52 protein-coding genes, 1 tRNA gene and 1 pseudogene (1 of these 54 only partly in view) are annotated in these 56517 nt (G+C 63.7%); 26 read left to right on the forward strand and 28 right to left on the reverse strand.

The window, feature by feature from the left end:
- Positions 1 to 446 precede the first annotated feature (446 nt).
- The 4 genes from NKI85_RS25095 (at position 447) to lpdA (ending at position 5609) form a co-directional block, all read left to right on the forward strand.
- Positions 447 to 1679 carry a 3-methyl-2-oxobutanoate dehydrogenase (2-methylpropanoyl-transferring) subunit alpha gene (locus tag NKI85_RS25095; RefSeq protein WP_352778600.1) on the forward strand — a complete coding sequence of 411 codons (1233 nt, stop codon included), beginning with the start codon at positions 447 to 449 and terminating at the stop codon, positions 1677 to 1679.
- A 1-nt stretch (position 1680) separates the two neighbouring features.
- On the forward strand, positions 1681 to 2694 hold the full coding sequence (locus NKI85_RS25100) for an alpha-ketoacid dehydrogenase subunit beta (RefSeq protein WP_352778602.1): 1014 nt from the start codon (positions 1681 to 1683) through the stop codon (positions 2692 to 2694).
- An 11-nt stretch (positions 2695 to 2705) separates the two neighbouring features.
- Entirely contained in the window at positions 2706 to 4034 is a 1329-nt protein-coding gene (locus NKI85_RS25105; RefSeq protein WP_352528089.1) for a dihydrolipoamide acetyltransferase family protein, read from the forward strand.
- Between the two features lie 180 nt (positions 4035 to 4214).
- Complete coding sequence (gene lpdA, locus NKI85_RS25110; RefSeq protein WP_352778685.1) at positions 4215 to 5609, forward strand: dihydrolipoyl dehydrogenase; 1395 nt, start codon at positions 4215 to 4217, stop codon at positions 5607 to 5609.
- A 211-nt stretch (positions 5610 to 5820) separates the two neighbouring features.
- Here lpdA and NKI85_RS25115 read toward each other — a convergent pair whose 3' ends face one another.
- The gene (locus tag NKI85_RS25115) at positions 5821 to 6924 is read right to left on the reverse strand and encodes a saccharopine dehydrogenase family protein (protein WP_352778605.1); all 1104 of its coding nucleotides are present in this window, start codon (positions 6922 to 6924) and stop codon (positions 5821 to 5823) included.
- A 123-nt stretch (positions 6925 to 7047) separates the two neighbouring features.
- On the opposite strand from NKI85_RS25115, the gene NKI85_RS25120 reads away from it, so the two are divergent.
- The 3 genes from NKI85_RS25120 to NKI85_RS25130 all read left to right on the forward strand — a co-directional run bounded on the left by NKI85_RS25120 (position 7048) and on the right by NKI85_RS25130 (position 9440).
- On the forward strand, positions 7048 to 7476 hold the full coding sequence (locus NKI85_RS25120) for an Lrp/AsnC family transcriptional regulator (protein ID WP_352778607.1): 429 nt from the start codon (positions 7048 to 7050) through the stop codon (positions 7474 to 7476).
- 341 nt (positions 7477 to 7817) lie between these two features.
- Positions 7818 to 8183, forward strand: a complete 366-nt coding sequence (locus NKI85_RS25125; RefSeq protein ID WP_352528081.1) for a RidA family protein — start codon at positions 7818 to 7820, stop codon at positions 8181 to 8183.
- Between the two features lie 21 nt (positions 8184 to 8204).
- Positions 8205 to 9440: an amidohydrolase/deacetylase family metallohydrolase gene (locus NKI85_RS25130; protein ID WP_352778609.1), complete on the forward strand. Its 1236-nt coding sequence runs from the start codon at positions 8205 to 8207 to the stop codon at positions 9438 to 9440.
- Between the two features lie 93 nt (positions 9441 to 9533).
- On the opposite strand, the gene NKI85_RS25135 is transcribed toward NKI85_RS25130, so the two are convergent.
- The 7 genes from NKI85_RS25135 to NKI85_RS25165 all read right to left on the reverse strand — a co-directional run bounded on the left by NKI85_RS25135 (position 9534) and on the right by NKI85_RS25165 (position 18255).
- Positions 9534 to 9920, reverse strand: coding sequence for an ester cyclase (locus NKI85_RS25135; RefSeq protein ID WP_352528077.1), 387 nt, complete (start codon positions 9918 to 9920; stop codon positions 9534 to 9536).
- A gap of 17 nt (positions 9921 to 9937) precedes the next feature.
- Entirely contained in the window at positions 9938 to 11725 is a 1788-nt protein-coding gene (locus NKI85_RS25140; protein WP_352778611.1) for an NAD(P)/FAD-dependent oxidoreductase, read from the reverse strand.
- A 145-nt stretch (positions 11726 to 11870) separates the two neighbouring features.
- Positions 11871 to 13904 carry an aldo/keto reductase gene (locus NKI85_RS25145; protein ID WP_352778613.1) on the reverse strand — a complete coding sequence of 678 codons (2034 nt, stop codon included), beginning with the start codon at positions 13902 to 13904 and terminating at the stop codon, positions 11871 to 11873.
- Positions 13905 to 13961: 57 nt separating this feature from the next.
- Positions 13962 to 15059 (reverse strand): ABC transporter ATP-binding protein, encoded by a 1098-nt coding sequence (locus NKI85_RS25150; protein ID WP_352528071.1) that lies wholly within the window; start codon positions 15057 to 15059, stop codon positions 13962 to 13964.
- A gap of 8 nt (positions 15060 to 15067) precedes the next feature.
- Positions 15068 to 15919 carry a carbohydrate ABC transporter permease gene (locus NKI85_RS25155; protein WP_352528069.1) on the reverse strand — a complete coding sequence of 284 codons (852 nt, stop codon included), beginning with the start codon at positions 15917 to 15919 and terminating at the stop codon, positions 15068 to 15070.
- Entirely contained in the window at positions 15916 to 16776 is an 861-nt protein-coding gene (locus tag NKI85_RS25160; protein WP_352778616.1) for a carbohydrate ABC transporter permease, read from the reverse strand. The genes NKI85_RS25155 and NKI85_RS25160 overlap by 4 nt, the downstream gene beginning before the upstream one ends.
- A gap of 207 nt (positions 16777 to 16983) precedes the next feature.
- On the reverse strand, positions 16984 to 18255 hold the full coding sequence (locus NKI85_RS25165; protein ID WP_352778619.1) for an ABC transporter substrate-binding protein: 1272 nt from the start codon (positions 18253 to 18255) through the stop codon (positions 16984 to 16986).
- 106 nt (positions 18256 to 18361) lie between these two features.
- On the opposite strand from NKI85_RS25165, the gene NKI85_RS25170 reads away from it, so the two are divergent.
- The gene (locus NKI85_RS25170) at positions 18362 to 19234 is read left to right on the forward strand and encodes a helix-turn-helix domain-containing protein (protein ID WP_352528063.1); all 873 of its coding nucleotides are present in this window, start codon (positions 18362 to 18364) and stop codon (positions 19232 to 19234) included.
- Between the two features lie 24 nt (positions 19235 to 19258).
- Here the strand turns inward: NKI85_RS25170 and NKI85_RS25175 are convergent, their stop codons facing one another.
- Both NKI85_RS25175 and NKI85_RS25180 read right to left on the reverse strand, forming a co-directional pair.
- Positions 19259 to 20494, reverse strand: coding sequence for a M24 family metallopeptidase (locus tag NKI85_RS25175; protein ID WP_352778621.1), 1236 nt, complete (start codon positions 20492 to 20494; stop codon positions 19259 to 19261).
- Positions 20495 to 20808: 314 nt separating this feature from the next.
- A complete protein-coding gene (locus NKI85_RS25180; RefSeq protein WP_352778623.1) occupies positions 20809 to 21159 on the reverse strand; it encodes a hypothetical protein in 351 nt (116 codons plus the stop codon).
- A 396-nt stretch (positions 21160 to 21555) separates the two neighbouring features.
- Between NKI85_RS25180 and NKI85_RS25185 the strand changes: the two are divergent.
- Positions 21556 to 22423, forward strand: a pseudogene (locus NKI85_RS25185) (ferritin-like domain-containing protein).
- Between the two features lie 141 nt (positions 22424 to 22564).
- On the opposite strand, the gene NKI85_RS25190 reads toward NKI85_RS25185, so the two are convergent.
- Positions 22565 to 22639 (reverse strand) — tRNA-Gly (locus NKI85_RS25190).
- Positions 22640 to 22867: 228 nt separating this feature from the next.
- Here NKI85_RS25190 and NKI85_RS25195 point away from each other — a divergent pair.
- The 4 genes from NKI85_RS25195 (at position 22868) to NKI85_RS25210 (ending at position 25767) form a co-directional block, all read left to right on the forward strand.
- Positions 22868 to 23365: a prolyl-tRNA synthetase associated domain-containing protein gene (locus NKI85_RS25195; RefSeq protein ID WP_352778625.1), complete on the forward strand. Its 498-nt coding sequence runs from the start codon at positions 22868 to 22870 to the stop codon at positions 23363 to 23365.
- A gap of 86 nt (positions 23366 to 23451) precedes the next feature.
- Positions 23452 to 24444, forward strand: a complete 993-nt coding sequence (gene trxA / locus NKI85_RS25200; protein WP_352528051.1) for a thioredoxin — start codon at positions 23452 to 23454, stop codon at positions 24442 to 24444.
- Positions 24445 to 24607: 163 nt separating this feature from the next.
- Entirely contained in the window at positions 24608 to 25279 is a 672-nt protein-coding gene (locus NKI85_RS25205) for an LON peptidase substrate-binding domain-containing protein (RefSeq protein ID WP_352528049.1), read from the forward strand.
- 245 nt (positions 25280 to 25524) lie between these two features.
- Entirely contained in the window at positions 25525 to 25767 is a 243-nt protein-coding gene (locus NKI85_RS25210; RefSeq protein WP_352528047.1) for a Trm112 family protein, read from the forward strand.
- Between the two features lie 220 nt (positions 25768 to 25987).
- On the opposite strand, the gene NKI85_RS25215 is transcribed toward NKI85_RS25210, so the two are convergent.
- From NKI85_RS25215 to NKI85_RS25225, 3 genes are read right to left on the reverse strand one after another with little or no spacing between them, the layout of a single operon-like run.
- Positions 25988 to 29272: an error-prone DNA polymerase gene (locus tag NKI85_RS25215; RefSeq protein WP_352778628.1), complete on the reverse strand. Its 3285-nt coding sequence runs from the start codon at positions 29270 to 29272 to the stop codon at positions 25988 to 25990.
- On the reverse strand, positions 29269 to 30747 hold the full coding sequence (locus NKI85_RS25220; protein WP_352778630.1) for a DUF6504 family protein: 1479 nt from the start codon (positions 30745 to 30747) through the stop codon (positions 29269 to 29271). Before NKI85_RS25220 ends, NKI85_RS25215 begins: the two co-directional genes overlap by 4 nt.
- On the reverse strand, positions 30689 to 31750 hold the full coding sequence (locus tag NKI85_RS25225; RefSeq protein ID WP_352778632.1) for an ImuA family protein: 1062 nt from the start codon (positions 31748 to 31750) through the stop codon (positions 30689 to 30691). Before NKI85_RS25225 ends, NKI85_RS25220 begins: the two co-directional genes overlap by 59 nt.
- Positions 31751 to 31933: 183 nt before the next feature.
- Here NKI85_RS25225 and NKI85_RS25230 point away from each other — a divergent pair, with 183 nt between their 5' ends.
- On the forward strand, positions 31934 to 32356 hold the full coding sequence (locus NKI85_RS25230) for a metallopeptidase family protein (RefSeq protein WP_352528039.1): 423 nt from the start codon (positions 31934 to 31936) through the stop codon (positions 32354 to 32356).
- A gap of 336 nt (positions 32357 to 32692) precedes the next feature.
- Here the strand turns inward: NKI85_RS25230 and NKI85_RS25235 are convergent, their stop codons facing one another.
- Both NKI85_RS25235 and NKI85_RS25240 read right to left on the reverse strand, forming a co-directional pair.
- A complete protein-coding gene (locus NKI85_RS25235) occupies positions 32693 to 32899 on the reverse strand; it encodes a DUF1737 domain-containing protein (RefSeq protein ID WP_352458330.1) in 207 nt (68 codons plus the stop codon).
- A 28-nt stretch (positions 32900 to 32927) separates the two neighbouring features.
- Positions 32928 to 33809, reverse strand: coding sequence for an HpcH/HpaI aldolase/citrate lyase family protein (locus tag NKI85_RS25240; RefSeq protein WP_352778634.1), 882 nt, complete (start codon positions 33807 to 33809; stop codon positions 32928 to 32930).
- 283 nt (positions 33810 to 34092) lie between these two features.
- On the opposite strand from NKI85_RS25240, the gene NKI85_RS25245 reads away from it, so the two are divergent.
- From NKI85_RS25245 to NKI85_RS25260, 4 genes are read left to right on the forward strand one after another with little or no spacing between them, the layout of a single operon-like run.
- Entirely contained in the window at positions 34093 to 35649 is a 1557-nt protein-coding gene (locus NKI85_RS25245) for a DUF4153 domain-containing protein (protein WP_352778636.1), read from the forward strand.
- A 4-nt stretch (positions 35650 to 35653) separates the two neighbouring features.
- Complete coding sequence (locus tag NKI85_RS25250; protein ID WP_352528033.1) at positions 35654 to 36346, forward strand: response regulator; 693 nt, start codon at positions 35654 to 35656, stop codon at positions 36344 to 36346.
- Complete coding sequence (locus tag NKI85_RS25255) at positions 36334 to 37902, forward strand: sensor histidine kinase (RefSeq protein ID WP_352778638.1); 1569 nt, start codon at positions 36334 to 36336, stop codon at positions 37900 to 37902. Before NKI85_RS25250 ends, NKI85_RS25255 begins: the two co-directional genes overlap by 13 nt.
- 31 nt (positions 37903 to 37933) lie before the next feature.
- Complete coding sequence (locus NKI85_RS25260) at positions 37934 to 39100, forward strand: NAD(P)/FAD-dependent oxidoreductase (protein ID WP_352528029.1); 1167 nt, start codon at positions 37934 to 37936, stop codon at positions 39098 to 39100.
- Between the two features lie 72 nt (positions 39101 to 39172).
- Here NKI85_RS25260 and NKI85_RS25265 read toward each other — a convergent pair whose 3' ends face one another.
- A complete protein-coding gene (locus NKI85_RS25265) occupies positions 39173 to 39598 on the reverse strand; it encodes a GNAT family N-acetyltransferase (RefSeq protein ID WP_352778640.1) in 426 nt (141 codons plus the stop codon).
- Between the two features lie 168 nt (positions 39599 to 39766).
- Between NKI85_RS25265 and leuD the strand changes: the two genes are divergently transcribed.
- The gene (gene leuD, locus NKI85_RS25270) at positions 39767 to 40372 is read left to right on the forward strand and encodes a 3-isopropylmalate dehydratase small subunit (protein ID WP_352528025.1); all 606 of its coding nucleotides are present in this window, start codon (positions 39767 to 39769) and stop codon (positions 40370 to 40372) included.
- 62 nt (positions 40373 to 40434) lie between these two features.
- Positions 40435 to 41364, forward strand: a complete 930-nt coding sequence (locus tag NKI85_RS25275) for an Ivy family c-type lysozyme inhibitor (protein WP_352778642.1) — start codon at positions 40435 to 40437, stop codon at positions 41362 to 41364.
- On the opposite strand, the gene NKI85_RS25280 is transcribed toward NKI85_RS25275, so the two are convergent.
- Positions 41361 to 41552, reverse strand: a complete 192-nt coding sequence (locus NKI85_RS25280) for a hypothetical protein (RefSeq protein WP_352778645.1) — start codon at positions 41550 to 41552, stop codon at positions 41361 to 41363. The genes NKI85_RS25275 and NKI85_RS25280 overlap by 4 nt on opposite strands.
- A gap of 52 nt (positions 41553 to 41604) precedes the next feature.
- Between NKI85_RS25280 and NKI85_RS25285 the strand changes: the two genes are divergently transcribed.
- From NKI85_RS25285 to leuB, 3 genes are all read left to right on the forward strand, one after another.
- Complete coding sequence (locus NKI85_RS25285) at positions 41605 to 42000, forward strand: RidA family protein (RefSeq protein ID WP_352528019.1); 396 nt, start codon at positions 41605 to 41607, stop codon at positions 41998 to 42000.
- A complete protein-coding gene (locus NKI85_RS25290) occupies positions 41997 to 42347 on the forward strand; it encodes a VOC family protein (RefSeq protein ID WP_352528017.1) in 351 nt (116 codons plus the stop codon). Before NKI85_RS25285 ends, NKI85_RS25290 begins: the two co-directional genes overlap by 4 nt.
- Before the next feature lie 136 nt (positions 42348 to 42483).
- Positions 42484 to 43587 (forward strand): 3-isopropylmalate dehydrogenase, encoded by a 1104-nt coding sequence (gene leuB, locus NKI85_RS25295; protein WP_352778648.1) that lies wholly within the window; start codon positions 42484 to 42486, stop codon positions 43585 to 43587.
- A gap of 58 nt (positions 43588 to 43645) precedes the next feature.
- Here the strand turns inward: leuB and NKI85_RS25300 are convergent, their stop codons facing one another.
- Entirely contained in the window at positions 43646 to 44359 is a 714-nt protein-coding gene (locus tag NKI85_RS25300; RefSeq protein WP_352778650.1) for a DUF805 domain-containing protein, read from the reverse strand.
- A gap of 88 nt (positions 44360 to 44447) precedes the next feature.
- The gene (locus NKI85_RS25305; protein ID WP_352778652.1) at positions 44448 to 46280 is read right to left on the reverse strand and encodes a DEAD/DEAH box helicase; all 1833 of its coding nucleotides are present in this window, start codon (positions 46278 to 46280) and stop codon (positions 44448 to 44450) included.
- Positions 46281 to 46736: 456 nt separating this feature from the next.
- On the opposite strand from NKI85_RS25305, the gene NKI85_RS25310 reads away from it, so the two are divergent.
- Complete coding sequence (locus NKI85_RS25310) at positions 46737 to 47771, forward strand: aspartate-semialdehyde dehydrogenase (RefSeq protein ID WP_352528009.1); 1035 nt, start codon at positions 46737 to 46739, stop codon at positions 47769 to 47771.
- 220 nt (positions 47772 to 47991) lie between these two features.
- Here the strand turns inward: NKI85_RS25310 and NKI85_RS25315 are convergent, their stop codons facing one another.
- Positions 47992 to 48399, reverse strand: a complete 408-nt coding sequence (locus tag NKI85_RS25315; protein WP_352778654.1) for an ACT domain-containing protein — start codon at positions 48397 to 48399, stop codon at positions 47992 to 47994.
- 189 nt (positions 48400 to 48588) lie between these two features.
- Between NKI85_RS25315 and NKI85_RS25320 the strand changes: the two genes are divergently transcribed.
- A complete protein-coding gene (locus NKI85_RS25320; protein ID WP_352778657.1) occupies positions 48589 to 48852 on the forward strand; it encodes a YMGG-like glycine zipper-containing protein in 264 nt (87 codons plus the stop codon).
- Positions 48853 to 48933: 81 nt separating this feature from the next.
- On the opposite strand, the gene rpsP is transcribed toward NKI85_RS25320, so the two are convergent.
- From rpsP to NKI85_RS25355, 7 genes are all read right to left on the reverse strand, one after another.
- Positions 48934 to 49335 carry a 30S ribosomal protein S16 gene (gene rpsP, locus NKI85_RS25325; RefSeq protein WP_352528003.1) on the reverse strand — a complete coding sequence of 134 codons (402 nt, stop codon included), beginning with the start codon at positions 49333 to 49335 and terminating at the stop codon, positions 48934 to 48936.
- Between the two features lie 51 nt (positions 49336 to 49386).
- Positions 49387 to 49713: a chorismate mutase gene (locus tag NKI85_RS25330; RefSeq protein WP_352528002.1), complete on the reverse strand. Its 327-nt coding sequence runs from the start codon at positions 49711 to 49713 to the stop codon at positions 49387 to 49389.
- A gap of 7 nt (positions 49714 to 49720) precedes the next feature.
- Positions 49721 to 51325: a signal recognition particle protein gene (gene ffh / locus NKI85_RS25335; protein ID WP_352778660.1), complete on the reverse strand. Its 1605-nt coding sequence runs from the start codon at positions 51323 to 51325 to the stop codon at positions 49721 to 49723.
- Between the two features lie 412 nt (positions 51326 to 51737).
- Entirely contained in the window at positions 51738 to 52706 is a 969-nt protein-coding gene (locus NKI85_RS25340) for a CPBP family intramembrane glutamic endopeptidase (RefSeq protein ID WP_352778662.1), read from the reverse strand.
- 147 nt (positions 52707 to 52853) lie between these two features.
- A complete protein-coding gene (locus NKI85_RS25345; protein WP_352527996.1) occupies positions 52854 to 53456 on the reverse strand; it encodes a DUF1236 domain-containing protein in 603 nt (200 codons plus the stop codon).
- 64 nt (positions 53457 to 53520) lie between these two features.
- Positions 53521 to 54615: a zinc-binding metallopeptidase family protein gene (locus NKI85_RS25350; RefSeq protein WP_352527994.1), complete on the reverse strand. Its 1095-nt coding sequence runs from the start codon at positions 54613 to 54615 to the stop codon at positions 53521 to 53523.
- 90 nt (positions 54616 to 54705) lie between these two features.
- A complete protein-coding gene (locus NKI85_RS25355; RefSeq protein ID WP_352778665.1) occupies positions 54706 to 55953 on the reverse strand; it encodes a flavin monoamine oxidase family protein in 1248 nt (415 codons plus the stop codon).
- Between the two features lie 185 nt (positions 55954 to 56138).
- Here NKI85_RS25355 and NKI85_RS25360 point away from each other — a divergent pair, with 185 nt between their 5' ends.
- A protein-coding gene (locus tag NKI85_RS25360; RefSeq protein WP_352778667.1) for a lytic murein transglycosylase crosses the window boundary here: on the forward strand, positions 56139 to 56517 show its 5' end (the start). It continues 422 nt past the right edge of the window; the window shows 379 of its 801 coding nt (coding positions 1–379); it begins with the start codon at positions 56139 to 56141; its stop codon lies beyond the right edge, outside the window.

Genomic DNA, 56517 nt, shown 5'->3' on the forward strand with positions numbered 1-56517 from the left:
GCCCAAATGGACGGCCGCCCTCCCACCCCCTGGGTCCCCCCCCCGCGCGATGGGGGGCGTGGGGGCGGCCACGCGGCCGGAGAGGGGGCTTTCGTATGGGCGCGGTTCCCCTCTCCGTCTCGGCTTCGCCGAGCCACCTCTCCCCACTTTCGTGGGGCGAGGAACCCAGGCTGGCATGAAGCCGCGACCTCGGGCAGGACAGTGGGGCGCGAAGGAACTCGACCGAGCGATCCTGCCATAGGCAATACGTGCTCTTGCGCCAGACCAGGCCGGACCATTCGCCAAATTGCGCATGGCGGCGGAAGATAGACAAGAAATTTCGCCGCCATATCTGCATCTTGTCTGCCGGGGGAAGCAGCCTGCGATAGCGAAGCCCTGCCCGACGAATTGGCACTGCTTCGGCGGTGTGCAACTATCCTGCCGGGCAACAGTGGAGGACCGAGACCATGGCCGATGCCGGAATGTTGCGCTTCCATGTTCCGGAACCCGAGGTGCGGCCGGGCGGGACGCCGGATTTTTCGGATGTGACCATCCCCAAGGCCGGCTCGGTGCCGCGCCCGGAGATCGACGTCGATCCGCGCACCATCCGCGATCTGGCCTTCTCGATCATCCGCGTGCTCAACCGCGCCGGCGAGGCCGTCGGGCCGTGGGCCGGGCTGCTTTCCGATGAGGAACTGCTGGAAGGGCTGCGCCACATGATGACCCTGCGCAGCTTCGATGCGCGCATGCAGATGGCGCAGCGCCAGGGCAAGACTTCCTTCTATATGCAGCATCTCGGCGAAGAGGCGGTGAGCTGCGCCTTTCGCAAGGCGCTGGCGCCGGGCGACATGAACTTTCCGACCTATCGGCAGGCCGGCCTGCTCATCGCCGATGGCTATCCGATGGTCACGATGATGAACCAGATCTATTCGAACGAGGCCGATCCGCTGAAAGGCAGGCAACTGCCGATCATGTATTCGTCGAAGGAGCACGGCTTCTTCTCGATTTCCGGCAATCTGGCGACGCAATATATCCAGGCTGTCGGCTGGGCTATGGCTTCGGCGATCAGCAATGATTCGAAGATCGCCGCCGCCTGGATCGGTGATGGCTCGACGGCGGAATCCGACTTCCATTCTGCGCTGGTCTTCGCCTCGACCTACAAGGCGCCGGTCGTGCTCAACGTTGTCAACAACCAGTGGGCGATTTCGACCTTCCAGGGCATCGCCCGCGGCGGCTCCGGCACTTTTGCTGCCCGCGGACTGGGCTTTGGCATCCCGTCGCTGCGCGTCGACGGCAACGACTATCTCGCCGTCCATGCGGTGGCCAAATGGGCGGCGGAGCGGGCGCGCAGCAATCTCGGGCCGACGCTGGTCGAATACGTCACCTACCGCGTCGGCGCCCATTCGAGCTCCGACGACCCGTCGGCCTACCGGCCGAAGGCCGAATCCGACGCCTGGCCGCTCGGCGACCCGATCGTCAGGCTGAAGAACCATCTCATCCAGCGCGGCGTCTGGTCGGACGAACGCCACACCCAGGCTGAAGCGGAGATCCTCGAAACGGTGATCGCAGCGCAGCGGGAGGCCGAGCGTCACGGCACGCTGCATGCCGGCGGCAAGCCCTCGGCGCGCGACATGTTCGAGGGCGTCTATGCCGAGATGCCGCCGCATCTCAGGCGCCAGCGCCAGCAGGCGGGGGTCTGACATGCCAAGGCGGACGATGATCGAGGCGATCCGCGACGCCATGGACGTGTCGATGGCGCGCGACGAGCGCGTCATCGTGTTCGGTGAGGATGTCGGCTTCTTCGGCGGCGTTTTCCGCTGCACGCAGGGCCTGCAGGCGAAGTATGGCAAGAGCCGCTGCTTCGATGCGCCGATCAGCGAGGCTGGCATTGTCGGCTCGGCCATCGGCATGGCCGCCTACGGCCTGAAGCCTTGCGTCGAGGTGCAGTTTGCCGACTATGTTTACCCGGCCTATGACCAGATCGTCTCGGAGGCGGCGCGGCTGCGCTACCGGTCTAACGGCGATTTCACCTGCCCGATCGTGGTCAGGATGCCGACCGGCGGCGGCATTTTTGGTGGCCAGACCCACAGCCAGAGCCCGGAAGCGCTGTTCACCCACGTCTCCGGCTTGAAGGTCGTGGTGCCGTCGAACCCGTATGACGCCAAGGGCCTGTTGATCGCCGCGATCGAGGATCCCGATCCGGTGATCTTCCTGGAGCCGAAGCGGCTCTACAACGGCCCCTTCGACGGTCACCACGAGCGGCCGGTGACGCCGTGGTCAAAGCATGAGCTCGGCGAAGTCGCCGACGGCCACTACACGGTGCCGCTCGGCAAGGCGGTGATCCGGCGGCCGGGCGTTGCGGTCACCGTGCTTGCCTACGGCACGATGGTCTATGTCGCCCAGGCGGCGGCCGAAGAGACCGGCATCGATGCCGAGATCATTGATTTGAGAACGCTGCTGCCGCTCGACCTCGAGACGATCGTCGCCTCGGTAAACAAGACCGGGCGCTGCGTGATCGTGCACGAGGCGACGCTGACATCGGGGTTTGGCGCCGAACTTTCGGCGCTGGTTCAGGAGAACTGCTTCTATCACCTGGAAGCGCCGGTGGCGCGGGTCACCGGCTGGGACACGCCTTATCCGCATGCGCAGGAGTGGGACTATTTTCCCGGTCCCGCCCGGCTAGGCCGCGCGCTCGTCGAAACGATGGAAGCCTGAGGGGGAAGACGATGGGCGAATATGTCATCAAGCTGCCCGATGTCGGCGAAGGCGTCGCCGAGGCCGAGTTGGTCGAATGGCAGGTCAAGGTCGGCGATCTCGTGCGCGAGGACGCCGTGCTTGCCGCGGTCATGACCGACAAGGCGACGGTCGAAATTCCTTCGCCCGTCGATGGCGAGATCCTCTGGCTTGGCGCCGAGATCGGCGACACGGTGGCGATCGGCTCGCCAATCGTCAGGTTGAAAGTGGCCGGCGACGGCAATGTGGCGCCGGAGGATGCCAAGGCGGAAAAGGCTGCAAAGGCCGAGGCGCCGACAAAGGCAGCAGCCTCCAAACCCGAAGCCGCGACACCGGTCCTGAAGCCGTCGCCAAAGATGGCCGAGACACAAGCGAAACCAGCGCCGTCTCCGGTCGTACCGAAAAGCGCGTCGCAGCCCTCGGTCGCCCGTGCGCCGCGTCCGGAAGGCGAAAAGCCGCTGGCCTCGCCCGCCGTCCGCCTCAGGGCGAAAGAGGCCGGCATCGACCTTCGGCAGGTTGTGGGGAGCGGCCCGGCCGGCCGCATCCAGCATGAGGATATCGAGGCTTTCCTGGCGCGCGGACCGCAGCTCGCGAAGGTTTCCGGCCTTGCCCGCAACGAGACAATCGAGGACGTCAAGATAGTCGGCCTCAGGCGAAAGATCGCCGAGAAGATGACGCTGGCCAAATCGCGCATCCCGCACATCACCTATGTCGAGGAGATCGACGTCACCGCACTCGAGGATCTGCGCGCCGCGCTCAACAAGGAGAAGCGGCCGGGCGCAGACAGGCCGAAGCTGACGCTGCTGCCGTTCCTGATGCGGGCGATGGTCAAGGCGATTGCCGACCAGCCCAACCTCAACGCGCTGTTCGACGACGAGGCCGGCATCATCCACCAGCATGGCGGCGTGCATATCGGCATCGCCGCACAGACGCCTGCGGGGCTGGTGGTGCCGGTGGTCAAGCACGCCGAAGCGCGCGACATCTGGGACTGTGCAGCCGAGGTTGTCAGACTTGCCGAGGCGGCAAAATCCGGCACGGCGACGCGCGACGAGCTCTCTGGATCGACCATTACCATCACCTCGCTCGGCGCCATGGGCGGCGTCGCGACGACACCGGTGATCAACCACCCGGAAGTGGCGATCATCGGCGTCAACAAGATGATGGTCCGGCCGGTATGGGACGGCACGCAATTCATCCCGCGCAAGATGATGAACCTGTCCTCCAGCTTCGACCATCGCGTGGTCGACGGCTGGGATGCCGCGGTGTTTATCCAGCGGATCAAGACGCTGCTGGAAACGCCGGCGCTGATTTTTGTGGATTGAAGTAATGAGAACGTTCGCAAAGCCCCCCTCACCCGGCCTCCGCTTTGCTACGGCCACCCTCTCCCCGAGGGGAGAGGAGGTCGCCAGCGCCGGCGCCTGCCTCTTCTCCCCAGCGGGGAGAAGGTGGCCGCGAAGCGGCCGGATGAGGGGGCCTTTCTTCGCCAAAAAGAGCGTGACATGATGAAAGAAATCTCCTGCAAGCTGCTGGTCATCGGCGCCGGTCCGGGCGGCTATGTCTGCGCCATCCGCGCCGGCCAGCTCGGCATCGACACGGTTATCGTCGAGTTCGGCAGACCGGGCGGCACTTGTCTCAATGTCGGCTGCATCCCGTCCAAGGCGCTGATCCATGCGGCCGAGGAGTTCGAGAAGCTCTCGCATATGGCCGGCGGCAAAAGTCCACTCGGCATTGCGGTCGCAGCCCCTTCGCTTGATCTCGCCGTGACCATCGCCTGGAAAGACGGTATCGTTAGCCGGCTGAACAATGGTGTCGCCGGCCTGCTGAAGAAAGCGGGCGTGAAGACCGTGCATGGCTGGGCGAAATTCCGCGATGGCAAGACCGTCGCGGTCGAAACCGAGATCGGCGTGCAGGTGGTCCGCGCCGAAACGGTGGTGATCGCGACCGGCTCGGCGCCGGTCGAACTGCCGTCGCTGCCGTTCGGTGGCCCGATAATCTCGTCGACCGAGGCGCTGGCGCTGAGCGAAGTGCCGGAGAAGCTGGCGGTGGTCGGCGGCGGCTATATCGGGCTGGAGCTCGGTATCGCCTTTGCCAAGCTGGGCGCCAAGGTGACCGTGGTCGAGGCCTTGCCGCGCGTGTTGGCGCAATATGATGCCGAGCTGACCCGGCCGGTCCTCAAGCGGCTGGCCGAGCTCGGCATCGAGGTGCTCGTGGGCGCCAAGGCCAAGGGGTTGTCGACCAAGGGCGATGCGCTGCTGGTCGAGACGAAGGACGGCAAGAATGCCAAGATCGCTGCCGACAGGATTCTGGTCACCGTCGGGCGCAAGCCAGTGATCGAAGACTGGGGCCTCGAGCAGATCGACCTCGACCGGGCGGGGACATTCATCCGCATCGACGACCAGTGTCGCACCTCGATGCGCGGTATCTTTGCCATTGGCGACGTCACCGGCGAGCCGATGCTGGCGCACCGGGCGATGGCGCAGGGCGAAATGGTCGCCGAGATCGTCGCCGGCCACAAGCGCAGCTGGGACAAGCGAGCGATCCCGGCTGTCTGCTTCACCGATCCGGAGCTCATTACCGCCGGCCTGTCGCCGGAGGAGGCTAGGGGACTCGGCGAGATCAAGGTCGGGCTGTTTCCCTTCGCTGCCAATGGCCGCGCGATGACGAAGATGGGTGAGGATGGATTCGTCCGGGTTGTTGCCCGTGCGGACAACCATCTGGTGCTCGGCATCCAGGCTGTCGGCCAGGGCGTGTCGGAACTGTCGACGGCGTTTGGGTTGGCGCTGGAAATGGGCGCAACGCTGGAGGACATCGCCGGCACCGTCCATGCCCATCCGACACAGGGCGAGGGTTTTCAGGAAGCGGCGCTGAAGGCGCTTGGGCACGCACTGCATGTTTAGTTTGCGACGGTGGCAGAAATGTCTGATGCCGGCGGGACAGCGCCCCCCTCTGTCCTGCCGGACATCTCCCCCACACGGGGGGAGATCGGCCGTCACCGGGGCTTTCGCCAATTTTCCAATGTCGTAAGAGTGAGCGAAGCGCCGAAGCTGCCAATCTCCCCCCTCGTGGGGGAGATGCCCGGCAGGACAGAGGGGGGCGCGAAGGATCGCCTCACCCCGCAAGCCGACTAACCATCTCATGCTGCGCATAGGCCTTGCCAAAACGATTGGCGAGAAAGGCATCGAGCGCGATGTCCTCCTGCTTGATGAAGCCCCTTGCCGGCAAGCTGCCGTTGGCCAGCATGTCGAGCACGGCGCAGATGGCCGAGGCCGTGGTGATCTGGATGGCGCTGCGCACCGTTTCGCCGACGCGCTTGGCGTAGATCTTGTTGGCGTAGGTCTCCTGCAGCAGGCGGCCGTTCTTGCGGCCGCTGACGGTGACGAAGACGATGACCACGTCCTGCAGGGTCGCCGGCAAGGCGCTTTCAAAGATGTCCTTCAGCACGTCGCGGCGGTGGCGCAGGCCAAGGTCGTTGAGCAGCGCCTTCATGATCGCGGCGTGGCCGGGATAGCGGATGGTGCGATAGTTCAGCGTGCGCACTCGGCCCTTCAGCGTTTCGGCCAGCGTGCCCAGTCCACCGGACGTGTTGAACGCCTCGTAGGTGACGCCGTCGAGCGAGAATTCTTCACGCTCCTCCAGCGGCGGTACTTCCACCAGCTCGCCTTCGACGATCGCCTCGCAAGGCTCGCAATATTCGTTGATGACGCCGTCGGTGCTCCACGTCAGATTGTAGTTCAGCGCGTTCGACGGGTATTGCGGCAGCGCGCCGACCCGCATGCGCACGCTCTCCAGCGTGTCGAAGCGGCTGGCGAGATCGTTGGCAACGATCGAGATGAAGCCCGGCGCCAAGCCGCATTGCGGAATGAAAGCGCTGTTGCCGGAGCGCGCCAATTCCTTGACGCGCCTGGTGCTGACGACGTCCTCGGTCAAATCGAGATAGTGCACGCCGGCATTGGCCGCCGCCTCGGCGATGCGCGTGGTCAGATGGAAGGGCGCGGCGCTGAGCACCGCGAACTTGCCGGCCAAGGCGGCTTCGAGCGTGCCGGCGGCTTCGATGTCGAGTTCCAGCGTCTCTACGCCGGCCGGCAGTTCGGCTGTGCCGAGCTGCGCCGCCGAGCGGTCGGCGAGGGTGACGTGATAGTCGCCCGTGGCAGCCAGCATCTCGGCAATGGTCGAGCCGATCTTGCCGGCGCCGACGACAACGATTTTCTTCATGACCGGTCCCTCGCACCAACGTTGAATTGACAGCTAGAATCGCAGCTTGCCTGTCGAAAGGAAGCGTGGGATTGTACAGAACGCAGTCTCCGTTTGATCAATACGCCGGCAAGGTTCGTCGATATGCTTAGTGATGCCGACCAGGCTCTGCTTTCCCTGCTGCGCACCAATGCACGTGCCTCGACCGCCGAGCTGGCGCGGCGGCTGGGCGTGTCGCGGACAACGGTGCAGAGCCGGATCGAGCGCCTGGAACAGCGCGGCATCATAACAAGCTACGGCGTCAGGCTTTCGCCCGATTACGAACAGGGGCTGGTCAGGGCGCATGTCCTGCTCACCGTCACCCCCAAGCTCGCCGACAAGGTCGTGCGCAGCCTGCATGCGCTAGGACAGGTTCGAACGCTGCACTCGGTCAGCGGCAATTTCGACATGATCGTCATCGTCGAGGCGCCGTCGATCAGGAATCTCGACACGCTTCTCGACCAGATCGGCGCCATGGACGGGGTCGAGCGGACGTCGTCCTCGATCATCCTGTCGACGCGGATCGATCGCTGACCGCCTGACGTCGCGGGTTCAGAGACGCTGGCGGGACAGCGCCCCTCTCTGCCCTGCCACAAGGGGGGAGATTGGCCGTCACTGCGGCTTTCGCCAATCTTCACCGTCGTAGGGATGAGCGGAGCGCCGAAGCTGCCGATCTCCCCCCTCGTGGGGGAGATGTCCGGCAGGACAGAGGGGGGCGCGAAGGATCACCGAGCGCAGTGATCGTTCTGGCGCTCCCGCGGCAAAGCGATATAGGCTTCCAAGATGTTGGATGAGCCTCGCAGAGAGGCGGCGTCCTCTCGTGCCACGCAGACAGATCGCGCAGTCGTGCAAAGATTTCTAGACAGGAGGCCTTCTTGCCCAAGCAGTGTTTTGGAACGTCCCATGTGCCGTTGTCGCCGGCGGTCAGGGCCGGCGATTTCGTCTATGTCTCCGGCCAGGTGCCGGTCGGCAGCGACGGGCTGGTGGTCAAGGGCGGCATCGCCGAACAGACCGAGCAGGTGCTGTCGAACGTCAAGGCGGCGCTGGCGCTGGCCGGCTGCACGCTCGACGACGTGGTCAAGACGACGGTCTGGCTCGAGGACGCGCGCGACTTCGGCATCTTCAACACCGTCTATGCCAGGCATTTCCCGAAAGACCCGCCGGCGCGCACGACGGTGGAGTCGCGGCTTATGATCGACATTAAGATCGAGGTCGAGGCCGTTGCCTACAGGCCGGCCTGACGAGGAACGGAGACAGGCGCAATGCAATTCGATCTCCTGATAAAAGGCGGCCGCCTCATCGATCCGGCGTCCAGCCTCGACGCGCAACGCGATCTGGCGATTACCAACGGCCGTATCGCCGCCGTCGACGCCGAAATCCCCTTCGAACGTGCAGCCCGCGTCATCGATGCCACGGGCTCAATCGTCGCGCCCGGCCTGATCGACCTGCACAGCCATGTCTATTGGGGCGGCACGTCGCTCGGCGTCGATGCCGACCGGCTCGCGGCGAAAAGCGGCACCACCACCTTCATCGATGCCGGAAGTGCCGGCGCCGGCAACTTTCTCGGCTTTCGCCGCCACGTCATCGAGCGCTCGAAAGTCCGCATCCTGGCCTATGTCAACATTTCCTTTGCCGGCATTTTCGGCTTTTCGCAGACCGTAGCGGTCGGCGAATGCAGCGACCTCAGGCTCTGCGAACCGCGCGAAACGGTGGCGGCGGCGCGCGAGCATCGAGACGTGGTAGTCGGCGTCAAGGTCCGCTCCGGTCGCCATGCCGGCGGCAGCAGCGGCATCGCCCCGGTCGATCTCGCGCTCGAAGCTGCCGACAAAGCCGGCCTGCCGCTGATGGCGCATATAGACGAGCCGCCGCCCGGCCGCTCGGAAGTGCTGCCGCGGCTGCGCAAGGGCGATATCCTCACCCACTGCTTCCGGCCGTTTCCCAACGCACCGGTCTTTGCCTCGGGTGCGGTGCGGCCGGACATGCGGCTGGCGCGCGAGCGCGGCGTCATCTTCGACATCGGCCACGGCATGGGTTCGTTCGATTTCGAGGTCGCCAAAGCGATGCTGAGCGAGGGGCTGGCGCCGGACGTGATCAGCAGCGACGTGCATCTCTACTGCGTCGACGGGCCGGCCTTCGACATTCTGGTCTGCATGTCGAAACTGCTGGCGCTCGGCATGCCGCTGGTCGAGGTGCTGCGCGCCGCAACACAGCGGCCGGCCGAGGCGATCGCAAGGCTCGATCTCGGCAGGCTTGCGGTCGGGGCGGTTGGCGACATAGCGGTGCTGCGGCTGCGTTCCGGTCGCTTCACCTTTGTCGATTCCGTCGGCGCATCGCTGGTCGCCGAGCACAGGCTGGTCTCGGACGGCATCGTGGTCGGCGGCACCTGGTGGCCGAACGAGGCGGTGGACGATCTCGGCGAAACCGAGCGCTTCGAAGCGCATGCGCACGACACCCATGTCGATATGGTGAGCCGGCATTTCGGACATAACCACGGCTGAGGTTTATGCCTGCGCTGCCGACTGGCTTCCAACCGCAACCTGCGGCATTTGCGAGCAATTGCGGTGGGGCGAGGGGCGCGATGATCCTTCGCGCTAAAGCTGAGCTTCAATGGCCGCCTTGTCGATGACAGACCATACTTCCACGATCTTTCCGCCGCGAAATTCGTAGATCACATTCTCGGCAAAGGAAACGCGCTTTCCGCTTACAGGTAGGCCAAGGAACGTTCCCTTTGGAGTGCAGTCGAAGCTTAGCCGGCTTGCGATGTAAGGTGGATCGGAAATCACCATCCGGATCTTAAAATAAAGATCCGGGATTTGGTCAAAATCTCTCTGCAGCATCTCGAGATAGCCTGACAACCCGACCGGCCGGCCGTTATGAATCGCTTCTTCATCGACGAACTGTCCCAGCGTCGGCCAGTCCTGCCTGTTCAGGCAGGCAATGTAATCTCGGTAGATGTCGGAGAGGTCGCTTTTGGTCATCGCAAGTCGCCCGTCTTCTACAAGGCCTGTCCCGGCGCTCCATAAACCGGCGTCGGAATGCCTTCCATGCGGGCCTTGATCTGCAGCGCCACGAATTTCGAATAGAAGCGCGACAGCGCCAGATTGCCGCCGTGGAACCACAGCGCTTGCTGCGCGGTCGGCTTCCACATGTTGCGCAATTCGCCTTGCCACGGCCCGGGATCGCCCGTGACGCCGGAGCCCAGCCCCCAGCATGGGCCGACCTTGTCGGCGACTTCGCGCGAGACGATCGCCGCCACCGTTTCGTTCATCGACTGATAGCCGGTGCAGGCGATGATCGCGTCGGCCGTGAGTTCGGTGCCGTCGTCGAAGAGAATGCCTGTCGGCGTCAGCGACTTGATCCCGACGCCGCTGCGGATGCCGATCTCGCCGTCGATGATCAGATCGCAGGCGCCGACGTCGATATAGAAACCCGAGCCCGTGCGGTAGGCCTTCATCAGGAGCCCGGTCTCGTCGTCGCCGAAATCGATGGCGAAGCCGGCGCCGCGCAAACGGTCGTAGAAGGCCGCGTCCCGCGCCTTGATGATGTCGTAAAGCGCCCGCTGGCCTTGCGGCAGCAGCGCGAAGGGTGTCGAGGCGACGATCATGTCGGCTTTTTCGGTGGTGATGCCGCGGGCCAGCGCTTTTTCCGAAAAGATCTCGAAGCCGACCTCCATCAGAGTGTCTGACTTGACCACCGTCGTCGGTGACCGCTGGACCATGGTCACCTCAGCGCCGCTCTCCCAGAGATCGACGCTGACGTCATGGCCGGAACTTGCGGCGCCGATGACGGCGACCTTCTTGCCGCGAAATTTCTCGCCGCTGGAATATTGGCTGGAATGCAGGATTTCGCCCTGGAAAGCCTCGGCGCCCGGCAGGTCGATCCGCCTGGGCGGGCCATAGGCGCCGGTCGCAAAGACGATGTGCCTGGGCTTTAGCATGATGCGCTCGCCGGCGCGATCGACCTCGACCGCCCAGATTTTTTCGGCGTCGTCATAGGACGCGCTGACGCATGTCGTGGAGGTCCAGTAATTGAGCTCCATGACGCGCGTATACATCTCTAGCCAGTCACCCATCTTGTCCTTTGGCGTGAACACCGGCCAGTTTTCCGGAAACGGGATGTAGGGCAGATGGTCGTACCAGACCGGGTCGTGCAGCACGAGCGAGCGATAACGGTTGCGCCAGGAATCGCCGGCTTGGGCGTTCTTCTCGATAACGATGGCCGGCACGCCGAACTGCCTGAGCCGCGCCCCCAGCATGATGCCGCCCTGGCCGCCGCCGATGACCAGGCAGTAGGGCTGCTGGCTGGCGCCGAGTTCCCGCGCCTCGCGGCGCCTCGCCTCCAGCCAGGTTTCGCGTTCCGGGTCTGCCTTGTGGCGGACACCCAGAGGCCGCGCCGGGCCCTTGCGCTCCTCGAAGCCCTTGAGATCGCTCATCGCCGTAAACAGCGTCCGGCATTTGCCGTCCTGCAGGCGCATGACGCCTTGGCCCCACGCCGATGACGTCTCGAAGGTGAACCACGCTTCGATCGTGCCTTCGTCCGAAGTGGCTTCGCCGCTGAGCTGCCACTGAGCAGGCTTTGTCGTCGCCAGTGTCGCCGCCAGCATGTCGCGGATCCCGGCGCGGCCTGCCATGGTTTTGATGTTCCAGGTGAAGGTCAGCAGATCGCGCCAGTAGCAGTCCTCGACGAACAGGTTGGTTGCGGCCTCGACGTCGCCCGCCTCGAGCGCCCGGGCAAAGGAACCGAGCCAGGTGGCAGCTTGCTTCGATGGTGCGATGTCGAGCATCTGTCTTTCCCTATTTCCAGCGACGTCGGCGCTGCCCTTTATCCTTATCCTCTCTCGCGAAGAACGGGGAGAGGATAGGTGAGGGCAGCGCGAACGGTCTGAAACTTAAGGGCACAGCGCAAGACTGACGCGACTGCCCCTGCCGTCAGGCCCGCGCGCGGGCCTGATCCGAACCGCTATCCAGCCATGCAAGATCGTCCGGCGAAAGCGAAATGTCGAGCGCCTGGAGACTGTCTTCCAGTTCCTCCAGCGTGCGCGGTCCGATCAGCGGGATAGATGGAAAGGGCTGCGCCAGGACGTAGGCGAGCGCGACGTGGATCGGGCTCTTGCCCAGCCGTTTGGCGAGCTCGATGGCGCGGTCGCGGCGGCCGAAATTCTTCTCCGAGTACCAGACCCGGACCAGCTCCTCATTATCGCGCCGGTCGCGGCCGGCGCGGTCGGTGAAAAAGCCCCGGCCCTGGCTCGACCAGGCGAAATTCGGCATCTGCCGGGCGGTCAGCCAGGCCTTCCATTCATCGCTGGAGGAGGTGACGCAGCCTGCCCAGATCGGCTCCAGCATCTCGGCCAATGAGAAATTGTTGGAAAGCGCGCCGGGCTTCTGCTTGCCGGTGCGCTCGGCATAGGCAATAGCCTCGTCCATGCGTTCCCTTGTCCAGTTCGAGCCGCCGAACGGACCGCGAATACGGCCGGCCTTGACCTCGCGGTCCATAGCGTCAACGAATTCATCCACCGGCACGTCCGGATCGTCGCGGTGCATGAAATAAACGTCGACATGATCGGTCTGCAGCCGGTCGAGCGACTGGGTGAGCTGCTTGCCGATGACATCGGGATAGCAGAGCGGCGAGTGCGCGCCCTTGCCGATGACCACCGATTGCTCGCGCACGCCGCGGTTCTTCAGCCATTGGCCGAGCAGCGTCTCGGTATAGCCGGCGCCGTAGACGAAGGCGGTGTCGAACAGATTGCCGCCCGCCTCGAAATAGGCATCGAGCAGGATGGCGCCCGAGGAAAAGCTGCGGAAATCCTCGAAGCCGAGCGCCAGGCACGAAGCCGGTCGCGGCAGACCTGGAATGCTGCGCTTGGGGATGGCGGTTCCGCCGGAGCGCAGCTTCCGTCCGGAGATCGTGTTGACGCGTTTTGCCGGTTTTTCGATGTCGTATTCGAGCCCGATGCTGGTCCGCCATTTGTCGAGCACGCGCAGATTGCCGAGACTGTCGGCCCAGCCCATGCCCGGCCAGGCGAACTCCTGCTTCCCCCCGAGAATGGCCTCGCCGGCGGCGTCGACCTCGAATGCATAAAGCCAGCCGTCTTCGCTGACCTCGACCACCTCGTTACCATCCGGACGGATGATGCGGATTTCGCCGGTGCCGCCTTGCTTGCCGCCGGCATACCAGAAATCCGCGACCTCGATGCGGCCCTTGCTGCCGAGAATGCGCAAGACATTATCCTGCGCGAGCGAGATGCTGCAGGAGACTTCGGCGACGATGCCGCCCGGAAAATGCAGCAGCGCCGAGGCCCATTCGTCGACGCCTGACTGGCCGAGATGCGCAGTACCGACCACTTTGTCCGGCTCGGCGAAGGGCTTTCCCACTGCTGCGCCGGCAATCAGCCGCGCCATCGACACGGAATAGCCGCCGACATCGAGAATGCCACCGCCGGCGAGGTCCTTGGCGTAGAGCCGGTGCTCCGGCATGAAGCCCGGCATGGCGAAGCCGAAGCTCGACTTTATCATGCGCAGCTCGCCGATCGCGCCGGCCTTGACAAGCTCGACCAGCTTGGCTGTCTGCGGATGCAGGCGGTACATGAAGGCTTCGCCGAGAAAGGTGCCGGCCTTGCGCGCGGTATGGATCATCGCGTCTGCCTCGAAGGCCGTCAGGCCAAGCGGCTTTTCGCAAAGTACATGCTTTCCGGCCTCGGCCGCTTTGATCGCCCATTCGGCATGGCTCGGATGCGGCGTCGAAATATAGATCGCGTCGACATCCGGATCGCCAAGCAAAGCCTCGTAGCCGTTGAGGATGCGGGCGCCGGGGAAATCTTCGGCGAGCCCGGCCTTGCCAGGATTGCGCGCGCCAATGGCGACCAATGTGCCGGTGCGCGAATGAGCGATGCCGCCGGCAAAGGCCTTGGCGATGTTGCCGGGTCCAAGAATGCCCCAGCGAACTTTTTCTGGTTTGGAAGTCATGTCAAATCTCCGTGGGGTGGCCGCGATCAATCGCGATCGGACAAAAGAAAAGATGGATTAGCGAATGCGTGCGCCGGTGGCGTCGAAGAGAAGCGAGCGGTCGGCCTTGATCGACACCATCAGGTCGTCGCCATTCGCGCGATACCGCGATGCCTCGCGCCCGATGATCAGTTCCTCGCGTCCGGCCCCGGTTCCGGAATTGGCGTAGACATAGCTCACCGATCCCAAGTGCTCGGCGACGTCGGCCTTGACGGCAAGGTCGCAATCGCCCTGGCCGGCGTCGAAGAAATGCTCCGGCCGCACGCCAAGCACGACATCGCCGCCTATCGCGGGCAGGGCATCCGAAAGCGGCTTGCGCAGTCGCGCGCCGCGATGATTGACCAGCTCGATGACCGCCGCGCCGTCGTCGGCCCCGACCATTTTCGCCGCCAGAAAATTCATCTTCGGCGAGCCGACGAAGCCGGCAACGAAGCGGTTGGCGGGGTCGTCGTAGAGATCGAGCGGCGCGCCGATCTGCTCGATATTGCCGGCGTTGAGCACGACGATCCTGTCGGCCAGCGTCATCGCCTCGGTCTGGTCGTGCGTCACATAGACCATGGTAACGCCGAGCTCCTTATGGAGGCGCGATATCTCGACCCGCATCTGCACCCGGAGCTCGGCGTCGAGATTGCTGAGCGGTTCGTCGAAAAGGAACACTTGCGGCTCGCGCACGATGGCTCGGCCAATGGCGACGCGCTGGCGCTGGCCGCCCGACAATTGCCGCGGCCGCCGCTTCATCAGCTCGGCGATGCGCAGGATTTCGGAGGCCCGCTTCACCCGCCGCTCGGTGTCTGCCTTGGGGTTGCCGGTCATTCTCAGGCCAAAACTCAGATTCTGCTCGACCGTCATGTGCGGATAGAGCGCGTAGGACTGGAACACCATGGCGATGCCGCGCTCGGCCGCCTCGACGTCGTTCACCACCTTACCGCCAATGGCGATCTCGCCGTCGCTGATGTCCTCGAGCCCGGCGATCATCCTAAGCAGCGTGGACTTGCCGCAGCCGGAAGGGCCGACGAAGACGACGAATTCGCCGTCATCGATGTCGATATTGGCGCCGTGGACGATCTCGAAGACGCCGAAGCGCTTGACGACGTTTTTGAGTGTGACTGCCGCCATGCTGATCCTTACTTGATGGCGCCGGCGGCAATGCCGGCGACGAAATGGCGCTGCAGAAGCACGAACACGACGAGCATTGGCGCCGTCAGCATCACCGCGCCCGCCATGATGCCGCCCCAGGACACCTTTGTTAGACCGATCAGCGTGCCGAGCGCCACCGGCGCCGTCATCGCGCCCGGCTTGGAATTGATCAGCAGCGGCCACAGATAATTGTTCCAGGAGGCAAGGAACAGGATGATGGCGAGTGCCGCCAGCATCGGCCGCGCCAAGGGCAGGGCGACGAACAGGAATATCCGCCATTCCTTGACGCCCTCGACCTTGGCGGCGTCGAACAGCTCGTGCGGCATCATCGAAAAACTCTGCCGCATGAAGAGCACGCCCAGCGAATTGAACAGCGGCGGTACGATCAGCGCCACCCAGGTGTTGGCGAGCTTGAAGTCGCGCGCGACCATGATGAATTGCGGGATCAGCACGACCGCGTAAGGCAGGGTGATGGTGCCGAGGATGATGGCGACGACCATGCCCTTGCCGAAGAAGTTGTAACGCGCCAGCGCCCAGCCGGCCATCGAGGTCAGCATCACCGACAGGAAGGTGTAGGTGACCGCCACCGAGACCGAGATGCCGATGGCGCCGATGAAATTGGTGCCGCGCTGCAGATTGCTGACATTGTCGAGGAAATTGCCATGGGGCAAAAGCTCGATGTCGGGGCTGAAGATGCCGTTGTCGGGCATCGTCGAAAAGATCACCATCATCCACAGTGGAAACAGCCAGATCAGCGCCAGCGGCGTCAGGAAGAGATGCAGCGCGATGCTGCGTCCCAATCTGGCTTGGGAACGGCTGACTTTGGAACGCGAGGTCATTTCGGTTCCCTCGTCAACCATATCTGCACCAGCGAAATCGCGATCGCCAGCCCGGCCATGGTGTAGGCGATTGCCGAAGCGTAGCCGAAATTGAGCGACCTGAAGCCCTGGCGATAAAGCAGCAGCCCGAGCGTTTCGGTGCCGCCGCCCGGCCCGCCGCGCTCGGTGATCAGGAACGGCTCGGTGAACAGCTGCATGGTGCCGATGATCGACAGCACGGCGCAGAACACGATGATCGGCTTGAGCAGCGGCAGCGTGATATAGAAGAACTGTTTGACCTTGCTGACCCGGTCCAAGGTCGCCGCCTCGTAGACATCCTCTGGGATGGACTGCAGGCCGGCGAGCAGGATGATGGCGTTGTAGCCGGCCCAGCGCCAGGTCACCGCGATCATGATGACCGCCATCGCCGGGGTGACGTTGGTAAACCAGTCGACACTGGGCAGGCCGATGCTGTTCAGCAATTTGTTGATGATGCCGTAGTCGAGATTGAACATCAGCCGGAAAACCGCCGAATAGGCGACTTCGCCGACCACGACCGGCGCGAAGAACGCAAACCGGAACAGGCCACGAGCCTTGAGCAGCGGCGAATTCAAAAGCACCGCCATCACAATCGCCAGCGAAATCATTACCGGCACCTGGATGACAAGGATCAGCAATGTGTTCTTCAAGGCGTTGAAGAAAGCGGGATCGCCGATCAGCCGGCCCCAGTTGAAGGTCGGCGCGAACCGCCACGGCACGGTGCGCGTCGCCTGGAACGAGATCAGGAAGGAATCGATGATCGGCCACAGCCAGAAGATCGAAAAGATCAGCAGATAGGGCGCGAGGAAGCGATACGCCGTGGCGTTCTGGTAGCGCATCGTTTTCCTCCTTTCTGCTTTCAAGTCTCTTGCCTTCTCCCCCTGTGGGAGAAGGTGGATCGGCGCTTACCGCCGAGACGGTTGAGGGGTGCGGGCCGGAGTGCCGTCAGCGCCAAGCTGGAGCACCCCTCATCCGTCGCCTTTGGCAACACCTTCTCCCACAAGGGGGAGAAGGGGAGCCGCGCGCCGGGAACCGTCTCGCTTAGATCATGACTTGACCGGCAGGCCGGTCGCCGCGGCGATCTGGCTTGCGGCATCGTCGAGCGCTGCCTTGGCGTCGGGATAGCCGCCGCCCAGATATTTGGTCTGCACCGCGCGGATGATGATTTCGGCGTCGCTCTGGAACGGCGTGCCGCGGCTGGGAACGACCTTGGGCAAGGTGCCGAGAATGTCCTTCCATACGGCTTGGCCACCCCAATAAGGCAAGCCTTCGGAGACATAGGGGTCGTTGAGCGCCGAGATCAGCGACGGCACCAAGCCGAAGCTCTTCAGCATGGTGATCTGGCCCTCATTTGTCGCAAGCGTATATTTCAGATAGGCGTAAGCAGCCTCCTTGTTCTTCGACACCGAAGTGATGGCGAGCGAGGAACCACCAAGATTGGCGGCGCGCGGACCGTCGGCGGTCAGGCTCGGCATCAGGTAGACGCCCCATTTGCCTGCCCCATCGGGCGATTCGGTGCGCACGGTGCCTTCATACCAGCCGCCATACATCTGCGTGGCGACCTTGCCGGCGGTGTTGTTGGTGATCTTGGTGCTCCAGTCCGCCGAGGAAATGATGCCGGCGTCCTTCATCTCCTTGATCTTGGTCATGGCATCGACGCATTTGGGCTGGTTGACCGTGATCGATTGCCCGTCGGCGGAGAAATAAGCGCAGCCCTGCTCGTTGGAGATCATGCGGAAGAATTCGGAATCGCCATTGAAATCGGCGTTTGTCATCGTCACGCCGGGATTGGCGGCCTGGATCTTCTTGGCGGCGGCGATGAAATCGTCCCAGGTCTTGATCGAGGACGGATCGACGCCGGCCTTCTCATAGAAGTCGCGGCGGTAGAACATCGCCACCGGGCCGGAATCCCAGGGCATCGCATAGGCCTTGTCGTCAACCTCGAGCTCGGTGCGCTTGAAATCGGGGAATTTTGCCTGGTCTTCCGGGGTGTAGCCGAGCGTGTGCAGGTCGACAAAGCAATCCGGGAACTGGCTCCAGTAGTTTTCGGCTTCGCCGTTCTCGATCGAAACGATGTCCGGCAGACCCTCGCCGCCGGCGGCACAGCCGGCGATCGACTTGTCATAGGTCGGCTGGTTGCCGAGGTCCTCGACCGTGACCTTGATGTCGGGGTATTGCTTGTTGAAGCCCGCTATGGTGGCCTTCAGCGACGAAGCGGCGATATTCCAGCTCCAGATCGTGATTTCACCGGACTGCGCAAAGGCCGGGCTGGAGCCCAAGGCAAGCGCGAGCGCGGCGCAGGTCAATTTTATGCGCATTGAAATCCTCCCATTTCAGTTGCTCTCTGTTTGCGAGCGTGGCTAGACTAGGCTTCGGGAAAGCCTTGTCCGCGACAAAGGGAATAAGAAATGAGCGGAAAGTAAGATGCCGGAAAGGCCGTTTTACCAGCCTGGCGCCAGCAGCGTGGAGGGCCTGCCGCTGCTGCTGCAGATGTTCCATACCCAGCCCCTGGTGATGCTCAAGCCGCATTGGCATGCCCAGGTCGAAGTGAATTTCATCGTGCGCGGCACCGTGCATTACCGCATGGACGGACACGGACTTTCGCTTTCGGCGGGCGATATGTGCCTGTTCTGGGGCGGCCTGCCGCACCAGATGGACGAAGCCTCCGACGACGCCATCTATGCCGGCGCGCATCTGCCGCTGGTGCATTTCTTCCGGCTGCATTTGCCCGTCGATGTCCGCAACAGGCTGATGACCGGCGCGACGCTGGTGACCGACGCCACCGACCGGTCGGACGACCACAATTTCGAGCGCTGGAACCGCTATGCCCGCTCCGGCGATCCGGTCAAGGCCGAGCATGCCGTCAACGAGCTTTTGCTGCGGCTGGAGCGGGTGCGATTCGAGCCTTACCGCCTCGTCCCCGAAACACCGGTCGAACAGGAGATAGGCAGCCCTTTCGATCAGCAATCGCTGCGCAATGTCGGGCGCATGTGCGACTTCATCGCGGAGAATTTCCTCTACGAGATCGATTGCGTCGACATTGCCGCGGCGGCCGATATCCATCCCAAATACGCCATGAGCATCTTCAAGAAATCGACCGGCATGACGCTCAACGAATATGTGAATTTGCTGCGCCTCAGCTACGCGCAGGCACTGCTGATGCATCAGGATGCCAATGTGCTGCGCGTCGCCATGGAATCCGGCTTCGGCTCACTCAGCGCCTTCAACAAGTCGTTCCGCAAGCTTGCCGGCATGTCGCCGTCGGATTTCCGCAGGGGCGTGGCAGGCGCCAGGTGAGTCGGCTGGATTCAGCCGATAATCTCAGCCGATAATATTTAGGCTCCTCGGCAGGCGGTTCATCGGCAGCGGCCCGCTGGCGGTGATCAGGAACTGGTCCTCGAGATTGAAGCTGGCGAGACCGTCGATGTAGAGCGGGATCTCGAATGCCAGCACCATGCCGGCTTCTATCTCGACATCGCTGTCGGCCGAGATGAACGGCCACTGCTCGGAAAACACGGAATGGCCGACGCTGTGGCCGAAATGACCGCGGCGATAGGAACGGAGCCCCTGGCGCGCCAGGCTTTCGCTGGCGACGCGATGCACGCCGGCGAGCGGCTTTCCCGGCAACAGCGCGGCAAGCCCGTCGGCGAAGGCGCGTTCAGCTATCGCATGCAATTCGGCCTGTTCTGGCGATGGCGGCCCGAAGGTGAAATTCCGCGACATGTCCGATGCATAGCCGTTCACGCTGCACACCATGTCGGCCTTGAGCGGATCGCCGGCGGCGGCGACCGCATCGGCGCTTTTGGGGCGAGCGCCCAGCGTGACGTATTCCGCTGTCGAGATTTGCTGCGATGACCCGGCGGCCGCGTCGGCGACGCCTTGCCGGTAGAGCGCGACCAGATCCGACTGACGCATGCCGGCCGCTGCATGCTGCTGCAGCCGCGACAGGCCGGCCTCCGACAGAAAGATGCCCTGCTGCAGGAGGTCGATCTCGCTCTGCGACTTGATCGCCCGCAGCCTGTCGAGGACCGGCGAACCGTTGACGATGGTAGAGGTCGGCAGCATCGCCTGCATCGCCGAAAAATTGCTGGCCGAGACAAAATCCAGGTCGATGCCGAGCGTCGCACGCTCCAGCCCGAATTCGGCTAGGATCATCTTCAGCTCGCGTACGGAGCGGGCAAGCTCGAAGGTCGCCGGACGTGAAAAACCGGGCGCGCGGCCAACCAGGCCGGCCTCGATGCGCTCCGCAACGGGACGGCCGGACGTCGCTGGCTCAAGTGACGCGGATTCGATCCAGATCGGATGCGTGCGCAGGACGGCGTCCGGCGCCGCCCGGAGCTGGGCAGCCTGGAAATCCGCCGCCACGACGCCGATCGGCAGGTCGATTCGCTTGGGGATGACCACGAAACCGGCGCCGGCCCGCCGGAACAGCCCGGCTGGACCGATCCAGGCGCCGGTGGCATATTGGAACGCCTCGGGCTCGCAAAGCACCAATGCCTCGATATCGGTGCGCTGCATCAGGTCTGTTGCGCGTTCTCGGTCGACAAAGCCGGTCACGGGATCTCCTCGCATACAATCGAATCCGACGCCGATGCGGCGGCGTTTGGCTTCAGCGTAGCTTCAGAGCCGCTGTGGAGCAGCTTTTTTCTGGAAGCGCTGTTCCCCTGCCGACCTAAAGCGCGTCGCGTTCGACCGGCCTCATGCGACGCGCTTTAGGTTCTTGTTTTATGCATGTCATTATCGCAAAACCGCTGCACACTTTTGCGCGACATGCATCAAAAGGCCTTGAGAGTTCGAACGCCAGGACGGGAAACGAAAAAGCCGCGGCGAACCGCGACTTTTCAACGCGACAAGTTGTCTGCTTCGAATGCTTATTCGGTTTCGTCAGAGGTGTCGTCAGCAGTGTCTGCCGCGTCAGCCGCGGCCTTTCTTGCCAGGAACCTATCCAGCGCTGCCTGCAAGGACAGGGTGGCCTGCGGTGAGGCGGGTGTCGTCGCAACGACCGCCATTGCATGAGCAACTCCGGTCGTCGACTTATCCTTGGCCGCGGCTGAAGTGGCGGCTCCGTGTCCCTGCGATCCTGCCCCGGCCGAGTTTCCGCCGTTGCCGTTGCTGCCGCCATTGCCGTTGCCATTGCCATTGCCGCCGGGAGCAGCGAGGACCGGAGATGCGACGAATGCGAGAGCGGCTACCGTTGCGAATAGAGTGGTTCGCGTTTTCATAGTTCCTCCTTCGAGTCGCCCTCCCGCCAGGATAGGGTCCAGATGAGAAACGTGAGGACTTTCCAAAGTGGAGGCCCGCTATTTAACAAGCTTCGGTCAAATGCAGCATTCTGCAAGACGGACCTTGGTCCGAGGACGACACGCAAAAGTCCTGAATTCTATCGACAGCGTACTTCGCGCGACCGCAGCGACCGGATTTTTGCTGCTGGCAGATGTCCAGCGCCGCTGCGGCGCAGTCTGCGTCGGCTGACATTCGGTTGCGATCGCTGCTCGGCATCGGCGAGATCATCTAAGTTGCAGGGATTGAGGAACATTCCACCCTTCGTGAAGTTGGGAACGCAGGCCCACTTTTGAGGTGCCAAATGTCTGATGCCGGCGGGCTTTTGGGAGGAAGCCATGATCCGCGTCACGCCTTCATTTCGTGTTTCGCGCCGCCGCGCATTGCAGTTTGGCCTGGGAGCCACGCTCGCTTCGGCCGCCCGCTTTGCCCCGATTTCCCGCGCCTATGCGCAGGATGAGGTCAAAGACGAAGACATTTTCCGGTTCGCTCTCAATCTCGAATATATGGAAGCCGAATATTACCTGCGCGGCACAACCGGAAAAGGGATTGACGACTCGGATGCTGGTCCCAAGGCCGGCGCTGTCGTCGGCGGCAAACAGGTTAGCTTTGACACGCCTGCCATCCGTCAATTCATGCAGGAAGTCGCGGAAAACGAACTGGCTCATGTCAGGTTCTATCGCAAGACGCTTGGAAGCGAAGCCGTCGACCGGCCGTCGATCGATTTCGATGCGGGCCGCGGTCGCCAAGGCCGCGGGGCTCGGGGCGGACTTCGATCCTTTCGGCAACCAGATGAACTTCGTGCTCGGCGGCATGCTGTTCGAGGACGTCGGCGTTACTGCCTATGCTGGCGCCGCGCCCCTTCTGAAGAACAAGGATTTCCAGGCCGCCGCCGCCGGCATCCTGGCCGTCGAGGCTTACCACATGGGAATGGCGCGATCGTCGCTTTACCGAATGGGCGAGGATGCCTGGAAGGCCGCCAATGCGGTTTCCGACGCCCGCGACAAGATCGATGGACCGGAGGACAAGGACCAAGGCATCCGAGTGGATGGTAAAGCCAATATCGTTCCATCGACCGCGGATGCGATCGCCTTCACGAGGACGCCGCAAGAAGTGCTTCGGATCGTCTATCTGACCGACCAAGCCGGCGTCAGCAAGGGCGGCTTCTACCCGAATGGGATGAACGGAACGCTCAAAAGCACCTGAGCGGACTGCGAATGAATCTGGCGGCAAATGAAGTTGCGCCGCGGTGCCTGGCGATTTGGCGCTGGTGGCGCGCGCAGAAACGAAAAAGGCCGGAAGGGGATCCGGCCTGTTCGCAACTGCTTGATTTCCCTTGAGAGAAATTGGAGCGGGTGAAGCGATTCGAACGCTCGACCCCAACCTTGGCAAGGTTGTGCTCTACCCCTGAGCTACACCCGCTCGCGCGGCTTTTGGGCCGCAAGCCGCGCCTATATGGCTGAAGAGCGCGGTGATTGCAACAGGGAATTCGCAGGCTTTTGCTTCGCCGGCAATGCGGACAAGCCGTCCTGCGAGACGCCGCAAGGCAATCACTCCCGCGCTGCGCGACGGGCTTGTCTTGGCCGCATCATTGGCCGTAAACGGCGTAAGCCGAACAAGCCGTTGGAAGCGGGCCATCAGAGAAGACCTATGCCGAAAACCGAAGCCGACCTTTTCGCCTTTCTTGCCGAACTCGGGATCGAGGTGTCGACGCGGCGGCATCCGCCGCTGTTCACGGTCGCCGATTCGCAGGCACTGCGTGGCGAGATCGCCGGCGGCCACACCAAGAACCTGTTCCTCAAGGACAAGAAGGACAATTTCTTCCTGGTCAGCGTCGGCGAGGAGGCGATCGTCGATCTCAAGCAGATCCACCATCTGATCGGCGCCGCCGGCCGAGTGTCTTTCGGCCGGCCGGAGATGCTGATGGAGCTTCTCGGGATCGTCCCGGGCGCTGTCACCGTTTTCGGGCTGATCAACGACACAGAGCAAAGGGTCAAGGTCGTTCTCGATGAGGATCTGATGAGCCATGCCGTGGTCAATGCCCACCCGCTGACCAATGAGGCGACGACTTCCATCGCGGCCGCGGACCTGGTCAAATTCGTCGAGGCAACCGGACATGATGCTGTTATCTTGAAAGTCTCGGCATGATCGCCACATGGGTGACTGAAACCGGGTTCTGAAGAAGAATGTTGCGCCTGTCCCTTGGCCGGCGGCGCAACCGAAAGGGCGACGAGATGAGCGACAACAACCCCTTTGGCGGCCCATTTGGCAGCAATGGCGGTCAGTATGCCACCACCGTGCAATATGGCGGCACCGATGCCGCGCGTGAGAAGGTGGCGCTTGCAGAGGCGCCGGCCGATGTCATCAAGGACACGACGACCGCCGCTTTTGCCGCCGACGTGATCCAGGAATCGCGCCGCCAACCGGTGCTGGTCGATTTCTGGGCGCCATGGTGCGGCCCCTGCAAGCAATTGACCCCGCTGCTGGAAAAGGCGGTGAAAGCCGCCGGCGGCAAGGTCAAGCTGGTCAAGATGAACATCGACGACCATCCTTCGATTGCCGGCCAGCTCGGCATCCAGTCGATTCCGGCGGTCATTGCCTTCAAAGACGGCCAGCCGGTCGACGGCTTCATGGGCGCCATTCCCGAGAGCCAGATCACGCAATTCATCCAGAAGGTCGGCGGCAAGGATGGTGGTGCGCCGCAAGTGGCCGAAGCGCTGGCCGCGGCCGCAGAAGCGCGCGACGCCGGTGATGTGCAGACTGCGGCCGACATTTACGATGCCATCCTGGAACAGGCGCCGGAGACGATCGAGGCGATCGCCGGGCTGGGCGATCTGCTGTTCGAGGCCGGCGATGCCGACGGTGCCGAGGCGGTTCTTGCACGGGCGCCGGAAGCAAAGAAGGATGCGCCCCAGCTCGCCGCGCTGCGCGCCAAGATGGCGCTCGCCGCGCAAGCCGCGGCACTCGGCAATCCGGCGGAACTGGAACGGCGGCTGGCCGAAAATCCTGGCGATCACCAGGCGCGGTTCGAGCTTGCCATGATCCAGAATGCCAAGGGCGATCGCACGGCGGCGGCCGACAATCTGCTGGCGATCATCAAGGCCGACCGCTCGTGGAACGATGACGGCGCCAGAACCCAGTTGCTGCAGCTTTTTGAGGCATGGGGCATGACCGACGAGGCAACGCTGTCGGCACGGCGCAAACTGTCGTCGCTGCTGTTTTCCTGAGCCGGCGCAGACTGTTTTGTCGCGCGGGCTTGCGGTCGGCGGCGGCTGCGCCAGATTAGGTTTTCGGACGGCATTCGATCTCGGGTTTCCAGTGTCGCGCCGTGTGCCGGCCGGGAGGAGACGGATTTGGTGCGCTTCCTGACGAAGCGATCGGAGGATTGAGGTGCAGGCGGGAAACGCGCATTACCGGCTCGCTGCGGATCTGCCGTCGACCATGCCGATTTTTCCGCTTGAGGGCGCATTGCTGCTGCCGGGAGGCCGCATGCCGCTCAACATCTTCGAGCCGCGCTATCTGCAGATGGTCGACGAGGCGATCGCCGGGCCGCGGCTGATCGGTATGATCCAGCCCAGCCTCGACGGTGCGCTGCGTCTCGACGGCGAGCCGGAGCTCTGCAATGTCGGCTGCGCCGGGCGCATCATTGCGCTGTCCGAGAGCGGCGACGGCCGTTACCTGATTTCGCTGCAAGGCGTGTGCCGGTTCCGCATTGTCCAGGAACTCACCGTCAAGACGCCGTTTCGCCAGTGCCGGTTGGCGCCCTTTCTCACCGACCTCGACGAGGAGCAGGCGGAAGCCGAAATCGACCGGCCGGCGCTGCTCAAAGCGTTTCGCGCCTATCTGCAGGCCAACGATCTGGAGGCCGACTGGGAAAGCGTCAGCCGCGCCGAAAACGCCATGCTGGTCAACGCGCTGTCGATGATGGCGCCCTACGGGCCGGCCGAGAAACAGGCGCTGCTCGAAGCGGCCGATCTGAGGGTGCGGGCCGAAACGCTGATCGCCATCACCGAAATAGCGCTGGCGCGCGACAATGAGGATTTTGGTTCGAGTTTGCAGTAGGTTGAGTGGAAGGATACAGGGCAATCGCTTTAGACCAATAGCTGAGCGTTTGCGCCGCCCCTTATCTGCCTGCCGGCATCTTCTCCCCGTGCAGGACGGGGAAAAGGGGCTGGCTGCAACGCTGGCGATCCCCCTCTCCCCGTTCTTCACGGGGAGAGGGTAAAGGTGAGGGGCGGCACCGACGCCCGGCGGGTGAGGGACGAGTTCGAACCTGAAGCAATTTGCCCTAGAGAAGGACGGATCGAATGGCGGATGGGCGTGACGGAAAGAACGCCAAGGTCGACCCCAAGCTGCTGGAATTGCTGGCCTGCCCGCTGACCAAGGGGCCGCTTGCTTGGGATCCGGAGCGCGGCGAGCTTATCTCGCGGGTGGCAAAGCTTGCCTATCCGGTGCGGGACGGCATTCCAATCATGCTGCCATCGGAGGCGCGCGTCATCGCCATAGACGATGCCATGCCGCCACCGCCGCGCCTGGGTGGCTCAGAATAAAGGCCGCTCTGTAGCGATCCTTCGCGCCCCCCTCTGTCCTGCTGGACATCTCCCCCACAAGGGGGGAGATTGGATGTCGCCTCGGCTTTCGCCAATCTCCAATGCTGAAAGAGGGCGGGACGACGAAGCTGCCGATCTCCCCCCTTGTGGGGGAGATGCCCGGCAGGGTAGAGGGGGGCGCTGTCCCGCCGACATTTCGCAAGAGCCGCAGCGCCATGCTCTATTGAAAATTGCGCCCCTTGGGCATGACCCCTTCCGCCTTCCCCGATAACGTCGCGACATCCTGCCGGTCGTTTTGCACGACATGTGCGTCGGACTTTTCCTCAAGCAGCACGGACAGCCACGGCGTTAGGTCCTCGACCTTCTCGGCGACGATATGGATGACGTCCGATTCCGATTGCAGCTTGCCGGTGACGCGGATGAGACGCGCGCCCATGACAATGGGACGGAAGCGGTTGAAGGTTCTTTCCCAGAAAATGATATTGGCGACCGCGTTCTCGTCCTCCAGCGTCAGGAAAATCGCCTTGCCATTGCCCGGCCGCTGCCGCACCAGCACGAGGCCGGCGACCGAAACGCGGCGGCCGTCCCGCACCTGGCCGAGCCGTGCATTGGGCGTGACGCCGGAACGATCCAGCCTTTGACGCAGGAAGGCGACCGGGTGCGCCTTCAGCGACAGGCCGAGCGAGCGGTAGTCGTGGACGACATGCTCGCCGAGCGGCATTGTCGGGAGCCTGGTTGCAGGCTCAAGATCGCGCAAGCGGATCGCCGGCTGGTCGAACAGCGGCAGCCTTTCGGCGGCACTCTTGCCGTCGAGCGCGCGGACCGCCCATAGAGCGTCGCGGCGGTTCAATCCAAGCGAGCGGAAAGCATCGGCCTGCGCCAGTTTCTCGATGTCGTCGACGTTGAGGCCCGAGCGCAGCCAGACGTCACGCACGGATGCGTAGCCGTCGCCGCGTCTCAGCACAAAGGTCTCCATGCGCTCCTTCGACAGGCCCTTGACCTGGCGAAAACCAAGCCGGACCGCATGGCTGGTCCGTATGACGCCGCGCATCTGGGCATGGCGGTCGAGGATGCGGGCCGGGTCGAAAGGCGATTTCTCCAATGCGCAGTCCCAACCGGAAAAGTTGACGTCGACCTCGCGGATTCCGACGCCATGATCATGCGCCTCGCGGACAAGCTGAGCCGGCTGGTAAAAACCCATCGGCTGGGAATTCAGGATCGCGGCGCAGAACACGTCGGGATAGAAGGTCTTGAACCAGCAGGAGGCATAGACCAGCAGGGCGAAGGAGGCGGCATGGCTTTCGGGAAAGCCGTATTCGCCAAAGCCTTCGATCTGCTTGAAGCAGCGCTCGGCGAAGTCCCTTTCGTAGCCCTTGGCGACCATGCCGTCGACCATTCTCTTGCGGTAATTGCCGATCGTGCCGGTGCGCTTGAACGTGGCCATGGCGCGGCGCAACTCATCGGCCTCGCCCGGCCTGAAGCCGCCGGCGACGATGGCAATCTTCATCGCCTGCTCCTGGAACAGCGGCACGCCCAGCGTCCTGCCGAGTATTTCTTCCAGTTCCGGCTTTGGGTATTCGGGTTTTTCCTTGCCCTGGCGGCGGCGCAGATAGGGGTGGACCATGTCGCCCTGGATCGGACCGGGCCGCACGATCGCCACCTCGATGACAAGGTCGTAAAAGTTTTTCGGCCGCAGCCGCGGCAGCATCGACATCTGCGCGCGCGATTCGATCTGGAAGACGCCGATCGTGTCGGCACGGCAGATCATGTCGTAGACATGTTTGTCCTCGGCAGGGAGGGTGGCCAACACATAGGGTTGGCCATACTCGTCCCGCGCCTCCGGATAATGATCCTGGAGCAGCGTGAAGGCGCGCTGCAGGCAGGTCAACATGCCGAGCGCGAGAACGTCGACTTTAAGGATTTTCACCGCGTCGAGGTCGTCCTTGTCCCACTCGACCATCTTGCGCTCGTCCATCGCCGTCTTGACGATGGGCACGATCTCGTCGAGCCGGTCCCGGGTGATGACGAAACCGCCGACATGCTGCGACAAATGACGGGGAAAGCCCATGATCTCGTTGGCGCATTCGATCACATGCCTTGTCGATGGATCGGTCTGATCGAGGCCGCCGGCTTTTGTTTCCTTTTCACCGAGTTCCGAGGTCGACCAGCCCCATATCGAGCTGGACAACGCGCTCCGGACGTCATTCGACAGGCCCATCGCCTTCGCCACTTCGCGCATAGCCGAGCGGCCCCGGTAGCTGACGACGGCAGCGGCCAGTGCGGTGCGCTTGGCGCTGTATTTGGAATAGATGTACTGGATGACCTCCTCGCGCTTTTCATGCTCGAAATCGACGTCGATGTCGGGCGGTTCGTTTCTTTCCTCGGAAATGAAGCGCTCGAAAAGCGTAGCGATCCTCTCGGGTCCCACCTCGGTGATGCCGATGCAATAGCAGACCACCGAGTTAGCCGCGGAGCCGCGCCCCTGGCAGAGTATGTTCTGGCTGCGGGCGAATTTGACGATGTCGTAGACAGTCAGAAAATAGCGCGCATAGTTCAGGCGCTCGATCAAGGCGAGCTCCTCCTCGATGCGCTGCGTCACGGAAGCAGGCACGCCTGAGGGGTAGCGGATGGCCGCTCCCTCCCTGGCCAGCCTTTCCAGCTCGGCCTGTGGCCCGAGGCCCGATTCCGTCGGCTCGTCAGGATAGTTGTATTGCAGGTCGCTGAGCGAGAAGGTCAGTTCCCCGGCAAAGCGCAGCGTTTCCGCCAAGGCTTGCGGATGCCGGCGAAAAAGCCGCGCCATCTCCATTGGCGGCTTCAAATGACGTTCGGCATTGGCGTTCAGTTCCAGCCCCACCTCGGCGACGGGCATATTGAGGCGGATCGCCGTCAGCACGTCCTGCAGCGGGCGCCGCTCCGACGTATGGTAGAGAACGTCGTTGGTCGCCATCAAGGGGATGCCGGCCAGCTCGGCCATTGCCGCCGCCTGCTCGACCCGAAAGCGGTCGTTGCCGCGGTAATCCGGCGAAACCGCAAGCCGCAGGGTTTCTCCGAAGCGATCCCTGAGCCGGCTAAGCAAGTCGAAGCCATCCGCACCCGTCGATAGATCCGGCAGGATGGCTAGCGACAAGAGATCGCCCCATTCGAGAAGATCGCTCTGTTTGAGGAGCGTTGCCCCTTTTTCGTTTTCGTCGCGCAAATTGGCTTGCGTCAGCATGCGGCAGAGATGGCCCCAGCCCTTGCGGTTTTGCGGATAGGCGAGGATGTCCGGCGTGCCGTCGCAAAAAACCAGACGGCAGCCGGGATGATAGGAAAAACCCTCCACCTTGGCCTGCTGCCAGGCACGCACGACGCCCGCCACCGTGTTGCGGTCGGCGAGGCCGATCGCCGAAAATCCCAGGAACTTTGCCGCGACCACCAGTTCCTCCGGTTTCGAGGCGCCGCGCAGGAACGAGAAGTTCGACTGGATGCCGAATTCGGCATAGGGAATGGCCGTCAGCGCATTCATGCAAAGATCCCATGCATGAACCAGCGCGGCGGGACTTGAGAGGCGCCGTAGAGGCCCTGGCGGTAGAGCCAGTAACGGCGGCCGTCGGCATCCTCGATGCGGAAATAATCCCGGGTCGGCGCATCGTGCTGTCCCGCCGCCTCTCGCCACCATTCAGGCGCGATGCGCTCCGGCCCTTCGGCGCGCGCGACACGGTAGAGCGCGCGGCGCCAGCGGAAGTTCAAAGGCGGACCTTCCGGCATTTCGGTGGCCGGCACCTCGATCGGTTCGGGCGAACGGAAAAGCCGGATCGGCCGTTCCGGCTGGAAGACAGTCGTGGGGACGTCCTTCGCCTTGCCCGGCTGCTTCGGCGGCGAAGTTCTTTGCGGCGCTTCCGCGAAGGGAATGGTGGCGACGGCGCGCTCCGGCAGATGGCTCTCGACGGCGACCGGTTTTAAGACCGCGCCTTCACCGAGCCGGGCGCGAATGCGGTCGGCAAAAAGCGCGATATCGGCGCCGTCGTCGCTCGTTTCGCCGGCAAGGTCGGCCTGCTGCATGTCGAAGGCGGCGGCGGTCAGCACCGAGAGGCGCACGAGATCGAAGCCATAGCCGGCGTCGATATCCTGTTCGAGCGCGGCAAGCCTTTCGTGGAACAATTTCTGGATCAGCAGCGGCTCGCGCAAGGGCCGCGAGGTGCCGACGGCGATGCGGCTGACGCCGCCATCGACACGAAAGAGCAGCAGCGCCAGCCGCCTTGCGCCCTCGCCGCGGCGTTCGAGATCCCTCTTCAACGTTGCCGCCAGCATGCCTGTCAGCCGCTCGATGTCCTCGGTCAGCATGATCGGCTCGGCAAGACGGCGTTCGACCGAAAGCGGTGCGACCGGCAGGCGCGGCGACACCGCCTCGTCGAGGCGGCCGAGCGCCTGGTCGAGGCGCAAAAGCAGCGATGTGCCGAAGCGGCGGGCAAGCGGCGCGCGCGGTGCTGCCATGACGGCGCCCGCCGTGCGCAGGCCGACGCTTTCAAGGCTGGCGCGGACCTCCGCGTCGATGCGCAGCGCCGCCAGCGGCAACGGCGCGAGAAGCGCCTCCTCCTCACCATCGGCGACGATACGGTCGCCGGAAAACCGCGCCGCCGCCCAGGCAGCACCTGGTGTGGCGGCAAGCCCGGCGCGGACATCGAAGCCTTGATGGAAAAAGCGCGACAGGATGTCGTCCAGCATCGAGCGTTCGCCGCCGAAAAGATGGGTGCAGCCGGTGACGTCAAGATAGAGGCCATCGGTTCCATCGAGCGCCACCAGCGGCGTGTAGCGGTCGCACCAGTCGGCGAGGCCTTCGAGCAGGCGCCGGTCGGCCTCCGGATCGGCCTCCACTATGTCGATCGACGGATGCATGGCGCGTGCGTCGGCTATGCCCATGCCGCGCTTCAGATTGAGCGCCTCAGCCCGTTCGTCGAGGGCGGCGATGCGCTGGGCGTTCCTGTCGCGATGGCTGATCACCAGCGGCAGGTGATCCGACGGCCGGGAACGCCAGGACCGCCCCAGACGCTGCCGCAGGATCCTCTCGGCGGCGAGATGCGGAAACCACAGGGACAGGATTCTTTGCCCATTCCTGAGCCCTTCCTTGCTCGCCCCGTCTTTCTTCGAATAGGCGTTCATCGGGGTTCCACTCCAGTGTGAATTGTCCGGGCAAGGCCGTGCGGCTCTTGCCGATGGTAACGGTGAAGGCGGGTCGGCCGATCGAGCCGGCGAGCGGCCCGGCGATTGTCTCGCGCGCTGCCGCGGGTGCCGCCGACAGGATGAGGCGGACGGGCGCTGCCGTCGGCTCGGGCTCGCCGGCCTGGCGCAGCAGGAACAGCGGCCGGCCCGCACTCTGCGCCCGGGCGTGCAGCCGCCGCGTCGCGGTGAGGTCCAGCCGCTGCGGGTTGCCGCGGATTTCGAGGATGACAGCGGCAAGCGCCGTCATCCGGGCAGCCTCCTCGGCAACCCACAACGCATCGAGGAGCCTTGGCGCCTCGGAAAACAGCAATTGCTCCGGCTCGATGCCGAAGAAGGCGTGAAGCCCCCTGGCGTAGGGGAAGCCGGCCTCGCGGAAAATCTCCGATGTGCCGATCCACAGCACCGGCAATCGCGGGCCCTGGCTGAGGATCAGGCTGACGAGCGACAGGACAAAGCCGGCGACGGCCCCGGCATCGCGGGTCGCGGCGCCATGAAACTCGCTCAGCGCCGCCTTTGGCAGGCCGCCGCTGAGCGCAGCATCGAGGCGCTGGGCACCGGTGCGCAAAAACGCATCCTGCGAAGCCACGGCGAGGCCGCGCCGGACAATAGTTAGATTCCGAGGGGGCGTCAGATCCCGAGGGAATGTCAGAGTCTGGGGGCTGACATCCGCATCAAACGACGAACCGGCCGGCGCCTCCAGGCGCTCGGGCAAGGTCCCTTCGATCTTCGCGATCTGGCGGCGCAGGGCAAAAACAGTCTCCCGCGCCACGGCGCTTGTCGCCATGACGGTCAGCTTCCACTCACAATTGTTCCTGTTATGTTCCTATAGATTCCAGAGGGCGGCCAAAGAGTCAAGCGGAGTCATGGGGAATTTATTCCTGTAGTGGGAACATGACACGGGCGCTCCAGCCCGGCCATTTGCCGAGTCCGGCCTGAAAGCCTATATGCCGGGATCAAAGGACAACGCATGGCTCGCATCTACCAAACCCGCATCTGGCACGACCAGCTTTCGCCGTCGATGGAGGAAATGGAGTTCCTGGCGCTGGAGGCCTATGCCCATCTGCCGGAGGAATTTCGCAAGCTGACCGGCGAGATCGTCATCCAGATCGCCGAATTCCCGACCGACGAGATCATGGACGACCTGTCGCTGGAAACGCCGTTCGACCTGCTCGGCCTGTTCGAGGGGCGCGGCATCGCCGAGCGCTGGAATCCGCAGACCGGCGAGGGGCCGAACCGCATCACGCTCTACCGTCGCGCTATCCTCGACTACTGGGCCGAGAACGAGGAAACGCTGGGCGACATCGTCACCCATGTGCTGATCCACGAGATCGGCCACCATTTCGGCCTGTCGGACGACGATATGGAGAAGATCGAGGAAGCGGCTGAATAGGGGGCATCAAATGGGCATGACGATCGGCCAATTCGACCGGCCGGTCCGTTAGAGACGATCAATTGTCGATGTTGACGCCGCCCCTCATTGCCCTGCCGGGCATTTCTCCCCGTATAGTGACGGGGAGAAAGAAGCTGGCCGCAGCCTCGGCGCTGTTCTACAACGTTGGTGATTGGCGAAATCGCCGATGAGAGCACCCCTCTCCCCGTCACTATACGGGGAGAGGATGCCGGTAGGCAGGTGAGGGGCGGCGCCAACGGCCTGGAACGGGCGATGGGCAAACTCAACCTGAAGCTAGGGCAGTGGGCCATAGCGCCCACAGGATAGAGCCGAACCCTACCAGTCGCTGAGCTTGGTGTCGGGGCCGTATTCCTGGCCCTCGATGTCCTTCACGACGGCCTGGCCGCAGCGCATGGTCTTGGCTTCCTTGTCATAGGCATAGGTCGGCGAGCCGAACAGGTGCCAGCCCTTGTTCAGCGCCGCCGTCACCTTGTGGCAGAAGCTGGCATCGTCCGGACCGGACAAAAAGCGGTAGAGTTTCATTCTTCAATTCCCGTCGTCGGTTGCGATATCATGCGCGAACAGCGGCGGCCTTCGCCAGCAGTTTTTCGGCCTGCGCCAAATGCAGCCGTTCGACCATTTTTCCGTTCAGCGCAATCACCGCCTTGCCGGTATTTTCGGCGAGCGCGAAGGCTTCCTTGACCGCGCGCGCCTCGGCCATCGCTTCAGGCGACGGCGCAAAGGCGCGGTTCGCGGCCTCGATCTGGGCCGGATGGATCAGCGATTTGCCGTCGAAGCCCATGGCGGCCGCTTCCGTGCACTCGCGCGCAAACCCGTCCATTTCGCGAAAATCATTGAAGACACCGTCGAGCAGGTCGAGGCCGCCGGCGCGCGCCGCCAGCACCATCTGCATCAGCCACGGCACGAGATAGCGCCGGTCGGGCGTGGCGAGTATGCCGGTGTCCTTGACCAGGTCATTCGTTCCGGCAACGAAACAGACCAAACGGGAGGCCGGATCGCGGCCGAGCTCGGCGATCGGCCCGATGTTGAGCAGCGCCTTGGGCGTCTCGATCATCGCCCATAGCTTGACCTCTTCCGGCGCAAAATTGTCGTCGAGCACGTCGCCGGCCTCGAGGATGTCGCGTGGCGTGTCGACCTTGGGCAGCAAGATGGCGTCGGGCTGGCATTTTGCCGCGGCCAACAGATCGTCGGCGCCCCATTCGCTCGACAGCGCATTCATGCGCACGACCATCTCGCAACGCCGGCTGGAACGGCCGGCGAAAATCGCCGCGAGTTTTTCTCGCGCGGAAAGTTTATCGGCCGAGGCGACGGCGTCCTCGAGATCGATGACGACGGCATCGCAGGCCAGCGACGGGATCTTGGCCAACGCCTTGTCGTTCGAGGCCGGGACGTAAAGCACCGAGCGGCGCGGGCGGTAGCTTTCGGTGGTCATCTCCGATCTATGCCGCCTGCAGCCGGCCGAGGCAAGCCGTGCATAAAAACTGCACGCAATTTCGGAAAATCTCCTCGTCTCCGCCCCGCCGGACACATGTCGACCTGGCAAAAAGCGGCATGCAAGAGCGCGAGAAACTTCGTTGGTCCCTGCCATACCGGCTTCGCAGCGAGGGCTGGTGGCTCGTCGATCCGCCCTCGGCTTCGGCAAGCCTCCTCCCCTTCGTCCGCAAAGCCCTGCCCAGATATTCCGGCTGCATCAAAGTCGCCGAGAAGGCCCGATCATGACAGCGTTCCTCACGGCAGCGCCGAGCTATTGCAGCCGCTTCGGCGTTGCCGTCCTGCTCGTCGCACTGGCCGATTTTTCCCTCTATGGCCAACCGGCCGGCATCACGCTTTTCCTGTTCGGCGTTGCGATTGCCGCAGCGAGCATGGCTGTCCATCCTCTCGGGGTCTTCAGCGATGGCAGGTTCTGGTTCAAGCCCGTTGTCCTGCTTGTGGCCCTGCTGCCGCTCGTAGAAAATGTCAGTGCTTTGTCCGTTTCCATCGCGCTGGCGGCGCTAGCCGACTTCGCGCTTTCGCTGGGAGGGCGATTGCGGCATGGGCTTGCCCGCATTGCCGGCCAACTCGCGTTTTTCCTGCTCGCAACGCCCTTTCGGTTCGTCCAGGATTTCTTCTGCTGGCGCAAAGCGGCACAGCGGCTCGGCAAAGGCCGCATCCGTTTCGCGACGATCGCCGTCTGGGTCATGCCGCTGACGCTCGGCGCAGTGTTTCTCGCGCTGTTCGGCGCCGCCAATCCGATCATCGAATATTGGTTCTCGCTGATTGATCTCTTCGCCCTGCTCAACCTCATCCAGTTGCCGCGTCTCGCCTTCTGGCTGTTCGTGCTCGTCGGCGTCTGGGCTTTTCTGCGGCCGCGCCTGCCGCGCTTTCTCCGGCGTATTCCCCGCATGGCACTGCCTGCCGGCGCATCGCTGACGCCAACCACCAGGACCACCACAGCCATCGAAGACATCATCTTCGGCAAAGCCGCCATCCTTCGCGCGCTCGTCGTCTTCAACATCCTGTTCGCCGTGCAGAGCGTACTCGACGCCACCTATCTGTGGGGCGGCATCGCGCTTCCCGACGGGCTGACCTATGCCGCCTACGCGCATCGCGGCGCCTACCCGCTGATCGTCACGGCGCTGTTGGCCGCCGGCTTCGTGCTGGCGGCGCTGCGGCCGGGAAGTGCGACCTCCGGCGATCCGCTCATCCGCCGGCTGGTCTATGTCTGGGTGGCGCAGAACATCGTTCTCGTCATCTCGTCGATCCTGCGGCTCGATCTCTATATCGGCATCTATGCGCTGACCTATTGGCGTGTCGCCGCCTTCGTCTGGATGGGGCTGGTGGCGGCGGGCCTTGTTCTGATCATCGCCCGCATAGCACTCGGAAAATCCAACGAATGGCTGCTTTCCGCCAATCTTCTGACGCTATCGGCGACGCTCTATGCCTGCTCGTTCATCAACTTTGCAGCACTGATCGCCAATTACAATGTCGAGCATTCCTTCGAAATGACCGGCCAGGGCACCCAGCTCGACGTCTGGTATCTGCGCTCGCTCGGCTCCGGCGCCTTGCCGGCGCTCGATCGCTTCGTCCAGCACCAGAGCAGGACGGTTTCCGCCGGTGATCCGTGCACTCGCGAACTCGCCGGCTGGTATGCACAGGACGAAGCACGCTTCCGCGCCGGCCAGGAAAACTGGCGCGCCTGGAGCTTTCGTGACTGGCGGCTCAACCGCACCCTCGACAGGCGTGGCCCGTTCGTGGTTCCTCCGATGTCCGAACCCTTCATGCCGGGCAGCTGATTTGATGCCGCATAACATCCTTGTCGCCGACGACGATCCGCATATCCGCGAAATCATCTGCTTCGCGCTTGAAAAGGCCGGCATGAAAACGGTGGCGGTGCCGGACGGCGGCGCTGCCCTGCGAGCGATCGAATGCCGCGCGCCCGATCTCGTCGTGCTCGACATCGGCATGCCGGAAATGGACGGGCTGGAAGTGTGCCGGCGGCTTCGCCACACATCCGACGTGCCGGTGCTGTTCCTGTCCGCGCGGGATGAAGAGATCGACCGCATCCTCGGGCTGGAAATGGGCGGCGACGACTATGTCACCAAGCCGTTCAGCCCGCGCGAGCTGGTCGCCCGCGTCAACGTCATCCTGCGCCGCGCCCGGCCTGCGCCCGAACCAGCCGACGATCGGCAATTCTCGCATGGCAGACTGGCCTTGGTGCCGGCAAGCCATTCAGCCAGCTTCGACGGCAAGCCGCTGGTGCTGACAGGCATCGAATTCGCGATCCTGAAAGGGTTTTTGGCGCGGCCGGCGCATGTGCTCGGCCGCGACATGGTGATGGCCAATGCCTATGCCGCCAACATCCACGTCGCCGACCGCACCGTCGACAGCCATATCCGCAATATCCGCGCCAAGCTGGTGGCGGTCGGCTGCGTCGATGCGATCGAGACCGTGCATGGCGTCGGCTTCCGGCTCGGCCGATGCGGGGGGTGATCCCGCAGAAATGGCGGCCTCACCTTGCCACGGTCGTCATCGCCATCCTGATCATGGTGATGGCGCTGCCGCTGGCCGGCCTGTTTTTCTTCCGGCTCTACGAGAACCAGCTGATCCGCCAGACCGAGGCCGAGCTGATCGCGCAAGGTGCAGCCCTTGCCGCGATCTATGCGCAACAGGTCCGTGACGCCGGTCTTGCCCCGGAAAAGCTCGGCGCACCCATGCCTTCACCCGGTGCCAGCGATCGGGCTTCTCCCTACCAGCCGATCGAACCGCGCCTCGACCTTGCGTCCGACAGGATCCTGCCGACCCGGCCCGCGGCCACTGCGGCCAGCGTCGATCCTGCCTTCGCAGCGATCGGCGCACGCCTTTCGGGCATTCTTGCCGAGACGCAGAAAACCACGCTGGCCGGGTTTAGGCTGCTCGACCCCGGAGGCGTGGTCATTGCCGGCCGTGAGGAGGCCGGCCTGTCGCTCGCCGCTGTCGACGAGATTCGCGCAGCGCTTGCCGGCCGTTATGCCAGCGCGCTCAGGCTGCGGGTTCCCGACCAGCCGTCGCCGCCGCTCTATTCGGTCAGCCGCGGCACCAAGGTTCGCGTCTTCGTCGCCATACCGGTTGCGGTCTCCGGCAAGGTCGCCGGCGTGGTCTATCTGTCGCGGACGCCGAACAACATCGTCAAGCATCTCTATGGCGAGCGCGGCAAGGTGGCGCTGGCGGCAATCGCCATCCTTGGCGGCACGCTGCTCATCGGGCTTGTTTTCCTGCGCACCGTCAGCCGGCCGATCTATGCGCTGATCGAGCGCACGAAGCGCATCGCCGCCGGCGACCGTGAGGCGATCAGGCCGCTCGATCACCACGGCACGCGCGAGATGGCTGCGCTCTCCGCCGCCTTCCTAGACATGGCCGAAAAGCTGCACGCACGCTCCGACGGCATCCAGACCTTCGCCACCCACGTCTCCCACGAACTCAAATCGCCGCTGACGGCGATCCAGGGAGCCGCCGAACTGCTGCGCGATTCGGGCGGCGCGATGGACGAGGCCGAGCGGCGGCGCTTTTCCAACAACATCGTCACCGATGCCGGCCGGCTTAACCTCCTGGTTCGCCGCTTGCTCGACCTGGCGCGCGCCGAAAATCTCGAGCCCAGCGGCGAAAGCACGTCGCTCACTGCTGCGCTGGCGCTTCTCCCGGCCGACGACAGGCTGGCGGTGCGCCTCGAGGCGGGCGCCGAGATCGGTCTGCGCATGTCGGCCGAAAACGCCGCGATCGTGCTGGCCAATCTCATCGACAATTCGGCGCGGCACGGCGCGACGCTGGTTTCGGTCACGGCAGCAAGCGCGGACGGCAAGGCCGCCATTCTGGTGGACGACGACGGCGCCGGCATTTCGCCCAGCAACCGGGCGCGCATCTTCGAGCCGTTCTTCACCACGCGGCGCGATTCCGGCGGCACCGGCATGGGCCTCGGCATCGTGCTGGCCCTCCTGAAAGCGCATGATGGCACGATCCGGCTGGTTGACTCGGCGAGCGGCACGCGCTTCGAGATCATCCTGCCGACGTGACTCGGCGATTCAGACCGGAAGGGCGAAAAAAGTGCGCTACGACATCGTCATCATCGGCGGAGCCATCGTCGGCTCCTCGATCGCCTATTACCTGCGCGAGGAAGGGTTTTCGGGCTCGATTGTGCTTATCGAGCGCGACCCGCAATTTTCCCATGCGGCGACCACGCTGTCCTGTGCCTCCATCCGCCAGCAGTTTTCGATCCCGGAAAACATCCGGCTGTCGCAGTTCACACTGAAACTGTTCCGGCGACTCAGGGAAGAGTTTGGCGCGGACGCCGATATCGGCTTTCGCGAAGGTGGTTATCTCATCCTTGCCGGCGAAAACGGGCTGCCGATTCTGCGGGCCAACCACGAGGCGCAGATGGCCGAGGGCGCGGACATCGTGCTCGAGGATGCGGAGGCGCTCGTCCGCCGGTTTCCCTGGCTGTCGGCCGAGGGCATCACTGCCGGGGCCTACGGCCGCAGCGGCGAAGGCTGGTTCGACGCGCACGCGATGCTGATGCTGTTCCGCAAGGCGCTACGGACGAAGAACATCGACTTCATCACAGCGTCGGTGACCGGTATTGAGCGGCGAGGCGAGCGCATCACCGGTGTGACTCTCGACAATGGCGAACGGCTCGAGGCCGGCACCGTCGTCAACGCCGCCGGGCCGAATGCCGGCAAGGTGGCCGCAATGGCCGGGCTGACACTGCCGGTGGAGCCGCGCAAGCGCAACGTCTTCGTCTTCGAGGCGCGCGAGAAATATGACGACATGCCGCTGCTGGTCGACCCGAGCGGCATCTATGTCCGGCCGGAAGGCTCGGTCTACATCACCGGCGGCGCCGAGCCGGAAGAGGGCGAAGGACCAGCCGACCCCGGCGATTTCGAGCCCGACTGGCCGCTGTTCGAGGAGGTGATCTGGCCGGTGCTGGCGACCCGCATTCCGGCCTTCGAGGCGATCAAGCCGACGCGGGCCTGGGTCGGCCATTACGACTACAACACGCTCGACCAGAACGCGGTGATCGGCCCGCATCCCGAGGTCGGGAATTTCCTCTTCGCCAACGGTTTTTCCGGTCACGGCCTGCAGCAGGCGCCGGCGGTCGGCAAGGCGCTGGCCGAGCTTCTGGTGCATGGCGGCTATCGCACGGTGGATTGCTCGGCGTTTGGGTATAGCCGGGTCGCCGAAGGACGGGCGTTTCGGGAGTTGAACGTGATTTGAAGCGGGCAAGCCGCTCAGAAATAAGCCGTTCTGTCGAGTTCCCGCCCACCCCCTCTGGCCTGCCGGCAGCCGTCAGCGCTCACGGCCGAACCAGAATGCGTCCGGCATGCGCGTCATGCCGATGCGTTCATAAAAGCCGACGGCGTCGGGCATGGAAATCAGGCTTATGGCAACGGAAGGCCCGAGTTGCCGGCGTGCCTCATCCATCAGGCCCTTGCCGATGCCCAGCCCTTGCGCCGATACGGAAACAGCGAGCTCGGAGATATAGCAGACCCAGGAAAAGTCGGTGACGCCGCGAGCGACACCAACCAGTGGCTTGCCAGGCGCATCGAGGCGCGCGGTCAACACCAGACCGGCACGGGCAAGCATCGCCCTCAAACGGGATTCGTCATCGACGGGGCGGTTCGCGCCGAGGCCGGATTCCACCAGAACGCGGCGGAACTCGGCTGTGCCGAGGCCCGGTTCGCTGGCGTAGAGGACCTTGGATCGTGTTGTCATGCCGACAAAAGTGCACCATGGGCCGGTGGTTTTGAAGCTGTTTTGTGCCGATCTTGTGTTTCGATGGACGACGAAGGTCCAAAAACAGCCGCCTTTTATTTGCCCGCGGCTTTGTGTAAACCGGGCGCAAGCAAATTCCCCGCAACGAGAAGAAGACGGGCAAGGACCATGGAAAAATTCACCAAGCTCACTGGCGTCGCCGCGCCGATGCCGATCGTCAATGTCGACACCGACATGATCATTCCCAAGGATTATCTCAAGACGATCAAGCGCACCGGGCTCGGCAGCGGGCTGTTCGCCGAAATGCGCTACAAGGACGACGGTTCGGAAAACCCGGACTTCGTGCTCAACAAGCCGGCCTACCGCAAGGCGCAGATCCTGGTCGCCGGCGACAATTTCGGCTGCGGCTCGAGCCGCGAGCATGCGCCGTGGGCGCTGCTCGATTTCGGCATACGCTGCGTCATCTCGACCTCGTTCGCCGACATTTTCTACAACAACTGCTTCAAGAACGGCATCCTGCCGATCACCGTCAGCCCGGAAGACCTGGAGAAGCTGATGGACGATGCCTCGCGCGGCTCCAACGCGACGCTGTCGATCGATCTCGAGGCCAAGGAAATCCGCGGGCCGGACGGCGGCGTAGTCAAGTTCGACCTCGATGAGTTCAAGCGCCACTGCCTGCTCAACGGGCTCGACGATATCGGCCTGACCATGGAGAAGGCCGGCGCCATCGCCTCGTTCGAGAAGAGGAATGCCGAGCTGCGGCCCTGGGCCTGAGCGGTACGATCTGAACGGGATAGCCCAGCCGCTGCAGGCCGGCTTGGTGGCGGAGGACAGTCATGACACGTTCGCTTGTTGCCGGCGCCTGCGCGCTGGCGTGGATTCTGATGCCGGTGGCTGGCGCGCATGCACAGACCGACATGGTGCTCGTGCCGGCTGACGGTGCGTCCGGCGGGGCCGCCGACCAGGGCGCGTCGAGCAATGCGGCCCTAACCGACGATGACAGCCAAGGACCGATCCCGTTCGAGGGTGGGCAGCTGACCATCACCCAGCAGGAGGAGTATGGCGAGAAGGCGCTGGCCTATGACGGCAAGCCGCTGGCCAGCAATTACGACGTGTTCTTCGATAAGGTCGTCAAGGTCGGCGGGGTCAACGTGGCGCTGGTCGATGTCGGCGACGGCGGCAACCAGTGCGGCCCCGCCAAGGTGATCGTCTGGAAACCGGAAGGCGGTACCATCCAGAGCACCACGGTCGAGCAAGACGAATGCGGTGCGCCGCCGGCCGCGGTGTCCGACAGCGCCATCTATTTCGTACCCTATCTTTTGCCCGGCGATTCCAAGCCGGCGCTGCGATGGTCGCCGACGGACGGGCTGACGAATTCCGGCAATCTCACCTACATGCCGGAGCCGGGCACCGACTGGAAAGACATCGATCCATCGAAATACGACAACATCGTCGACGCCTTCCATAACGAAGCGGTCTACAGGCTGGCCGAGACGCTGCTCGGCAAGGATATGCCCGACATGGCAACCAGCCTGCTGGTCGGCGGCGGCACGGAGAAAACCGCGTCGGGCGCCTTTTTCGCCAGTGGCTGCGTGCCGCACGATTGCGGCGGCAATGACGGCTTCATGGCCGTCGACCCGGCCAAGCACAAGCTCTATTTCGCCCGGCGCGGCGACAAGCCAGAGCCGGACGCCTGGCCGGCGGTGAGTACCTGGCCGGCGGAGATCAAGGAAGCGCTGGACAAGGAACTGCGTTCGGCGAATTAGGCGCTTGGCGCGGCGATTGCCACCACGTCTTCGTCACCATGGACGATGACCCATACCCTGGCCTTCGCCAGGAAGGCGGCGGACCAGAATTCTGCACCGCCGAGTTTCTTCCCACCCCCCTCTGCCCCGGCAGGTGCTGTCCCGCCATCATCAATGGTTGCACAGCCCATCCACAGCGTCTGGCCCATGGCCTGATCGGCTCATTCCCTGCAAGATAGCCGCTACGATCGTGAGGAAGCCATGCGAAAACTGATCTCCACCGGCTCGCCCTTCGAGAAGACCGCCGGCTATTCGCGCGCGGTGGTGCAGGGCGACTGGTGTTTCGTGTCCGGAACGACCGGCTACGACTATGCGATCATGTCGATGCCGGAGACGGTCGAGGCGCAGACGCGCAATTGCCTGGCGACGATCGCCAAGGCGCTCGGGGATGGCGGCTTCGAGATGGCCGACGTGGTGCGGGCGCATTACTACATCACCGATGCGGCTTTCGTCGATGTGGTGTTCCCGATCCTCGGCGAGATCTTCGGCGAGATCAGGCCGGCGGCGACGATGATCGTGTGTCAGCTCAACAAGCCGGAGATGAAGATCGAGATCGAGGTGACGGCGCTGCGGCGTACGGTTGGAGCGCGGTCATGAAAGTCCGGCGTATTGTTGCCAACATCGAAACGCCTGACATCGCAGCGGGAAAACGCTTCTATCAGGATGTGCTTGGTCTCGACGTGCTCATGGACCACGGCTGGATCACGACCTACGGCTCGCAAGAAAAAATGAACGTCCAGGTCAGCTTTGCCGTCGAGGGCGGCTCCGGCACGCCGGTGCCTGACCTGTCGATCGAGGTCGACGATGTCGACGCTGCACTTGAAAGCATGAGGAAGGCCGGCTTCGCCGTCGAATACGGTCCGGCGGACGAGCCCTGGGGCGTGCGGCGCTTCTTCGTGCGCGACCCGTTCGGCAGGCTGGTCAACATCCTTTCGCATCTATAGGCGTTTTTGTCTTGAGCATGGGATTTTCCCAAAACCGGTTTCCACTTTGGGTCCGATGCTCTGAACCGCAGGCTTGCGCGCCGGCCGCTTGGCGTTTAGCAAGGCCGCGGCTCACGACACAATCAGGACGGTTCTTATGGCTTCGAAAAATCTTCTCCTGCTTGCCGGCGACGGCATCGGCCCCGAGGCGATGGCCGAGGTGAAGAAGCTGATTTCCGCCATGAACGACAAGCTCGGCAGCGATTTCGTCACCGATGAGGGCCTTGTCGGCGGCTGCGCCTATGACGCGCATGGCGCGGCGATTTCCGATACCGACATGGCCAAGGCGATGGCCGCGGACGCGGTGCTGTTCGGCGCCGTCGGCGGGCCGAAATGGGATGCGGTGCCTTACGAGGTGCGCCCGGAGGCAGGTCTTTTGCGCCTGCGCAAGGACATGGAGCTGTTTGCCAATCTAAGACCCGCCATCTGTTATCCGGCGCTGGCGGCGTCCTCCTCGCTCAAACAGGAAGTCGTCGAGGGTCTCGACATTTTGATCGTGCGCGAGCTCACCGGTGGCGTCTATTTCGGCGAGCCGAAGCAGATCATCGATCTCGGCAACGGCCAGAAGCGCGGCATCGACACGCAGATCTACGACACGTTCGAGATCGAGCGCATTTCGGGCGTTGCCTTCGAGCTGGCGCGGACACGCCGCAACCATGTGACCTCAATGGAAAAGCGCAATGTGATGAAATCCGGCGTTTTGTGGAACGAAGTCGTCACGCAGACCCACAAGGCGCGCTATGCCGACGTCAAGCTCGACCACATGCTGGCCGATGCCGGCGGCATGCAGCTGGTGCGCTGGCCGAAGCAGTTCGACGTCATCGTCACCGACAATCTGTTCGGCGACATGCTGTCCGACATCGCCGCCATGCTGACCGGCTCGATCGGCATGCTGCCGTCGGCCTCGCTCGGCGCCCCCGATGCCAAGACGAAAAAGCGCAAGGCGCTCTATGAGCCGGTGCACGGCTCGGCGCCTGATATATCAGGCAAGGGCATCGCCAACCCGATCGCCATGATCGCCTCCTTCGCCATGTGCATGCGCTATTCCTTCGGCATGGTGGCCGAAGCCGACCGCCTAGAAGGCGCGATCGCCGCCGTGCTCGACCAGGGCTTGCGCACCCGGGATATTTTGTCCGAGGGGATGACCGAGGTCGGCACCACCGAGATGGGCGACGCGATCATCGCCAAATTCCTGGGCTGAGCCTGTGGCGGTCGACGTCCGCTGGGCGACGACTGAGGATGCGGCGGCACTCCCGCGGTTAAATTTGGACACCCGCCGGCACCGGACCCCACTGGTTTTCGCGCGGCTGGGTCGGGATCAGCGCAAAGATCAGGATGATCACGGTGCCGAAGGTCGGGATCAGGAAAAGCAGGAAGAGCCAGCCGGTCAGGCCGATATCGTGCAGGCGACGCACGTTGAGGCCGAACCACGGCAGGGCTGTTGCCAGCAGGAAGAGGCCAAAGAGGCCGACCGTCACTGCCGGCAATTCACTGTTGTCGAGATTGCCCATGGCGTCGTCGGTGAAGACGCCGAGTCCTATCGCCACGATCAGCGCGATCGTCCAGAACAAGCAATAGCCCCAATATTCCTTGCGGCGGGCACGGCCGGCGAAGTTGAAATAATTCTCCGTCAGGCCCAGCCAGAAATAGCTCCACAGGCCGGTGGATCCGGCGGGACTGTTGTCAGCGGAGCGGCCGAAATGTTGCGGCTGACGTGCCGCGGGCGCATTGCCGGCCTGAGTTGGGGCGGCGGTTGCAGCGGGGGCGTCGGTGGGTGCACTGGCAGGTTGGGCGCGGATCGAAAAAACATCGCGTGCCCGTCCGCCAGCCGGCTCGAATTCGACGGGCGTGCCTTCGGCAACCGATGCTTCGCGGCGCAAGTCCTCTCGCGCGAAGCTGTAGCGGTTGCCGTCGGCTCCGGTAATGAAACCGAAGGCCTGGTCCTCGTCATAGTGAAGAACTTCGCCGCGCATGTCCTGCCCACCCCATCGCCCTGCCCCAGACTGTGCAAAGTTCCGGCAGACCGCAAGGGGCGTGCGCGAAATGGAGGATGCCGGCCATTTACCCCGGCCGTTTCTTCGATTTCTTGTGTTTCGCCGGTCCGCCTTCGAACTTCGCCTTGGCCGGTTTTCCGGCCCAAGGCTTTGCCTCGAATGCCGGGCGCTGGTCGGCCGGTGCGCGCTTCTCGAATTTGGGCGCGTTTTGATCGAATGTCCGCTTGCCGCGGTGCGGCTTCTTGTCGGGCCGTGGCTCCTGATAGCCGGCCCGCGACAAATCCGGCATGCCGTCCAGCCGCTTGACCGCAATGTTGCCCTGCAGCTTGCGGTCGGGACCGATCGCCGCGAGGAAACGCTCGGCCCAGTCCGCCGCGATCTGCACGAAGGTTTCTTCCGGCTGCATCTTGATGGCGCCGATCTCGCGCTTGGAGATGCCGCCCGTCCGGCACAGCATCGGGATCAGCCAGCGCGGCTCGGCATTTTGCCGGCGTCCGACCGACAGCGAGAACCAGACGCTGTCGCCGAAATCGTCGCGGCGGCTCGGTGCCTCGTCCCGGCGCGCAAATTTTTCGCCCGATGGCGTGAATGGCGCCACGTCGAGAAGATCCTCCGGCGCCGAGCGGCTGGAGCGGCACATCCGTACGAAAGCGGCGGCGACCTGTTCTGGCCCGTGCTGATCGAGAAGCGCCTGGACGAAGCCGCGCTCGTCCTCCTTCATGGGCTCGCCGAAGGCCGGATCCGCGAGAATGCGCTCGTCATCGCGCCGTATCACGTCGTCGGCCGAGGGCGGGCTCGCCCAAGTCGCCGCAAGGCCGGCACTTTGCAGCAGCCGCTCGGTGCGCTTGCGGGCATTATTGGGCACGATCAGCGCGCTGACGCCCTTGCGCCCCGCCCGTCCCGTTCGCCCGCTTCGGTGCAGGAGCGTCTCCGGGTTGGTCGGCAGGTCGGCGTGGATCACCAGCTCGAGATTGGGCAGGTCGATACCGCGCGCTGCGACGTCGGTGGCGATGCAGACCTTGGCGCGGCCGTCGCGCATCGCTTGCAGCGCATGGCTGCGCTCGTTCTGGCTCAGCTCGCCCGAAAGCGCCACCACGGAAAAGTTGCGGTTGTTGAAGCGCGCCGTCAGGTGATTGACGGCAGCACGGGTGTTGCAGAACACAAGCGCGTTCTTTGCCTCGTAAAAGCGCAGCACGTTGATGATGGCGTTCTCCCGGTCGGCCTGGGCAACGCTCAGCGCCCGGTACTCGATGTCGAGATGCTGCTTCTCCTCGCCGGAAGCCGAGATGCGCACGGCGTCGCGCTGGTAGCCCTTTGCGAGGGTGGCGATAGAGCGTGGCACTGTGGCGGAAAACATCAGCGTGCGGCGCTCGGCAGGGGCGGCGTCGAGGATGAATTCGAGGTCCTCGCGAAAGCCGAGATCGAGCATCTCATCGGCCTCGTCGAGCACAACTGCCTTGAGCGCCGACATGTCGAGCGAATTGCGGGTGATGTGGTCGCGCAGGCGGCCGGGCGTGCCGACGACGATATGGGCGCCGCGCTCCAGCGTGCGCCGTTCGGTGCGCATGTCCATGCCGCCGACGCAGGACGCCACCGTGGCCCCGGTCAGCTCGTAGAGCCATTCCAGCTCGCGCGTCACCTGCAGCGCCAGCTCCCGCGTCGGTGCGACGGCCAGCGCCAGGGGCGCCGCGGCGTCGGAAAAGCGCTCGGCACCATCGAGAAGCGTCGGCGCCAAAGCCAGGCCGAAAGCGACGGTCTTGCCGGAGCCGGTCTGGGCTGAAACCAGCGCATCGGCCTGGTCAAGTTCGAGAACGGCCTTTTGCACCGGTGTCAGCTCGACATAGCCGCGTTTTTCCAGCGCCTTTGCCAGCGCGGGAACAATAGCTTCGAAGTTGGACATCTCACTCTTTCGGAATTCGGATTCTCAATACCCGGCGACGGGTCAAATGTCGGCATGCGCCACGCACGGGCGCCACGAGCCAGACGATGCCCGTTCGTACTTCGTGCCGTGGCCATTGTACAGGGCAGTGGTCCGCCTGGTTGCGATTGACTCTTGACGCAAACTGCGTAAAAGCCGGCACCGAACGGGAATGGTTTTTCGATGCGCGGCCTTTTGATGGCGCTCCTTGCCTTCGATATCCCCGGCCCCAATGCGAACCATTGGGCTGGACGCCTTAGCGCGTCTTTCCGTTCCAGCAAAACCACGTTCTTGGTCAAAAAAACCGGTAAAACGACCACCAAAACGGTCTGATTCCCTTGGCCTAACCACCCTCTCCCGGGTCCGGCCCGGGGGTTGAAACCCGCATCGGCCGCGGGTTTCTCCAGAAACCGAGCGGAGAGGGACAGGAGATTTTCGATGAGTTTCAAGGTTGCGATCGTCGGTGCCACGGGCAATGTGGGCCGGGAAATGCTCAACATACTGGAAGAGCGCGGCTTTCCGGTGAGCGAGGTGGTGGCGCTGGCCTCGCGGCGCAGCCAGGGCACGGAAGTGTCGTTCGGCGACCGCACGCTGAAGGTCCGGACGCTCGACCAGTATGATTTTTCCGACACCGACATCTGCATCATGTCGGCCGGCGGCAACGTCTCCAAGGAATGGTCGCCGAAGATCGGCAAGCAGGGCTGCGTCGTCATCGACAATTCGTCGGCCTTCCGCTACGACCAGGACGTGCCGCTGATCGTTCCGGAAGTGAACCCGGACGCGATTTCGCTGTTCACACGCAAGAACATCATTGCCAACCCGAACTGCTCGACGGCGCAGCTGGTTGTGGCACTGAAGCCGTTGCACGACTTCGCCACCATCAAGCGCGTCGTCGTCGCCACCTACCAGTCGGTCTCCGGCGCCGGCAAGGAAGGCATGGACGAATTGTTCACGCAGACGCGGGCCGTGTTCGTCGCCGACCAGGTCGACGTCAAGAAATTCACCAAGCGTATCGCCTTCAACGTCATCCCGCACATCGACGTCTTCCTCGACGACGGCTTCACCAAGGAAGAGTGGAAGATGGTGGCCGAGACCAAGAAGATGCTCGACCCCAAGATCAAGCTGACGGCGACCTGCGTGCGGGTGCCGGTGTTCATCGGCCATTCGGAAGCGGTCAATATCGAGTTCGAAAAGCCGATCACCGCCGATGAAGCGCGCGAGATCCTGCGCGAGGCGCCGGGCTGCCAGGTGATCGACAAGCGCGAGGACGGCGGCTACATCACGCCGCTGGACTCGGCCGGCGAGGACGCCACCTTCATCTCGCGCATCCGTGAGGATTCGACCATCGACAACGGATTGTCGATGTGGATCGTCTCCGACAATCTGCGCAAGGGCGCGGCGCTCAATGCGGTGCAGATCGCGGAGCTGCTGGTCGAGCGCGGGCTGATCCAGCCGAAGAAGAAGGCGGCATAGTTTTCGCTCACGGGCTCGGCCTTCGGCCGGTTTAGTTTCGCTCACGGGCCGCACCGCCGCTTCGCGGCCGGCCCTTCGCGGGAGCGCCGGAAAGCCGGCGGCCCGCAGTCGCGGGCTCGGCCTTCGGCCGATGCTCCCTTCTCCCCGCTCATGAGGAGAAGGTCCCGGCAGGGGGATGACGGGCGGCACCGGCATCTGAAGTAAACAGCAGGTGCCGGCGTCACAGCGGGCTCTCCTCCGCCAGCTTCTCCAACATCGCCACCGCCTCCTCCGCCCGGTCGGCGGGCACGAACAAATGGTCGTGGTAGAAGGCCGAGACCGGATTGACGCCCATGCCGGCGGTAGCCAGCCGCGCGGTGATGGCGGCGAGGAAGCCGACCGCTTCCAGCGACGAATGGACGTTCAGCGTCAGCATCCGGCAGCGGAATGTTGGTTGCAGGCCGGCGGCTTTGGCCTCGTCCTCAGGCACGATCAGCGTCACGCCCTCGTGCTCGTAAAACAGCATCAGCGGATGAAGCTCGCCGGGAATAGGCGCACCGGGCGGCAAGCTGGCAAAGACATAGACACCGGCTGTCAGCTCCGGTTGCATTTCGGCCAGCAGCGTCTTCAAATCGGTTTCGCCGGCCATGCCATGCCTCCCGGATATTGTGCGGATCACCCTGCCGAGAACCCGCGTTTTGCGGCGATGATTTTGCGGGCCACTTGATCACAAGAGACCCGCTTGGTCTGCCGCCGACCTTCTTCATTGGATCAAATCGCCAGGTTGCGAGTTAGGGGTGCAGCGGCGAGGACGGTACCCTGTTGGAGAGGAACGACAATGAAAAAGGTGATGATCTTGCTGGCCCTGCTGGTACCGCTCGGTGCCTGCTCCCGTACTGAGCAAGGCGCGGCAGTTGGCGGCCTGGGCGGTGCGGCGGTCGGCGCCGCAGTGGCCGGCAACCCGACCCAAGGCGCGGTGATCGGCGGCGCGGCCGGCGCTTTGGCCGGTGCGCTGATCGGCCGTGCCAGCGAAAGCGGCCAGTGCCGTTATCGCGGCCGCGACGGTCGTGTGTACATTGCGAGCTGCCCACAAGGATATTGATCGGGCCGCGTCATACGGATGAACTGGCAACAGCAAAACGGCGGGCAGAGGCCCGCCGTTCTGCGACTGGGGATGGATGAATTATTCGGCGCTGGCGGCTTCCGCCTCGGCCGGGGCGGCGGTTGCGGCGGCAACAGCGGCGGCGGCATCTTCCTGCGCCTTCTTCAGCAGTGCTGCGCGCTCCTGCGTCTTTTTGCCGGGCTCGGCCTTCTTCGGGTTGGAGCGGGCTTCGCGCTTGGCGATGCCGGCTTCGTCGAGGAAGCGCAGCACACGGTCGGTCGGCTGGGCGCCGTGCGACAGCCAATGCTTGACGCGCTCGGCGTCGACCTTGACGCGTTCGCCGTCCTTGGGCAGCAGCGGGTTCCACGAGCCGAGCGACTCGATGAAACGGCCGTCGCGCGGCGAACGGGCATCGGCGACGACGACGTGGTAATAGGGACGCTTCTTCGAGCCCGCACGGGCCAGTCGGATTTTCAGTGGCATTTCTTTTCTCCTAAAAAGCTCTGATTTGGTTGATCGGTTGGTGGCTGGTCCTCAGCCGGTTTTCGTCACGCCGTTGGAAGCGGCGATCTGCTCGTGATGGCGGATCACTTCGCGGACGACGAAGTTCAGGAATTTCTCCGCGAAATCCGGGTCGAGATGGGCGTCCTTCGCCAGTTGGCGAAGGCGGGCGATCTGCTCCTGCTCGCGTGCCGGATCGGCCGGCGGCAGCCCATGTTCCGCCTTCAGCACGCCGACCGCTTTGGTGCAGCGGAAGCGCTCGGCCAGCATGTGGATCAGCGCCGCGTCGATGTTGTCGATCGAGGCGCGATAATTGACTAGCGCCGCACGCGCGTCGGCCATGTCCTTTTCTTCGTTCATGGCGCCCTCATTTCTTCTTGCCGAGGCCGGGTAGGCCGCCGCCAGATCCCGGCAAACCAGGAAGCTTCATGCCGCCGGGCAGCCCAGGCAGACCACCGCCACCGGGAAAGCCGCCGGGAAGGCCCTTCATGCCGCCGAGCCCGGCCGCCTGTGCCTGCTTCTGCAAGGCTTCGAGCTGCTTGGGATCCATCTTGGAGAGGTCCGGCATGCCGCCGCCCATCATGCCGCCGGGGCCGCCCGGCATCATGCCACCGAGCCCCATCTTGGAAGCAAGCCCGCCCATCATGCCGCGCATCAGGCCGCCGCCTTTGCCCTTGCCGCCCATCGCCTTCATCATGTCGGCCATGCCGCGATGCATCTTCAACAGCTTGTTGATTTCGGCCGCGTCGGTGCCGGAGCCGGCGGCGATGCGCTTCTTGCGCGAGTGCTTCAGAATATCGGGATTGGCGCGCTCGGCCTTGGTCATCGACGAGATGATGGCGAGCTGGCGGCCGAACATCTTGTCGTCGAGACCGGCGGCGGCCATCTGGTCCTTCATCTTGCCCATGCCAGGCATCATGCCCATGATGCCGCCCATGCCGCCCATTTTCGACATTTGCTGAAGCTGGCCGGCGAGGTCGTTCAGGTCGAACTTGCCCGACTGCATCTTCCTGGCCATCGCCGCCGCCTGCTCGGCGTCAATGTTCTCGGCCGCCTTTTCGACGAGGCTGACGATGTCGCCCATGCCGAGGATGCGGTCGGCGATGCGCTTGGGGTGGAATTCCTCCAGCCCGTCCATTTTTTCGCCGGTGCCGATCAGCTTGATCGGCTTGCCGGTGACGGCGCGCATCGAGAGTGCTGCGCCACCGCGGCCGTCGCCGTCCATACGGGTCAGCACGAGGCCGGTGATGCCGACGCGCTCATCGAAGCTTTTCGCCAGATTGACGGCGTCCTGGCCGGTCAGCGAATCGGCGACCAGCAGGATCTCGTGCGGCGACGACACCTTCTTGATGTCGGCCATCTCGACCATCAGCGGCTCGTCAATATGGGTGCGGCCGGCGGTATCGAGGATGACGACGTCATGGCCGCCGAGCTTTGCCGCCTGCACGGCGCGGCGGGCGATATCGACCGGCGTCTGGCCGGCGACGATCGGCAGCGTGGCGACCTTGACCTGCTCGCCGAGTTGACGGAGCTGCTCCTGCGCGGCGGGACGCCGCGTGTCGAGCGATGCCATCAAGACCTTCTTGTTCTGGCGCTCGGCCAGGCGCTTGGCGATCTTGGCCGAGGTCGTCGTCTTGCCGGAGCCCTGCAGGCCGACCATCATGATGACGACCGGAGCCGGTGCATTGAGGTCGATGGCGACGCCCTCGGCGCCGAGCATCTCGACCAGCTCGTCATGGACGATCTTGACGACCATCTGGCCGGGCTTGATCGACTTGACCACGGCGGCGCCGACGGCCTTCTCGCGCACCTTGTCGGTGAAGGAACGCACCACTTCCAACGCCACGTCGGCCTCGAGCAGCGCACGGCGCACCTCGCGCAGCGCCGCCGAGACATCCGCCTCCGACAGCGCGCCGCGGCCGGTGAGGCCGTTCAGGATCGAACCAAGGCGCTCTTGCAGGGACTCAAACATTGGTCAAACCGCCGTGCGAGAGCGCCTTGGATTCATGCTGATCCCCGTCGGGCCTGCGGCCCTCCACGCCTCTTGTGCGTTCCTCTAGCGATTCAAACATTCTTTTTCCTTTTCCCTGGCACCCGGATGATGCCCGAGAGGTAATGCGTTCGCGCCGACTGTCCAAGCAAAAGCCGGTCCGGGCAAAAGCCCAAAGCCAAAAAGCACCCGGGGGCGCACAGCGCTGCCGGGTGTTGGCCTCCGGGATCGATTTACAGCACTTCACCTCAAAGAGGTTTCGGCGTCCCGGTCGGTTTGCTCGGAGGGATACTCGTCGCGGAATTTCGCGGCGTGTAGACAGGAAATCGGCCGCAGAGTCAAGCTTTGGTCAAGCTTTGAGCCGAATATGCTCAGGGCGACCAGGCAACGCGCATCAGCGCACGCCGCCGGCGCGCGGCATATCCGGTTCCACTTTCAGCGGTGAGCGCGGATGCAAAAGCAGCAGAACGGTCAACAGGCTGCTGACGATGCCGATCGCGGCGATGAGGACGGCGTCTAAAGCCGTCCAGCCGGCGGCTTCGAGCGGCTTGGCGTTGAACAGGGCGAAGGAATTATAGCTTTGCTGATGCGAAATCAGCAAGAAGCCGGTCAGATTGTTGCCGAGATGGGCGCCGAAGCCAGCACCCAGATTGCCGGTGGCATAGACCAGAAGCGTCAGCAACAGTGCAAAGGCGGCGATCGAGGCCAGCACGCAGGCGTTGATGGCGGTCGTCGAGCTCGGGCTCCAATGCAGGGAGGTGAACAGCAGTCCCGGCAGCAGCGCCCAGATAAATGGATTTTGGAACCGGCTCGCCAGACCCCTGAGCAGATAGCCGCGGAACAGCATCTCCTCCGACGAGGTCTGCAGAAAGGTCAATGCAGCGATCGGGATCAGGAACAAAAGCCAGGACGACAGGCCGATCGTACCGCGCGCAATATCGGGCTGCAGGCCATAAAGCAGGATCTCGGAAAGCAGCGAAGTGATCAGCACCGCGGCCAACCCTTTCAGGAACCCCGACCACGAAATGCGCCGGCTGATGCCGATCAGGGCCGTCAGCTTCTCGCGATGGATCCAGCGCATGGCAGCCCAAAGGCCGAGCCAGATTCCGGCAAAGGAAGCCAGCGCCGCGAGGATGCCCGCGGGCGATGCCATGAAATCCTGCACCGCCCCTCCAGCTGGCGGGGAGGTGCCTGACGACGCCTGCCAGACGGTAAAGGCATAGGTGCCGCCGAACAGCACGGCGACGGTTGTTGCGACCCAGAACAGGACGACGATCGCCGTCCCGAGCAGGAGGCGCGGCAAGGTGGTCTTGTCGTTTGAAGTAAGCCGATAATGCTCGAAGGCGGTTGGATCGATGGTCACGCGGGCTCGCTGGCTGGTGCTTCGGCTCGCATGGTCTAGAGCATCGGACGCAAAAGTGAAAACCGGTTTTGCAGCAGCAATGCCGGCTGTGGCAATGTCGGGAGTCTGAGCGGCCGCCACTACAGGGCGACCGCTCTGTTGGCGACGTCAGCGCACGACGTACATGATGCGCCTTGTGTCCGGATCGACCAGCGCCGGCTGGCCGTTCACATAGACGTAGCGGTAATTATAGTCCGGAATCTCGCGCAGCTCGACGGTGTCGGGCAAGGTCGCGCCGGTAACCACCTCGCCCTCGAGATAGACCGGATCGAGTCGATTCGTTTCGACATACGTGCGAACCTCGGCCGGCGGTCGCCGGATGGGCTCGATCGCCTCGCCGGCAACGATTGCTCCGGTATAGTTGTCGGAATATTCGACGCTATCGGCGGGCGCTGTCACGACGGCAATGTCGGCGCTGGCCGGACGCTGCGTCAGGACCACGCGGCTGCCGCCGAAATCCGCCGTCACATAGTCGGAATAGACCCAGCCCTGGCCGTTGGCTTCGGCGATGGTGCACCATTTGCTATTGGCAATGCAGCCATCGAGCGTCGCAGACTGGCCGGCGGCGAGCACGCCGATAACCGGATATTGCGGGCCGGGGCCGGCGCGTACATTAAGATCGGTGATGGCCGAGACGGCGGTGTCGGCCAAAGCAGAGCCCGACATCGCTGTGAGCGCGCCGGCCACCGCCGGAAACAATATGCGTTTCATGATCTTCTCTCCGTTTGCACAGTCCCTCGGGACCGAAAACGAAGCAAAGCCGCATGCGTTCCGGCTAAAAAGCCTCCGCCGGCTCACGATTTGTTCCAATAATTTTCGGTAGGTCGGTCAAAAGCTCGTGAACAAAAGCAAGTTTTTGCGCCGCCACGTCCGAGATTACGAAGGGATACAGGTCGGGCAGGCCCATGCAGCGGTTGATCGAGTTGGAAGCTTCCGACAGCACCAGCCAGCGCGCGAGGATATTCTCGAAAGGCTCTGGCCTGGCGGCGGGTTCCGATGGTGCCGGCTGCTGCTCGCCGCCGGTGTCAGCACGCGACAGCTCGTTGGCTTCAACGGTCTCCAGCCGGCCGAGCGGTAAATTCAGAGCATGCACCATCTCCAGCGTGTCCGTGATATGCATGTGATGCGCCCAGGTCTCGGCCCAGTCCTCCCATGGGTGCGACGTCGCATAGGCCGAGATGTGGCGCTGCTGCCAGTCGGGTGGCGCGCCATCGGCATAATAGGCCTTCAACGCCTGTTCATAGTCGGCGCGGTCGTCGCCGAATAAAGCGCGAAAGCCGGCAAGCTTTTGCGGATCGTCGCGGATCAGGCGGTCCCAGTAATAATGGCCGAGCTCATGGCGGAAATGGCCGAGCAGCGTGCGGTAGTTCTCACCCATCTCGACGCGCCGCCGCTCGCGCTCGGCCGAGTCCGCCTCGGCGACATTGAGCGTGATCCGGCCGTTGTCATGGCCGGTCAGGATGCGCTCACCGCCGGGACCGCCACCGATCGGATCGGCAAGAAAGTCGAAAGCGAGGCCGATCTCGTCGCCGGGGTTCTGCTTGGGTGTGACCGGCAGACCGAAGGCGAGCAGCGAATAGACGGCACGCTTCTTTGCCGCCTCGACACGGATCCAGCGGCGGCGGTTGCCGTCGACCGACAGATCCGGGATCAACTGGTTCAGCACGCAGGCGCGACAGAAGGGTTGGCCAGGCTCCGCCATCCAGTTGCAGGCGCATTCGTCGGCATTGGTGCAGTGGAAGACGTTGGCGCCGGACAGCACAAAGCGCGCATCCTCGGCATTATAGAGCACGAGGCTGGCGCAGTTCAGGCATTGCGCGTTCTCGAAATAAAGACGGTGGCCGCAATGCGGGCAGTCGAAAAGCTTCATTGGCGTCTCAAATCATTCGGAATGCGGAGGACGATGCGAGCAGGAGAACGCCAAACGCCTGTCGCAGGCCGGCGTTCCCGCCGGTTGACGCTATTTTGCCGCAAGGAGTGTGACCACCTCCCTGGCCACTGCCTCGCCCGATAGTCTGGCGCCGCCGCAAGTCTGCATCAGCGGACCGGCCAAATGCTCGCCGGCGAAGAAGATCTTTTCCGCCACCGGCTGCATCAGCGTGGCGCGCGCCTGCGAACGGCCGGGTCGCGCCGTCGCGTAGGCGCCGCGCACGAACCGCTCTGCGCCCCAATTGGTCATCATCCCGCGTCCGACATGTTTTCGCACGTCGCCGCCAAAGATGCCGCAGAGCCGGTCGACGACGAAGTCGATGCCGGCCGCCTCGCCCGCCGCCGACATCTCCCAGGCGAAATCGCCGCCGACGAAACCGACCATCAGATCGAGGTCGAAGGGAAAGCAAAGGAAGTAGATGTCGTGCCGGGCCAGCCGCTCGATCAGCAAATCGTCGAACGGCTCCAAGCCGAGCCTTGTGCCGGATATTTCGACCGGCAGCTTGGTCAGCATGCCCATCGGCAGGTCGAAGAAGGCGGCGAAATGCGCATCGGGGAGTACCGGCGAGAACGCAATCTCCTCGAAGGCGAGCACTGCCGGCGAGGCGGTGACGATGACCGCCTTGGCGCGGATGGTGCCGCGGTCCGTCACACAGGCGACGCCGGGCACATCCCAGAGGATCTTGCGCACCGGCGTCGACAGTTCCACCGGCACATCGGCGCCGAAGCGGGCAACCAGCGTACCGAAGCCTTCCTTGGTGAAATAGTTCGGATCGAGATCGGCGGCGGCCTGAAAGTCGCGGATCGATATCTCGTCCTCGTCGGCGCCGAAATCCATCGGCCCGGCGAAGGTTGCGGCGGCGCGCGGCGCGTGTCCCTTGGCGAGCAATGCCGACAGACGGTCATCGTCACCTTCCCTCACCTGATGCGCCGCCACCAGTTCGAACAGCCTTGTGTCGGCCACCTTCATCGCGGCCTCTTCGGCTTCGCTTGCCTTTCGCTCGCGGTAGTAGAGATGATCGACATTCATGTCGTGGTGATGAAGTGTCCAGGCGGCGGCTTTCGCCTCGGGAAAGTAGGGATTGCGGTCTGCGGCATGCAGCCAGGCGCAGCCGATGTCGAACGGCACGCCGAAATGCTGGTCGCTGGTCCAGGCGCGGCCGCCGATGCGGTTCATCGCTTCTAACAATTTGAAGGAAAAACCGGCGGCACGCAGGGTCTTGGCAGCCGAAAGTCCAGCCGAGCCGGCGCCGATGATCACGACATCAACGTCTTCCATGCTTGTTCTGTCCCCGCCACAATAATTACTTGATCGTAGGCAAATTCCCGGGCATCCGCCAGTGTGGTGGATTTGAAGTTCCTGCTGTATTGAGTGCATCGGCGCAGCGCCGGGACAGTGACAAGCAGGTGTTTCGCTGGCAAGTTCGCAATTGGGAACGTGATTCAGGCAATCAGGAGAGCAGCATGGCATTTCTTGCCAAGGGGAAGATGTTTGTAACGGCTACGGTGGTGGCGGTGCTTGCGTTGGCGACGGGCGCGCAGGCGGCGGCCAGCTGTGGCAAAAACAGCGCCGGCTTCGATGCGTGGAAGCCGGAGTTTGCCGCGGAGGCGAGGGCCGACGGTGTAGGCTCGAAGGGTCTAGCCGCTCTGGATCGCGCAACCTACGCAACAAAGACGATCGCCGTCGACCGGGCCATCCATAAGGCTTTCAGCGGCTCGGTGGAAGCTTTCATGAAGCGCCGTGGCGCGTCCGCGATCATTGCCAGGGGCCGTGCGCTGAAGAAGGCGAATGCGGCGCTGTTCGACAAGATCGAACGGACCTACGGCGTATCCCCGGGCGTGT

Origin of the sequence: Mesorhizobium sp. M0571 (genome assembly GCF_040320985.1) — a bacterium.
In the GTDB taxonomy this organism is placed as follows: domain Bacteria; phylum Pseudomonadota; class Alphaproteobacteria; order Rhizobiales; family Rhizobiaceae; genus Mesorhizobium.

Coding starts and splice junctions, on each gene's coding strand:
- NKI85_RS25095 (WP_352778600.1), top strand. CDS start 447: ATGGCCGATGCCGGAATGTTGCGCTTCCATGTTCCGGAACCCGAGGTG.
- NKI85_RS25100 (WP_352778602.1), top strand. CDS start 1,681: ATGCCAAGGCGGACGATGATCGAGGCGATCCGCGACGCCATGGACGTG.
- NKI85_RS25105 (WP_352528089.1), top strand. CDS start 2,706: ATGGGCGAATATGTCATCAAGCTGCCCGATGTCGGCGAAGGCGTCGCC.
- lpdA (WP_352778685.1), top strand. CDS start 4,215: ATGAAAGAAATCTCCTGCAAGCTGCTGGTCATCGGCGCCGGTCCGGGC.
- NKI85_RS25115 (WP_352778605.1), bottom strand. CDS start 6,924: ATGAAGAAAATCGTTGTCGTCGGCGCCGGCAAGATCGGCTCGACCATT.
- NKI85_RS25120 (WP_352778607.1), top strand. CDS start 7,048: ATGCTTAGTGATGCCGACCAGGCTCTGCTTTCCCTGCTGCGCACCAAT.
- NKI85_RS25130 (WP_352778609.1), top strand. CDS start 8,205: ATGCAATTCGATCTCCTGATAAAAGGCGGCCGCCTCATCGATCCGGCG.
- NKI85_RS25135 (WP_352528077.1), bottom strand. CDS start 9,920: ATGACCAAAAGCGACCTCTCCGACATCTACCGAGATTACATTGCCTGC.
- NKI85_RS25140 (WP_352778611.1), bottom strand. CDS start 11,725: ATGCTCGACATCGCACCATCGAAGCAAGCTGCCACCTGGCTCGGTTCC.
- NKI85_RS25145 (WP_352778613.1), bottom strand. CDS start 13,904: ATGACTTCCAAACCAGAAAAAGTTCGCTGGGGCATTCTTGGACCCGGC.
- NKI85_RS25150 (WP_352528071.1), bottom strand. CDS start 15,059: ATGGCGGCAGTCACACTCAAAAACGTCGTCAAGCGCTTCGGCGTCTTC.
- NKI85_RS25155 (WP_352528069.1), bottom strand. CDS start 15,919: ATGACCTCGCGTTCCAAAGTCAGCCGTTCCCAAGCCAGATTGGGACGC.
- NKI85_RS25160 (WP_352778616.1), bottom strand. CDS start 16,776: ATGCGCTACCAGAACGCCACGGCGTATCGCTTCCTCGCGCCCTATCTG.
- NKI85_RS25165 (WP_352778619.1), bottom strand. CDS start 18,255: ATGCGCATAAAATTGACCTGCGCCGCGCTCGCGCTTGCCTTGGGCTCC.
- NKI85_RS25170 (WP_352528063.1), top strand. CDS start 18,362: ATGCCGGAAAGGCCGTTTTACCAGCCTGGCGCCAGCAGCGTGGAGGGC.
- NKI85_RS25180 (WP_352778623.1), bottom strand. CDS start 21,159: ATGAAAACGCGAACCACTCTATTCGCAACGGTAGCCGCTCTCGCATTC.
- NKI85_RS25195 (WP_352778625.1), top strand. CDS start 22,868: ATGCCGAAAACCGAAGCCGACCTTTTCGCCTTTCTTGCCGAACTCGGG.
- trxA (WP_352528051.1), top strand. CDS start 23,452: ATGAGCGACAACAACCCCTTTGGCGGCCCATTTGGCAGCAATGGCGGT.
- NKI85_RS25210 (WP_352528047.1), top strand. CDS start 25,525: ATGGCGGATGGGCGTGACGGAAAGAACGCCAAGGTCGACCCCAAGCTG.
- NKI85_RS25215 (WP_352778628.1), bottom strand. CDS start 29,272: ATGAATGCGCTGACGGCCATTCCCTATGCCGAATTCGGCATCCAGTCG.
- NKI85_RS25225 (WP_352778632.1), bottom strand. CDS start 31,750: ATGGCGACAAGCGCCGTGGCGCGGGAGACTGTTTTTGCCCTGCGCCGC.
- NKI85_RS25230 (WP_352528039.1), top strand. CDS start 31,934: ATGGCTCGCATCTACCAAACCCGCATCTGGCACGACCAGCTTTCGCCG.
- NKI85_RS25235 (WP_352458330.1), bottom strand. CDS start 32,899: ATGAAACTCTACCGCTTTTTGTCCGGTCCGGACGATGCCAGCTTCTGC.
- NKI85_RS25240 (WP_352778634.1), bottom strand. CDS start 33,809: ATGACCACCGAAAGCTACCGCCCGCGCCGCTCGGTGCTTTACGTCCCG.
- NKI85_RS25245 (WP_352778636.1), top strand. CDS start 34,093: ATGACAGCGTTCCTCACGGCAGCGCCGAGCTATTGCAGCCGCTTCGGC.
- NKI85_RS25250 (WP_352528033.1), top strand. CDS start 35,654: ATGCCGCATAACATCCTTGTCGCCGACGACGATCCGCATATCCGCGAA.
- NKI85_RS25255 (WP_352778638.1), top strand. CDS start 36,334: ATGCGGGGGGTGATCCCGCAGAAATGGCGGCCTCACCTTGCCACGGTC.
- NKI85_RS25265 (WP_352778640.1), bottom strand. CDS start 39,598: ATGACAACACGATCCAAGGTCCTCTACGCCAGCGAACCGGGCCTCGGC.
- leuD (WP_352528025.1), top strand. CDS start 39,767: ATGGAAAAATTCACCAAGCTCACTGGCGTCGCCGCGCCGATGCCGATC.
- NKI85_RS25275 (WP_352778642.1), top strand. CDS start 40,435: ATGACACGTTCGCTTGTTGCCGGCGCCTGCGCGCTGGCGTGGATTCTG.
- NKI85_RS25280 (WP_352778645.1), bottom strand. CDS start 41,552: ATGGGCCAGACGCTGTGGATGGGCTGTGCAACCATTGATGATGGCGGG.
- NKI85_RS25285 (WP_352528019.1), top strand. CDS start 41,605: ATGCGAAAACTGATCTCCACCGGCTCGCCCTTCGAGAAGACCGCCGGC.
- NKI85_RS25290 (WP_352528017.1), top strand. CDS start 41,997: ATGAAAGTCCGGCGTATTGTTGCCAACATCGAAACGCCTGACATCGCA.
- leuB (WP_352778648.1), top strand. CDS start 42,484: ATGGCTTCGAAAAATCTTCTCCTGCTTGCCGGCGACGGCATCGGCCCC.
- NKI85_RS25300 (WP_352778650.1), bottom strand. CDS start 44,359: ATGCGCGGCGAAGTTCTTCACTATGACGAGGACCAGGCCTTCGGTTTC.
- NKI85_RS25305 (WP_352778652.1), bottom strand. CDS start 46,280: ATGTCCAACTTCGAAGCTATTGTTCCCGCGCTGGCAAAGGCGCTGGAA.
- NKI85_RS25310 (WP_352528009.1), top strand. CDS start 46,737: ATGAGTTTCAAGGTTGCGATCGTCGGTGCCACGGGCAATGTGGGCCGG.
- NKI85_RS25315 (WP_352778654.1), bottom strand. CDS start 48,399: ATGGCCGGCGAAACCGATTTGAAGACGCTGCTGGCCGAAATGCAACCG.
- NKI85_RS25320 (WP_352778657.1), top strand. CDS start 48,589: ATGAAAAAGGTGATGATCTTGCTGGCCCTGCTGGTACCGCTCGGTGCC.
- rpsP (WP_352528003.1), bottom strand. CDS start 49,335: ATGCCACTGAAAATCCGACTGGCCCGTGCGGGCTCGAAGAAGCGTCCC.
- NKI85_RS25330 (WP_352528002.1), bottom strand. CDS start 49,713: ATGAACGAAGAAAAGGACATGGCCGACGCGCGTGCGGCGCTAGTCAAT.
- ffh (WP_352778660.1), bottom strand. CDS start 51,325: ATGTTTGAGTCCCTGCAAGAGCGCCTTGGTTCGATCCTGAACGGCCTC.
- NKI85_RS25345 (WP_352527996.1), bottom strand. CDS start 53,456: ATGAAACGCATATTGTTTCCGGCGGTGGCCGGCGCGCTCACAGCGATG.
- NKI85_RS25350 (WP_352527994.1), bottom strand. CDS start 54,615: ATGAAGCTTTTCGACTGCCCGCATTGCGGCCACCGTCTTTATTTCGAG.
- NKI85_RS25355 (WP_352778665.1), bottom strand. CDS start 55,953: ATGGAAGACGTTGATGTCGTGATCATCGGCGCCGGCTCGGCTGGACTT.